The organism is Acanthopleuribacter pedis (assembly GCF_017377855.1).
GTDB lineage: Bacteria > Acidobacteriota > Holophagae > Acanthopleuribacterales > Acanthopleuribacteraceae > Acanthopleuribacter > Acanthopleuribacter pedis.
Genome location: NZ_JAFREP010000030.1, coordinates 1 through 57,671 on the forward strand (window position 1 = coordinate 1; position 57,671 = coordinate 57,671).

38 protein-coding genes, 5 tRNA genes and 1 rRNA gene (1 of these 44 running past the window's edge) are annotated in these 57,671 nt (G+C 55.5%); 26 read left to right on the forward strand and 18 right to left on the reverse strand.

All coding sequences use genetic code 11. The features are described 5' to 3' along the window. Positions 1–85 (forward strand): 5S ribosomal RNA (gene rrf / locus J3U88_RS26195); the annotation flags it as partial. Positions 86–1,236: 1,151 nt separating this feature from the next. On the opposite strand, the gene rocD is transcribed toward rrf, so the two are convergent. Next, complete coding sequence (rocD, locus tag J3U88_RS26200) at positions 1,237–2,457, reverse strand: ornithine--oxo-acid transaminase (protein ID WP_207861971.1); 1,221 nt, start codon at positions 2,455–2,457, stop codon at positions 1,237–1,239. Positions 2,458–3,023: 566 nt separating this feature from the next. On the opposite strand from rocD, the gene J3U88_RS26205 reads away from it, so the two are divergent. Continuing rightward, the gene (locus J3U88_RS26205) at positions 3,024–5,891 is read left to right on the forward strand and encodes an SPOR domain-containing protein (protein ID WP_207861972.1); all 2,868 of its coding nucleotides are present in this window, start codon (positions 3,024–3,026) and stop codon (positions 5,889–5,891) included. Positions 5,892–6,189: 298 nt separating this feature from the next. Here the strand turns inward: J3U88_RS26205 and J3U88_RS26210 are convergent, their stop codons facing one another. The 7 genes from J3U88_RS26210 to J3U88_RS26240 form a co-directional block, all read right to left on the reverse strand. Then, complete coding sequence (locus J3U88_RS26210) at positions 6,190–6,906, reverse strand: hypothetical protein (RefSeq protein ID WP_207861973.1); 717 nt, start codon at positions 6,904–6,906, stop codon at positions 6,190–6,192. A 1-nt stretch (position 6,907) separates the two neighbouring features. Continuing rightward, positions 6,908–7,639: a glycosyltransferase gene (locus tag J3U88_RS26215; RefSeq protein ID WP_207861974.1), complete on the reverse strand. Its 732-nt coding sequence runs from the start codon at positions 7,637–7,639 to the stop codon at positions 6,908–6,910. 19 nt (positions 7,640–7,658) lie between these two features. Next, positions 7,659–8,840 (reverse strand): MptA/MptB family glycosyltransferase, encoded by a 1,182-nt coding sequence (locus tag J3U88_RS26220; protein ID WP_207861975.1) that lies wholly within the window; start codon positions 8,838–8,840, stop codon positions 7,659–7,661. A 56-nt stretch (positions 8,841–8,896) separates the two neighbouring features. Beyond that, positions 8,897–9,694, reverse strand: coding sequence for a TIGR04282 family arsenosugar biosynthesis glycosyltransferase (locus J3U88_RS26225; protein WP_207861976.1), 798 nt, complete (start codon positions 9,692–9,694; stop codon positions 8,897–8,899). 741 nt (positions 9,695–10,435) lie between these two features. After that, on the reverse strand, positions 10,436–12,643 hold the full coding sequence (locus J3U88_RS26230; protein WP_207861977.1) for a protein kinase domain-containing protein: 2,208 nt from the start codon (positions 12,641–12,643) through the stop codon (positions 10,436–10,438). Positions 12,644–12,868: 225 nt separating this feature from the next. Continuing rightward, positions 12,869–14,083, reverse strand: coding sequence for a PilZ domain-containing protein (locus tag J3U88_RS26235; protein ID WP_207861978.1), 1,215 nt, complete (start codon positions 14,081–14,083; stop codon positions 12,869–12,871). 460 nt (positions 14,084–14,543) lie between these two features. Continuing rightward, positions 14,544–14,891, reverse strand: coding sequence for a tetratricopeptide repeat protein (locus J3U88_RS26240; protein WP_207861979.1), 348 nt, complete (start codon positions 14,889–14,891; stop codon positions 14,544–14,546). A gap of 474 nt (positions 14,892–15,365) precedes the next feature. On the opposite strand from J3U88_RS26240, the gene J3U88_RS26245 reads away from it, so the two are divergent. Both J3U88_RS26245 and J3U88_RS26250 read left to right on the forward strand, forming a co-directional pair. Continuing rightward, positions 15,366–16,211 (forward strand): spermidine synthase, encoded by an 846-nt coding sequence (locus J3U88_RS26245; protein WP_207861980.1) that lies wholly within the window; start codon positions 15,366–15,368, stop codon positions 16,209–16,211. A 186-nt stretch (positions 16,212–16,397) separates the two neighbouring features. After that, positions 16,398–19,037, forward strand: a complete 2,640-nt coding sequence (locus J3U88_RS26250) for a GWxTD domain-containing protein (RefSeq protein WP_207861981.1) — start codon at positions 16,398–16,400, stop codon at positions 19,035–19,037. 1,070 nt (positions 19,038–20,107) lie between these two features. On the opposite strand, the gene J3U88_RS26255 is transcribed toward J3U88_RS26250, so the two are convergent. From J3U88_RS26255 to J3U88_RS26265, 3 genes are read right to left on the reverse strand one after another with little or no spacing between them, the layout of a single operon-like run. Then, on the reverse strand, positions 20,108–21,091 hold the full coding sequence (locus tag J3U88_RS26255; protein ID WP_207861982.1) for a peptidylprolyl isomerase: 984 nt from the start codon (positions 21,089–21,091) through the stop codon (positions 20,108–20,110). After that, positions 21,088–22,080: a peptidyl-prolyl cis-trans isomerase gene (locus tag J3U88_RS26260; protein WP_207861983.1), complete on the reverse strand. Its 993-nt coding sequence runs from the start codon at positions 22,078–22,080 to the stop codon at positions 21,088–21,090. Before J3U88_RS26260 ends, J3U88_RS26255 begins: the two co-directional genes overlap by 4 nt. A gap of 24 nt (positions 22,081–22,104) precedes the next feature. Beyond that, on the reverse strand, positions 22,105–22,497 hold the full coding sequence (locus tag J3U88_RS26265; protein ID WP_207861984.1) for a hypothetical protein: 393 nt from the start codon (positions 22,495–22,497) through the stop codon (positions 22,105–22,107). Between the two features lie 448 nt (positions 22,498–22,945). Here J3U88_RS26265 and J3U88_RS26270 point away from each other — a divergent pair, with 448 nt between their 5' ends. The 14 genes from J3U88_RS26270 (at position 22,946) to rpoC (ending at position 36,940) form a co-directional block, all read left to right on the forward strand. Further along, positions 22,946–23,389, forward strand: coding sequence for a DUF2231 domain-containing protein (locus J3U88_RS26270; RefSeq protein ID WP_207861985.1), 444 nt, complete (start codon positions 22,946–22,948; stop codon positions 23,387–23,389). A gap of 120 nt (positions 23,390–23,509) precedes the next feature. Continuing rightward, a tRNA-Tyr gene (locus tag J3U88_RS26275) sits at positions 23,510–23,594 on the forward strand. Positions 23,595–23,615: 21 nt separating this feature from the next. Then, a tRNA-Gly gene (locus tag J3U88_RS26280) sits at positions 23,616–23,692 on the forward strand. 26 nt (positions 23,693–23,718) lie between these two features. After that, positions 23,719–23,793 (forward strand) — tRNA-Thr (locus J3U88_RS26285). 96 nt (positions 23,794–23,889) lie between these two features. Further along, positions 23,890–25,074: an elongation factor Tu gene (gene tuf, locus J3U88_RS26290; protein WP_207861986.1), complete on the forward strand. Its 1,185-nt coding sequence runs from the start codon at positions 23,890–23,892 to the stop codon at positions 25,072–25,074. 63 nt (positions 25,075–25,137) lie between these two features. Continuing rightward, a tRNA-Trp gene (locus J3U88_RS26295) sits at positions 25,138–25,213 on the forward strand. 28 nt (positions 25,214–25,241) lie between these two features. Next, a complete protein-coding gene (gene secE / locus J3U88_RS26300; RefSeq protein WP_207861987.1) occupies positions 25,242–25,424 on the forward strand; it encodes a preprotein translocase subunit SecE in 183 nt (60 codons plus the stop codon). Positions 25,425–25,456: 32 nt separating this feature from the next. After that, positions 25,457–26,017, forward strand: a complete 561-nt coding sequence (gene nusG / locus J3U88_RS26305; RefSeq protein ID WP_243436161.1) for a transcription termination/antitermination protein NusG — start codon at positions 25,457–25,459, stop codon at positions 26,015–26,017. A 74-nt stretch (positions 26,018–26,091) separates the two neighbouring features. Further along, a complete protein-coding gene (gene rplK, locus J3U88_RS26310) occupies positions 26,092–26,514 on the forward strand; it encodes a 50S ribosomal protein L11 (protein ID WP_207861988.1) in 423 nt (140 codons plus the stop codon). 71 nt (positions 26,515–26,585) lie between these two features. After that, positions 26,586–27,278, forward strand: coding sequence for a 50S ribosomal protein L1 (gene rplA, locus J3U88_RS26315; RefSeq protein ID WP_207861989.1), 693 nt, complete (start codon positions 26,586–26,588; stop codon positions 27,276–27,278). A gap of 12 nt (positions 27,279–27,290) precedes the next feature. Then, positions 27,291–27,815, forward strand: coding sequence for a 50S ribosomal protein L10 (rplJ, locus tag J3U88_RS26320; RefSeq protein ID WP_207861990.1), 525 nt, complete (start codon positions 27,291–27,293; stop codon positions 27,813–27,815). Between the two features lie 21 nt (positions 27,816–27,836). Continuing rightward, complete coding sequence (gene rplL / locus J3U88_RS26325) at positions 27,837–28,223, forward strand: 50S ribosomal protein L7/L12 (RefSeq protein WP_243436162.1); 387 nt, start codon at positions 27,837–27,839, stop codon at positions 28,221–28,223. A gap of 185 nt (positions 28,224–28,408) precedes the next feature. Beyond that, entirely contained in the window at positions 28,409–32,728 is a 4,320-nt protein-coding gene (gene rpoB / locus J3U88_RS34430) for a DNA-directed RNA polymerase subunit beta (protein WP_243436163.1), read from the forward strand. A 27-nt stretch (positions 32,729–32,755) separates the two neighbouring features. Beyond that, positions 32,756–36,940, forward strand: a complete 4,185-nt coding sequence (rpoC, locus tag J3U88_RS26335) for a DNA-directed RNA polymerase subunit beta' (RefSeq protein ID WP_207861991.1) — start codon at positions 32,756–32,758, stop codon at positions 36,938–36,940. A gap of 290 nt (positions 36,941–37,230) precedes the next feature. Here rpoC and J3U88_RS26340 read toward each other — a convergent pair whose 3' ends face one another. Next, positions 37,231–37,818: a helix-turn-helix domain-containing protein gene (locus J3U88_RS26340; protein ID WP_207861992.1), complete on the reverse strand. Its 588-nt coding sequence runs from the start codon at positions 37,816–37,818 to the stop codon at positions 37,231–37,233. Between the two features lie 797 nt (positions 37,819–38,615). Between J3U88_RS26340 and J3U88_RS26345 the strand changes: the two genes are divergently transcribed. Continuing rightward, positions 38,616–41,987 (forward strand): sensor histidine kinase, encoded by a 3,372-nt coding sequence (locus tag J3U88_RS26345; protein ID WP_207861993.1) that lies wholly within the window; start codon positions 38,616–38,618, stop codon positions 41,985–41,987. Positions 41,988–42,194: 207 nt separating this feature from the next. Here the strand turns inward: J3U88_RS26345 and J3U88_RS26350 are convergent, their stop codons facing one another. The 3 genes from J3U88_RS26350 to J3U88_RS26360 all read right to left on the reverse strand — a co-directional run bounded on the left by J3U88_RS26350 (position 42,195) and on the right by J3U88_RS26360 (position 45,319). Further along, positions 42,195–42,524 (reverse strand): hypothetical protein, encoded by a 330-nt coding sequence (locus J3U88_RS26350; protein ID WP_207861994.1) that lies wholly within the window; start codon positions 42,522–42,524, stop codon positions 42,195–42,197. A gap of 900 nt (positions 42,525–43,424) precedes the next feature. Continuing rightward, positions 43,425–44,057: a rhomboid family intramembrane serine protease gene (locus J3U88_RS26355; protein ID WP_207861995.1), complete on the reverse strand. Its 633-nt coding sequence runs from the start codon at positions 44,055–44,057 to the stop codon at positions 43,425–43,427. Next, a complete protein-coding gene (locus J3U88_RS26360) occupies positions 44,057–45,319 on the reverse strand; it encodes a DUF819 family protein (RefSeq protein WP_207861996.1) in 1,263 nt (420 codons plus the stop codon). Before J3U88_RS26360 ends, J3U88_RS26355 begins: the two co-directional genes overlap by 1 nt. 467 nt (positions 45,320–45,786) lie before the next feature. On the opposite strand from J3U88_RS26360, the gene J3U88_RS26365 reads away from it, so the two are divergent. Next, entirely contained in the window at positions 45,787–47,205 is a 1,419-nt protein-coding gene (locus tag J3U88_RS26365) for a Na+/H+ antiporter NhaC family protein (protein ID WP_207861997.1), read from the forward strand. A gap of 186 nt (positions 47,206–47,391) precedes the next feature. Here the strand turns inward: J3U88_RS26365 and J3U88_RS26370 are convergent. The 3 genes from J3U88_RS26370 to J3U88_RS26380 form a co-directional block, all read right to left on the reverse strand. Beyond that, positions 47,392–47,468, reverse strand: a tRNA-Met gene (locus J3U88_RS26370). Positions 47,469–47,707: 239 nt separating this feature from the next. Further along, positions 47,708–48,601: an isoaspartyl peptidase/L-asparaginase family protein gene (locus J3U88_RS26375; protein ID WP_207861998.1), complete on the reverse strand. Its 894-nt coding sequence runs from the start codon at positions 48,599–48,601 to the stop codon at positions 47,708–47,710. A 285-nt stretch (positions 48,602–48,886) separates the two neighbouring features. Next, complete coding sequence (locus J3U88_RS26380) at positions 48,887–49,339, reverse strand: hypothetical protein (protein ID WP_207861999.1); 453 nt, start codon at positions 49,337–49,339, stop codon at positions 48,887–48,889. Positions 49,340–49,906: 567 nt separating this feature from the next. Here J3U88_RS26380 and J3U88_RS26385 point away from each other — a divergent pair. The 6 genes from J3U88_RS26385 to J3U88_RS26410 all read left to right on the forward strand — a co-directional run. After that, a complete protein-coding gene (locus J3U88_RS26385) occupies positions 49,907–50,989 on the forward strand; it encodes a type IV pilus twitching motility protein PilT (RefSeq protein ID WP_207862000.1) in 1,083 nt (360 codons plus the stop codon). Positions 50,990–50,997: 8 nt separating this feature from the next. Continuing rightward, the gene (locus J3U88_RS26390; RefSeq protein ID WP_207862001.1) at positions 50,998–52,674 is read left to right on the forward strand and encodes a type IV pilus twitching motility protein PilT; all 1,677 of its coding nucleotides are present in this window, start codon (positions 50,998–51,000) and stop codon (positions 52,672–52,674) included. Positions 52,675–52,698: 24 nt separating this feature from the next. Then, positions 52,699–53,586 carry a hypothetical protein gene (locus tag J3U88_RS26395; protein WP_207862002.1) on the forward strand — a complete coding sequence of 296 codons (888 nt, stop codon included), beginning with the start codon at positions 52,699–52,701 and terminating at the stop codon, positions 53,584–53,586. A gap of 9 nt (positions 53,587–53,595) precedes the next feature. Continuing rightward, positions 53,596–55,035 (forward strand): HEAT repeat domain-containing protein, encoded by a 1,440-nt coding sequence (locus tag J3U88_RS26400; protein ID WP_207862003.1) that lies wholly within the window; start codon positions 53,596–53,598, stop codon positions 55,033–55,035. Between the two features lie 99 nt (positions 55,036–55,134). After that, the gene (locus J3U88_RS26405) at positions 55,135–55,938 is read left to right on the forward strand and encodes an SAM hydrolase/SAM-dependent halogenase family protein (RefSeq protein WP_207862004.1); all 804 of its coding nucleotides are present in this window, start codon (positions 55,135–55,137) and stop codon (positions 55,936–55,938) included. A gap of 243 nt (positions 55,939–56,181) precedes the next feature. After that, a protein-coding gene (locus tag J3U88_RS26410; RefSeq protein WP_207862005.1) for a response regulator crosses the window boundary here: on the forward strand, positions 56,182–57,671 show its 5' portion. Its footprint extends 178 nt past the window's final position; only the first 1,490 of its 1,668 coding nucleotides appear in the window; its start codon is at positions 56,182–56,184; the stop codon falls past the right edge of the window.

The following is a 57,671-nucleotide window of genomic DNA, read 5'->3' on the forward strand; positions in this document are numbered from 1 at the left end:
GGTTCCCATTCCGAACACCGTAGTTAAGTCCGATAGAGCCGATGATACTGGGGTTCGACCCTGGGAAAGTAGGTCACTGCCAGAGCCACACACTGAAGAGCCCGCGAAAGCGGGCTTTTCTTATTTCCGGCTGTTTGTTGGTTCCCAGCGGGCGGGCTCGTTGACGATCTGGGAACAGGTAATGCATGTTGGTCGATCCGGCGTATACCGGCCGTGGTTTTCCGATAAACGGAATGCATGGCGGGGTGGTTGATCGGGCGTATGGCGGCCATGGTTTTCCGATAAACGGAATGCCTGGTGGGGTGATTCATCCGGCGTGTGCTAAACGTACACGCACACCGCCATGCGGGGCCCATGCTTTATTTGAACGTGAGGCGGCGCCGAACCTCTTCCCGCTGCCCTGGAGGGGCTAACTATGGCAGCCCGGGGTCAAGGAACGAAGTGACTGCAACCCTGGGTCGCTTCGATTAACCGGAAACCCAGTCCTGAAGGGACTGGCGGCGGAACCCTTTCCACCATCGGAACGCCCGTGAAAAAATCGTCACCTTTGTTGGGTTCCTGATCGGAAAACCGAAACGCTCGCGTGGCAACCCACGGAAAACCGAAACGCCCGCGTGGCAAGCCACGGAACACCGAAACGCCTGCACGGCAATCCACGGAAAACCGAAACGCTCGTTTGGTTTCTCGATGACATCGGCGTATCCCGAAAGGGCTTCGGGGCCGGCACTTTCAGCGCCTGCGTTTCGGAAACCGCGGTGACCCAGGGTAGGTCCCTTTTTCAAAGGGCCCGACCCTTCGCTGCCATAGTTAGTCCTTACAGGACAGCGGGTTGTGGTCCGCCTTCGGCGAACGTTTAAATCAACGGTGGGCCCGGCATGGCGGTGTGTTCGTCCCTTCAGGACGAACGGAACGAACGGGATCGCATTGGTCGGGATTCCATCGGTGGTTGCAACGACGCCCCCAGGGCCAACCGTGATGGGAGAACGAACCGGATCGCGATGGTTGGGACCACATCGGTGGTTGTAACGGCGGCAAGGGTGCGAACCGCCATGCGGGGGAACGAACCGGGTCGCGATGGTTGGGATCTCGTCGGTGGTTGCAACGACCCCAAAGTGCCGAGCCTGTACCGTGGGACGAAATGGGAAACATGCCTGACGGCGGCATCCGCGTCCAAATGAAAAAGCCCGCCGGACGTTTTCACGTCGGCGGGCATTGCCTGTTTTTTATGCGTGTTGGTTATTCGGCGTCGGTCAGGACGCGGGCCAATAGATCCAGTGAACCGTCCAGTTGCTCTTTGGTGATCACCAGCGGTGGGGCCAAACGGATGGTGTGGGTGTGGGTTTCTTTGCAGAGCAGGCCCTCTTGTTGGAGGCGCTCACAGAAACGACGGGCGCCACCCGCTGAGGGATGCAGCTCAATGCCGGCCCAGAGACCGATGCCGCGTACTTCCTTGATGTGTGGGGAATCAATGGCGCGAACGCGTTCCAGCATGTAATCGCCGAGTGTCGCCGATTGTTCGATCAGGTTCTCCTCGACGAGGACGTCGAGCGCGGCCGAGGCAACAGCGCACGCCAGTGGGTTACCGCCGTACGTGGAGCCGTGGGTTCCCGGGGTGAAAACCTTCATGAGGTCTTCGTTGGCCAAGAACGCGGAGACCGGGTAGATGCCGCCGGAGAGCGCTTTGCCGATGGTAACGCCGTCGGGGCGAACGCCCTCGTGCTCAAAGGCAAACATGCGACCGGTCCGGCCGAGGCCGGACTGGATTTCGTCGCAAACCATGATAATGCGGTGTTCATCGCAAACGGCACGCAGCTCTTTGAGGAAACCCTTGGGTGGCATGACCACGCCGCCTTCACCCTGAACCGGTTCGAACAAGATGCCGCAAGTGTTTTCGTTGATCAGTGCCTTTAGTGCGTCCATGTTGCCGTACTCGGCCACGTGGAAACCCGGCGCGAAGGGACCAAATCCCGCGGTGGTGGTGTCGTCGGTAGAAAAACCAATAATGGTGGTGGTGCGGCCGTGGAAATTGCCGTCCATGACGATGATCTCGGCTTTGTCCGCCGCAATCCCTTTGTGCTCATAACCCCACTTGCGCATGGCTTTGATCGCGGTTTCTACCGCCTCGGCGCCACTGTTCATCAACAGGGCTTTGTCGAAACCGGTCAACTTGTTCAGTTTCTCCAGCAAGGGCGGGAACTTGTCGTTGCGGAACGCGCGCGAGGTTAAAGAGAGTACTTTGGCCTGTTCGGTCAAGGCTTCGACGATGCGCGGATGGTTATGACCCTGGTTGACGGCTGAGTAAGCGGCCAGAAAATCGAGATAACGTTTGCCTTCAACGTCCCAAACATAAGCGCCTTCGCCGCGGCAAAGAACGACATCCAGTGGATGGTAATTGTGTGCACCGAATTTTTCTTCTTGTTCAATCAGTGCTGTTGAGCTTTGTGCAGTTGTCGACATGTGGAAACCTCCAGAAAATCCGCCAACCCCCCGTTGTGGTGGTTTTCGTGGCGTAGCGCGAAGAGCCTGGCGCCAAATTCTCCATACTCGTGGATACGGTTCGTACCGTCAAGCAAAAAGGAAATACCCTTTTGCGACCCGAAATCGGTTGCTTGGCGCGGCCTTCGCGGGGCAGCCCTGTCGGAAGAGCCACCCCTAAATTATCAAGAAAGTTGTGATACAAGCTAGTGTGCTTTTGAAAAAAATATTTCACTCTGGTTAGAAAGAAGTTACCTTACCCACCCTTTTGTGAAAAATCACATTCGGTGAAGGTGGCGCGGGTCACACTATCAACTTATTGGCGGGAAGGGCGATGAAAGGTAAAGGGGAACCTGGGACCGCGCGCTTCCATGCATCGAAATCGACCGGCGATTCGGTCCATGCGAAAGGGTTCTTTCCCAGGGTGTATCGGTAGCCAAGAACAGGTGCAGAATCAAAAGGTTACCGGACTTAGAAAAACAAGCATCTGCTGTTATGATTACACCTTGGCAAGGTCCAACATTCATCGATTCTACCGCGAGGCGCCGATGTCCACGAACTACCAACGTTTTGAACAACACCAGCTCATTCTCGATTTCCTACTCAATCGACAAACCGGTGTGATGACTTTTTCTCCCGGCAGCCGCCACCTCTTTTTTGAAGAAGGTAGTTTGGTTTATGCAAATTCTGAGGAAGAGAACGAGCATTTTTCCAACATCTTGGTTGAAAACGGCGCGATTCGGGCCAGTGATTTAGATGATGTCAAAAATGCCCTGGCGCCTGGTGAAAGCTTAGGTAAAGCGCTGAAAGCTAGACGCTTGGTGTCTTCGCAGCAACTGGCCCAGGCGCTTAAATTACAAATTACCCGGGTGGTCCAGCGCTGTTTGGAAATCGAAAGCGGAACCTATCAGATTCAAGAACAACCCTTGCCCGCGAAATTGCCCAAGCTCAAAATTCAAACCTTGGGTCTTTTGATTCGCTCCTTTCTTCGCCTCCACGAAACGCGTTTCTTGCGGGCGCGGCCCGATGTGGAAAGCTTATGGCGGCACACCAACGACTTCCAAACTTATTTAGGCCGTATTGATTTTCCACCCGCTTACCAATCAATCCTCACCTTCGTTTCCGAACACCGACGTTTTTCATTGGGCGAGTTGTCCGACTACATGGAATGGGATGAGGAACAAACGCAACGCATTTTGTACCTGTTCCAATTGATGAAAATGCTGGAAGAAGAACCGCAGCCTGAAGTCATGCCGGTCGCCAAGGTCACGGTTTCGCCACCCATTGTCGATACCTCGCCTGTCTATGAAGAGGCGACCCCGCTGGAGTTGGGTGGGGAAGAGGACGCTCTGGCCACGGTAATGGACGAGGAACCGGCCCTTGATCTTTTGGATGATTCCGAGGAAAACGCGCCTTTGGATGTAGATCACCTCGTTGATCCCGAAACCCAGCCGGTTGACCGCGGCGCCCCCGCGTCGGAAGAAGAACCGGAAGACGACGAACCACTTTCCTTGGACGAGGCGCTGCATGAAGCGGAAGACCCGCTTGGCGATCTCAGTGAAGCGCCGGTTTTGGAAGACGAAGCGCCTGTATTGGAAGACGAAGCGCCTGTATTGGAAGACGAAGCGCCTGTATTGGAAGACGAAGCGCCTGTATTGGAAGTCGAAGCGCCTGTCTTAGAAGAAGACGACTATGACCAAGAGACGGTGCGTATGTCATTGGATGACGCGCGACTCGGCGGCGTTGCGGCGGAGGAAAATCCCTTGGCCGAGGATCCCGCATGGCAAAGTGAACCGGAAATGGTTCTGGGTGACGGGGCTTTGTTGGCTGAAGGACCCGAGGACGATGGGTTGGATGATGCGGATGATCTGCTCGATGATGCGGATGATCTCCTTGAGGCCGATGCGGTGGATCCACTTGAGGCCGACGGCATGGATCCACTTGAGACATCCATCTCCCAGCCCCCGGTTCTTGAGGAAGAGGACGAGGAACACGACACCCTAGACTTTGACGAACCGGTGGTTGCCGCTGAAGCGGAACAATCAATGGATGTGAACGTTGCAGAGGACACCTTGCCCAACTTCACGCCTGCCGATTTAGAACAATTACGCGAGGATGTGCGTGAGCATGCCCGCCACGACGATCCCGGTTTGCCCGAATCCGCCTATGATGAAACCAATCTCGAGGCTCAAAACTTTGATTTAGCCGTGGAAGAACCCGCTTTTGAGGAAGATGACGATCTTGAAGACTTCGAGGTTTCCGATCTGGATGATGAAGACGATCTCCTTGGGGAAGAGCTTGAAGCGGCAGACGATCTCAATGTGGCGGATGCCTTCGCCGCCGACCTTGAAGCTGAGAACGAATTCAATGTTGCCGACGAATTCGCCGCCGATCTTGAGGCGGATGAACCGGCGGCGGAAGTGGATGAGGGCGGCGCGGATCCTTTTGCTGATGAACTTGAGGCCGACACCGCGGCGGCGCCTATCGCGCAAGATCCGGTGGCTGATTTGAACCTTGCCCTAAAAGGGCTGGACGGTGATGAACCCGCGGTTCCCGCTTTTGACACTGCCGGCGAACCGCCGCCATTGCCCGATCCCGGCTTTGGTTCCATGGATTTGTCGGACGACGAAGAACCCGTATTACAAAAGCCACCTTCGCCTGGTGTCATCTTGCCCGATCAAGACGAAGAACCTGTCGCGGAGCCGGCCAAAACCTCGGGAAGCGGTAACGGCATAAAATACGCCTTAGCCGCCGTCCTGATCCTCGGTCTTTTGGGTGGCGGGGCCTGGCTGTTAAAGGAAAATCAAAAATTAACCGGTCCTGCGACGGCCGACCAACAAGAAACGACCGTGGATGAGCCCGATCCCGCTTCATCGACGGCCGCCAACCAACCGTCGCCTTTTGTTGACGAACCCATCGGCGACAGTGTCGACACGGGCGAGGCCGATGCTCCATTAGGCACGGCGAATGAAGAACCGGCGGCAGGGGAACCAAACCAACCCCAACCCGAAACCACGGTCGCCGCCGCCGACAGTCGCCCGGCTGCCGGCGTTCCCGAAACGAAACCCGCGCCGGTACGCAACGAACCCGCCCCGGTCACGACCTCGCCGCCCGCGGATGTTGACGAAGCGTTGGTCAACAGCGTGGACGCCTTCAGGCAAACCGGGGACGCCTACAGCTTGTCTTTTATGGTTGCTTGCCAGCGCGCCACGGTTGAGAAGTTGATGGCGAAAAGCAGCGCCGTGTACGTTTTCACGCGCCGCTTAAAAGGGCGTGACGAGCCCTGTTTCATGCTGACCTGGGGGCACTTCCCGGATCGTGAAGCGGCCAAAGCGGCCATTCCCGAAATTCCCGCTGATTTGAAGAGCCCCGACGATCCGGCTTGGGTTACGGATATCGGTCCCTATTTGAAATAACCGGTGACCCTAATACGCGGGGCTGTCCCATAACCGCGATCTGCCCAGATCTATTCTGGTGGGCACGGGATTCGAGATTTTCCTAGTCTGCATTGCTTACCAGAAGTTCTGCTGCGGCGTTGAAATAGCTGCGATGACTTAGGTTACTCGGCTGCACCGTTGCAAAGCAACGGTGGGACAGCCTCGACGTAGCGCTGCTGCGCCGAAAGGTCGGCCCCGCTACCTTTGCCCTCGGTCGTAACCTGTGTCCTCACAGCGATTTCAAAGCCTCGCGACGAATTCTGGTGAGCCATGCGGGCTAAGAGGCCGCTTCGGCGGCCTGGGCTATTTCGGCCTCGAACTGGGCCAGTAAAGCCCGGCTTTTTTCTAATTGCGCCGCGATAAAGCGTTTGTTGGGCTGGGCGAAAGTATTTTGAAAAAGGGTATTGTCTTTGCTGACCACCTTTCTCAGGATGATCACGGCCTCTTCCAGTTCCCCGTCGGCGGCATGGAGGCAGGCGCGTTGTCGCGCAAAAACCGTACCTTCGTATTTTTTGCGCAGCCGCGGCAAGAGCAGCTCTCGTGCCGACTCGCGCGGACCGAAAGTCAAAAATGCCTCGATCTGAAGTTCGAGAACCGAGTCATCCTTGGGGAAAGCGGCACGGAGCCGTTCGCATAACTTCAAACATGGCGCTGCTTCTCTTTGGTCGAGGTAGGCGCGGGCGGCAAACAAGCGCACGTGGCGGTGATGAAAGGTATCGAAGGGAAAGGCTTGGTACAGTGCCACGGCCAGATCGTCCCGTTCGATGGTGCGCAAATAATCGATCACCTCGATCAGCCGACCTTCGCCGCGTTTTTCCTTGATCCAGGCGACAAGAATTTGCAGATCAGGTGGATCGCTGTCGTTAAAGCGCCGAAACACACGCTGTAATTGACCCAAGCGGTTGCGTTTCACCAGGTAGGAGAACAGCGCGGCAGGCAGCAGCAACCCGATGATGAGGAACAAGTGGAGATAAATAACATGGATATACGACATTTCACGTCCTTGCAGGTACCGCTTTGACCGGCTCGAGGAACCGGTACTTAAAGATGGTGTAGAGAATTTTGGTGCCGGCGCGAACACAGCCGGAAAGCGTGCCGGAAATTTTCGATTGCCCGATGCGGGCGCGGTAGCGAACCGGGATTTCGCTGGTTCGCAAACCGTGGCCGAGCGCCTTAATTTGCATTTCGATGGTCCAACCAAAGTTGGTGTCCGCCATTTGTAGGCGTTGCAAGGCGTGCCAGCCGATGGCGCGGAAGGGGCCTAGGTCGCTGTAATCGGCGCGCCAGAACAGACGCATCAGGCGCGTTGCCAGCCAGTTACCAAAGCGTTGCGTGATGGTCAGGCTCCCTTTTTCCGCGACACCGCGTGTACGCGAGCCCAGCACCATGTCGGCTTCGTCGGCCAAAATCGGTGCCACCAAGTCGCTCATGTGATCGGGGTGGTCGCTGCGGTCGCCGTCGAGGAAGACCACCACATCGGGTGGGTCCTCCGCCATCGCGGCCAGCCCGGCCAGACAGGCGCGACCATAACCGGCGACAGGGCAATCCACCACACGGGCACCGGCCGCTCGTGCTGCCTCGGCGGTGCGGTCGGTCGAACCGTTGTCGACCACCACGATGGTGCGGACCAAGTCGCGGCTGATCTCCTGCAGTACCAACGGCAGGGCGGCTTCCTCGTTGCGGGCGGGGATGAGCACGTCAATGGTGGGTGAGGGTTGGGTTGTCACGGGTTCCTCCCTGGGAGAATCATCGCCGAGGGCGTAGTTGGATGAAACAGAAAAGCAGGCCCACCCATTCCACGATGAGCCAAAGGGTGGGGAGGTGCCAGACGCCCGCGAGGTGCCAATTGGGTAACACGCGGTAGGAGAGGCAACTAAAAACGTAAGCCGCCAGCAGCCAAGGGTGTGCTTTGGAACGGGTCAACGGCAGCAGCCACAACAAGTACCAAGGATAAACGGTTGGGCTCAAACAGAGAAGGGCGATCCAGGCCCAGCAAGCGCGGTCGCGCACGCGCCAAGGGCGCAACCACAGCCAGAGCCACGTGAGCAGCATGATTCCCGTGAGCAAGGCGCGTACCCAAGAGGCCGGTAGGGCGGGGTAAAGGGCTGTGAAAAGGGGGTTGTTGAAGTACCAATGTAACGAAAATGCGCCGGGCGAGCGCAGCAGGGCGGCGCCGTCCTCGGCGAACGGCAGATACAACAGCAATGAGCCGGCCACGCCGAGCACCGCAAACTGAAGCTGCCGCCGTCGCGGCCAATCTCGCCAAGGGAACAGCGTGAGGACCACCGGGACCAGTTTTATGCCGAACAGGGCGATCCCCGCCGCGGCCCCCCGCCACAGTCGGCCGCGTTGCATGAACACCAGCATGGCGTACAGCGCGGGAATTCCGAGCGCATCCAGGTGGGCGTTCCAGAGACCTTCTACCAGCAGGAGCGGATTTCCCAGCAACAACAGGGTTTGCCGCGTCGATAAGAAGGCGCGGCAACTAAGTATCGCTAGCAGCAGCAGGCACTTCCATGGGAACACATGGTGGCCGAGTGCATCGGCCGCGCGGAAGGCGAGTTGGCTGAGTGGTGGGTAGATCGCGGGAAGATGGGCGTGGTTGATGGCGGGTTCCGCCGGATGATGGAGTTGGTCAAAGAGGGTGTCCGGTGGATGGGCAAAGGGTGAATAGCCGTGGTTTTGGACGTGGCCTTCCCAAAGGTAGCGATGGTAATCGTCGCTGAGTCGGGGGGGGGCCGGGAGCGCGGTGATGACAAAGGGAAGGATGACCGCGAGAAGCACGCGTGAATCGCGATGTTGCTGGTGGAGGCGTAGCCAAGCCAAGCTGTAAAGGAGCAGGGCGACCGGGTAAGGTGCCCAGCTCGGTTGTGCGAGCGCGGCGAGCCAAGCGATCAAAGCGGTGACCGCGAGCGTGGCAAGGCTCACGCCCTCGCCGAGGCCTGGGGCAAAGCCGCGTGGGCCTGTGGGAAGCGGCGCCTTCATCAGAACAGTTCGGAATCGATTTCCTTATCTTTGACGATCAGCTCGTCGATGGGCAGGCTGTTGTACAGACCGTCGTTCAAGGATTGTTCCATGCTTTGGATTGCTTGGCGCTGCTGCTCGGTCATTTCGGTTGAATCGGTGGTGCGCAGGGCGATGAGGTCGATCTTTTTGGCGAGAAAGTGTTCTTCCGGTAACTTGCGCCGGAACGCACTGAGATCGTCGATGGTATCGATGTCTTGTTTTTCTTCCAGTTGGTGGACCGTCTTCTCGCGCACTTCAATTTTATCGAGGGTGGTTTCCAGTACGGTTTCGGTGCTCCAATGGATGTCCTCGAAAAGCCAGGGGTTGTATTCCTTGAGTGCGATGAGATAGTATCCGCCGTCGCTGGCCGGACCGACCACGAAATCGTGGTGATCGAGTTCGCCGAACATGGCGTCGATGCTTTCCTCGCTGAAGCCAATGCAATCGGAGCCGATGAGGGCGATTTTTTGGTAACCCTCGTCAAGCGCACGGTCGACGGCGCAGCTCAGACGGGTTCCCAGGTCGCCGCGTTCTTGTTCCCAGAAGGTCCAGTTGGAGCCCAGCCAGGTTTCGAATTGTTCCTGGTCGTGTTGCGGATCGTAGCAGAGCACCAAGTCGTATCCGCCTTCCATGGGATAGACCTCGGTAATAAGGCGCTCGGCCAGTGAGGCGTAAAGGTCGACGGCGTGTTCGTCGCCAATCTCCGCGGCGAGTCGGGTTTTGACGTGGCCGGGTGCCGGAAACTTCAGAAAACAAATCAGTGCGGACGATGTCATGCTACTTCCCATTTTTCAAAATCATCAGCCCGGTCACGGGGAGCGGGCCTCCCATGGTACCAGGATTTTAGGGTTCCAAGGATACCCTTGCGTGGGTTTGATGGTGGTTGCCGGCGGGAGAGGCTTGGGATGGGTCATTTTTCAGGAATGCAGGATGAAAAGAGGCAGGCAAGGATGAATCGAGGATGCGGATAAACCCGTAGCTTCGTTATTCAGAATCAATGCGGGATGATTGCCAATGTTTAACATTCGTAAAGTGGGTCTACCCCAAATGGGTGGACAGTTAATTAAGCAACACGCGCTCGGGCATATCGCATTTATCCGAATTCGTTTGGGCCGGCGCCTCCCAAGGTTGAGAATAAATGGGTGACAGTCACCTTCAAACGCCGGCTAAACAAAGAACGGGTTTATCCGTATGCGCGATCCATCATGCGAGGGAACAACCGCCCATCGCCATCCTCTATCAATCCGGGCATCCTGAGAAAAAAAGAATCCCAAGCCAAACTCCGGTTTAACAACCGCCTAGCCCGCATTTCTCACAAGGATTCGTCGCGAGAAGCAGAAAGCCTTGTGAGTACGAAGATTACGACCGAGAGACGGAACAGGGGTCCGACCTTTCGGCGTATCAGCGCTACGGCGAAGGCGGCTCGACCGAGTAACGCCGCCCCCTCGTAATCCCATGGCTTTCGGCTTCGTAGCAGCATGACTTGTGAGAAATGCGGGCTAGATCCGCCCCTCTTTTTAGAGGACGTTGGATTGGAGTTCGTCGATAAGTTCGTTCATGTCACCGAAACGCATCATGCTGTTTTTCATGCAGCATTTTTTGATGATTTCGGCCAGCCAGAAAGGGAGGTTCCGATTGTATTCCATGGGTTCGGGCAGCGCTTGTTCAATTTGCTTGAGCATGATTTCCTGGGCGGTTTTGGCCACGAAGGGTTCGCGCAAGGTGAACATGAAAAACATGACAATCCCAAGTGCGTAGATGTCGGTGCGGTTGTCCGTCAGCGTGTTTTGGATTTGTTCCGGCGCCATGTATTTGGGGCTGCCGCTGATGCTGCGTTCTTTGCGGGTGTTGGTGACCTTGCGGGCAATGCCGAAATCCAAAATCTTGGGGATGAAGTCGTTGGTCACCAAAATGTTTTGCGGCTTGATGTCGCGGTGTACGACGGATTGATCATGGGCTGCTTGCAGGCCTTCCGCGATTTTAATGATCAGTTCGATTTTTTTGGGAACGCTGTCGTTGGCTGAATTGAGGATGTAGCTTTTTAGCGACTGGCCCTCGACGTGCTCCATGGTGAAATAACCGATGTTGTTCCATTCGCCGATGTCGAATACTTTGATGATGTAGGGGTGGGTTAAGTCTCGTGCCGTGATCAACTCGGTTTTAAGTTCCTCAAAGTTACCGCGGTCGGCTAACAGGACTTTGAGCGCGATAATCCGATCCAAGCTCAAATCACGTACCTTAAAGATGGAACCCATACCGCCCTTGCCGATGGTTTGGATGATTTTGAAGCGATCCGCGATCACCTCGCCCACGGCCAGGTCATCTGGAGAAAAAATACTTTTTGAATTGCTCAGGCTGGCGTCGGATTTGGGGATCAGGTTGGACAAGCGTTTGAGCCGCTGGCGTACATCGGCGTACCCGACCCGGCGGGCCATGACCCGTTCGTAGTAACGGCGTGCGCTTTCCAAATCGTGTTCTTCTTCCAGGCAGCGACCCAGCAGGTAGAAATACAGGATATTGCTGTCGTCCAAACCGGCCGTGGAGGTGATGTCCTCCAACAATTTACGCGAAACCGAGAATGCGCCCTGCTTAAAAAAGATCTCCGACATGATGCGCTTGGCATCCATAAACCGGTCGTCGTCGGGATCCAACATTTGCAGTTGTTGGAGCGCGTCGTCCAGGCGGTTCAACCGGTACAGGCACTCGCCCGCTTTGTAGCGGTTCTTGGCGTGGTGGTAAAGTTTTGCCGCGTGCCCATATTTTTTGAGGTGTTCGTAACAGGCCGCGGCCTCGCCAAACAACCGAACCTGCTCGAACAACAGCGCCGATTTTTGGAAATCGTGGGCTTTCTTGTACAAATCAGCCGCGGCTTTGAGGTTGCCGCTTTTTTCGTGGTAAAAAGCCGCTTCCTTGTAATTGCCCAAGTGTTCGTGGGCGCTGATGATGAGTTCGAACTCTTGACTGTCTTTGAGCAGCGTGACCGCCTCACGGTAGTTGCCCCGCGCGATGGCGATCCGACCCAGGAGCACCCGACCCTCCGGGCTGTGTACGCCCTTGAGCAGGTTCATCGCGGTATCGAGTTGGTTCATGTCCAGGTAGAGTTGGGCCGCGCGAACCGGGTTGTTGCCTTTGGCGAAACATTTGGCCGCGGTTTCGGTTTGGTTGAGCTGTAAAAAGATTTCGCCCGCCGTGGCAAAGCGCTTGGCGCCGACGTGAAGGTTGGCAATCCAGGTCTTGAACTTATTAATTTTGACCTTGCTGTTAGGACCGCTGTCCTTTTCCAGCCGTTCACATAACAGAGTGAACATTTCGATGGCTTTATTGAAGTTCTTGATTTTTCCGTAAATCACGCCGGCTTTTTCGTGAAAACCGAGCTGATCGTAAATCGCCGCGGCATTGGGGAGGTCGTCCAGTTTTTCAAGCAGCTCGGCGGCTTCAAACAACAAACCATGCTGCCGGTAAATTTCGATGGCGCGGGTTGGATTTTCCTGACGCAAGTGAAAATCGGCGATCTCCTGCGGGGTTCCGTTTTTTTCGATCAGCTGCTGGGCTTTTTTGATTTTGTCCATCATCTCGTAAAGCTTGGCTGCTTCCGAGAAATTGCCGGCCTTGAGGTAAGCCTTGATCGCCGCTTTGTTGTTTCCGTCTAATTTGTAAAAATCGCCGGCTTGGGTATAGTCCCTATTGCTCATGGCGAGACGGGCTTGTTTGGCCCAGTTTCCCATCGGCTACCTCGAGGCGTTCTATTGCAGGAGAAATGTCGTAATCGACCTTAGCATTATAACCCGGCCTATTGGAATGAGGCATCCCAGCTTTTGCCGTTCTTCTATCATTTTAACGTGCTGATCCCTTGCGGCAAATAGCTTTGTTTGGATCGTTTAGAATCCCAGGGTTCGGCTGGATGAGGGGCGCCCGGAATCCGCCGCGGTCGGGTTAATTTAGAACGGCGGTTAACTGTTCAACGCCGATAGAAACTCGCCGGGTCCACTGATGGGCAGGGGGATCACCGTTTCAATTTTCATCATTTTCAATTTGATGAGGTCTTTACTGGGAATGTCGTTGCCGCAAATAACAACCTTGCGCTCCTTGAGGACGCCCATGTTGTTGATTTTCTCCAACACCTCGACGATGGCCCGTCCCTTGAACTCCGTGCCACACAAAATCAGCGCGGGTTTGTCCTCGGTGATGACCTTAACCGCCCGAATCGGGGTGTTGCAGACCGCGACCGCGAAGGGGCTGTTGGGCGCGTCCAAAAAGGGGACTTCGCGCAACACATCGTCGCCGAAAACCAACAGGGTCGGTCGGTTAACCGCGTCGCTTGCCGGTGGCGCCTCCTCGCTTTTTTGAGGGGCCGTGGTGGGTTGCGGCGGCGCTTCCTCCGCTGTTTTGGCCGTTCGCTCGCTCGCGGGTGACGCGTCGTCGCTGCTGTTTTTTGTGGTGGCACTGCTCTCCGCGCGGGGAACCGCGCGCCGCTCATCCATTTCTTCACGGCGTTTCTTTGAACGTCGCACCGGTTTGAATTCCAGCGTACGTGGCTCGATAAAGCGCAGCAGCGCCGTGTAATCTTTCTTGGAAAGTTTGGCGAACTCAATCGCCAAGCGCCAGCGCCCGTCGCGCCAGACCCGTTTGGCGATTCCCGACAGTTCCATAAGCTGGCAGCCCGGTACCTTGTTGATCTTAACCATGGCGAGTTTGGTGCCGGGTTTAAACAGGTTTTCATTGGGTGGGATTTCGCGTTCATTGGCCAAATACATGGCTTTTTCAATCGTGAGCGAAATGCCGCCGGTACTAATATCAACCGCCATGCCGAAGACGCCGTTGCCGCTGCCCAGTCCTTCTAAGACCGTGACCTTTACCTGTTCCCGCGCCGTGAAGGAGCAGCGCAGGTTGCGACGCCGTTCGTGGTGTTGAATCCCTTTTGGAACCAGGATATGCGGTTTTTCATTAACGAGCGCAAATTTGGTGCGGAACGTCCACCATGTCCGGTCCAAGGCAAAACCGACATCCAGATCGGTGCCGTGGGCTAAGCCCGGCAAAAGGTCCTGCTGGATGCGAATTAATTTGTTCTTCTCGTCGAAAAACAAAATGTCTGTCTGGACGGACTTCTTTTTGACAAACAAGGTAATCGGCACGCGTTTGCGGTATACCTCGTCAATGTACCCCATCACCTCATCTTCGGTGCTGATGGTCGCGTCATTAGCTTTTGATTTTTTTCTTGAAAATATCGGCACGGGTTTTGGCTCCGAGGTGAGACATGGTTTGTTAACTCTATCGAAGCAAAGTGGGAATCCCTTTAGGGCTGATAAACCTATTAATGAGAATTTTTAACATGATTGCGCGCCCGTTCGGGTCGCGCGACTGCTTCGACGCCGCCGGCGTCCCTGGCGAACCAAGGCCGCGGCGGTATTTTTTGACCGGTTGTCTTGCCGATTCCTTGCGACCAAGTTTGCTGGTCCGGGCTAGGTGAGACCCATCAACGGGTTCATCGTGAGACGGGTCATGCTTGCCGGCATCACGGTGGATGTAAGGCGACGCCTGTTGCGGTCCTAATTAATGCAGGCGCGGTTTGCGTTTCGTTCTTTTCTTACGGAAACCGCGGGGCATAGGTTGAACACACCGCGGCGCTTACAGGTCTCTCGCCTGTGTACCCGTGCCGTTCATCATGTCGCGCATGGCACGGCGACATTGGGCTTCCAATCGAGCGTCGGGTTGGGTTTCTAGTTCGCGCAATATATAGCGGTAATCTTCCAGGGCGCGGCTGTAATTGTCCAGCCCGTATTGGAAAATCTGAGCGCGCTGGAGGTACAAATTTAATCGGTTGGGCGCAACGCGAATGCCGCAATCCAAATAGGCAATCGCCTTGGGCAGGTCCTCTGCCAAAATGGCTTGTTTTGCTTTTAAACAAAACGGCTTTACCAAGTCTTCCTGACAAAGCTCAGGCTTGCGGCGCAACAAATTCCTAAAGAACTTCATTGTCCCTATATCCTTTGATGGAAAAATATTTATCTAGTAAACCATACTTAAACAGCTCGGTCAAATTAGTAATGACCTTAGCTTTTCTTGCAATTTTCTTAGCTTTAAGGTGCGCCTTTTGACGTACGCGCATTCTGGTTGCTTCGCCTCGGCTCCCGTGGACCAGAAGCAGCCTCCTTCGCCAACGGGCTAGCCCCCATCTCTTTCGGGGCAGGTTGTTTTCTTGGGTGATGCGACCGATCACCCCGGGCAAACTGCAACCGCTGTGAGTTCGGCATTTAACCAAAATCACACCGACCGTGCAACAAGAACCGTGAGGTTTTTGTGAGCGCCGCGGATCGGCGGTCGTCCCCGGTTATGGGTGAATCAGGGTCCCGTGCCTATTCGTTGAATTTCGGCCTGAGTCCACTTGGTGGCCACAAGCGCTAGCGATTAAGCTACATTATGAGCAACACCCCCTCGGAGGCACCTGCCATGTCCACCTACAATCGCGTTGTTTTCGATAAGCGAATTGGCGGGGATTGGATTCGGGTTGTCGACCTTTTTCCTTTACAACACCGTTATCTGCATTTTGAACACAGTATCCAAGGTGTGATGAGCCTTCTCGACCACACCGTGCCCGTCCTGGAATATGTTGGGCTCATGTGTTACGCCGTTCGCGAACTCGCGCATCATCCCCCGCGCGTTTTGATCGGTGGGTTGGGGAGCTGTACCGCGCTCCACTTCATTGACAGGTTGTGGCGCCATACCAGTGACATTGTGACCGTTGAAATTAATCCCGCCGTGATTGACTTGGGGCGCCGGTTTTTTCGGCTGACCCGGCAACACCAGGTCGTGGAGGACGACTTGCGCGCCGTCCTTGAAGGGGGGGCTTCATCGGTTCGGGTCCCCGCGCCTTGGGATCTCGTGATCGTCGATTGTTACTCGTCGCAATTCGTGCCCGCGTCCTTGATGAGTGTCGAATTCATGGAACTGGTTCGGACCCGCACCGCTCCGGACGGATTGGCCGTATTTAATCTGTGGAGTCCCAACTGCAACCGCATATGCGGTCACCAGGTCCGTACCATTCTTGAAGTGTTTGAGACCGTTGCCGTGCTGCATTGTCGCGAGGATGACAATTTGTTGCTGTTTGCCTCGCCGCAACGGCATTTCCCCTGGCCGACCAAGGTCTATTTCAAAGGGTTGCGTTACCCCTTTGCCGTGTACCAAAAACGGTTCGAATCGTTTTGGCCGGGTTTTCTGCGGGATTCCTCCGTGATTGACGACGCGGGCGCCGACCGGTACCTGCAACATCAGAATGAAATCTTCGAGACCCCCTGAGAACAAAGCCGCGACCGACACCGCGCGAAATATGGTGCGAGGTTTGCAAGGTTTGGGACCACTCCCGCGCTTCCTGCTATGATGGTGCGCGCCACACGTTTTTGGGCGCGGGATTCCACGGGTCTTTCCGGCCCACTTATGCTTATTCCCGTTCGCTGATTTTTCGCTTTAGAGGTTGTGATCCTTATGAAATGGTTTGCCTGTTTGATGTTTGTACCGGCGTTTTGCGGTTTGCTTTCGGCCCAAAAACTGGACCTCGGTCCCAGTGAGGATTTTTTGGCGATTGTCGACCCGATCATGACCCAAGGGGAGCGCGAGATTTACGCCAAGCTCCCCAACCGCGACGCCAAGCGCTATTTTCAGGGCATCTTCTGGTACAAACGCGACCCCGAACCTCAAACCGTCGGCAACGCCTTTCGCCTCGGTTTCTTCGAACGTCGCCAGATCGCGATCAGTCAATTTGGGGAAGGGGAGACGCCCGGACACCGTACCGACCGCGGCCGGATTTTGCTGCTGATGGGCGACCCCGAGGATGTGAAACAGCGCAAACTCTCCCAAACCGGTTTGATTCAAGGCTATGAGGAAGTTTGGCACTATCCCTCGCGCAACATGAGCTTCCGTTTTCTTTACGACACGCGTAACAACAGCTACCGCTTAAAAGCACCCGAGGACCTGGAAGCCCAATTGGAATCCGTGCGTTTGGCCTATGTACTGGATCGCGCCGAGCCCTATCGGCTCTCTTCCCGTGCCTTGACCTTGCCTTACCTGGGTTTCACCAAGGATATTGAGAACCTCGCTTCCGAGGATCGTCAAGAGTTGCGTTACAACCTTAGCTACGCTTTCTTCCGCGGCGATCAGAACCGCACCCAAATCATGGTAAACCTCACCTTTGCCGACGCCTCTCGTCGCGGTGTCGACATCAACCTGGCCGCCTACGATCCTTACCAGCACAAGGTGGTCGACTTCAAGAAACGCTTTGACGTGGTGAACTACGAAATGCAGCGTTTCTCCGTGGTGATGGAGCCGGATCAGTACGATATTGTTCTGCGACTGAAGGACCGCGATGGACGCGAATCGGTTGACCGCCGCCGGATTGATGTGCCCCGTCTGGGTGGCGGCGGCATCGGCGCTTCGAGCATGTTGATCGCGAGTGGCTTGGCCCAGATTCCCCTGGAAGGTTTTGTAACCCCCAAACAGTTTGTCTTTGATAACCGTTATTTCCCCTTGCAAGACAACTTTACCGGCGTGGCTTTGGCGCGCCTGTTTGTGTTTCGCCGCTATTACGAAACCGAACAGGTTCCGCCCTCTCGCTTTGTGGTGAACGGCACGCCCGTAACGGGCGTCGTTGAAGCGACCGCCGCGAGTGGCGACGGGCTAAGCGTGGTTTACCGTCTTGACGGCGTTTCCTTGCGGCCGGGTTGGAACGAGGTGCGCGGCGCTTGGCAACGGGCTTCCGGCGATTGGGCCGCCGACGCGGTCATGCTTAATAGCAGTACCCACGTTCCCGAGCAGGCCAAGGCGCAACCCGTTTCGCTGCTGTTGCAACAAGCCAAGGAGGCGCGTGACGGCGCGGTTGACGGGGTGGCGATGGTGCTGCCCGGTCGCGACGACGCCGCCGCCTTGGACCGGGTGGTGATGCGTGCCGACGGCCACACCATTCATGCCATGCACGTTTTTCTCAACGACCGCCTGGTGCTTGCGCGTTATCAGGATCCCTGGGATGTTTCCGTCGATCAGGGCTTGTTCTCGATCTCGGGGGAAAACAATCTGACCGCCGTGCTTGAAACCGACCGCGGCCTGTTTAAAGTCACCAAGGAACTCAAGCCTTTGAAAGCGGATGAAAAAATCAGAACCCGTTTGGTTGAGGTGTTTTTTAACGCCTATGACGAAGAACTCAAATTCAAAAATGATCTCGACCTAAGCCAACTTGAGGTGAGTGTCGACGGGGAAAGCACCAAGCCGGTTCGTGTCGAAAAACTCGAGGAGCCCATTACCTACTGCTTCCTGGTGGATACCTCCTACAGCATGAAGGCGTCCTACCGCTCCAACATCGGGGCTTTGAAACGCTACATCGAAAGCATGCGCCCGATGGATCGGGGTTTCTTTGTGGCTTTTTCGGATCGGTACGACCAGTACCTTGAGCCCAACCAATCCAAGGCCGTTCTTCTCAGCGTGGCCGATGCGTTGAAACTGCAAACGCCCAATCCCAAGCAGGCCGATAAGCTGTACGAGGAAAACGAGACTTATTTATATGATGCGGTGATCGCCTCGATCCACAGTTTGTTGCAGTATTCAGGACGCAAGGTGATGGTGGTCGTTTCCGACGGGATTGGAACCGAGGGTGAGTACTCTCGTAACGGGATGTTGTCTTATGCGCGGGAAAACGATGTGGTCGTCTACAGTTTGTGGTTAGACAACAACCCGGGACTGTCCGATGATGAAACCGCATTCCTGCAGAAGGAAACCGGCAAAGCGGAAAAGTTCGTGCGCGCCATCGGCCTCTCGCGTTTGTTTGCCAAAAAAGACGCCAAGAAGAACTACATTTCGGACAAGGTCCGTTTTAGCAGCATTAACCAAGGGGTGATGAAGATTTTGGCCGAGGAGTCGGGTGGTTTCCACTACCGCATTTTCCGCGCGGACCGAAGCAAGATTCGCGAGTATGTGCGCGATATTGAAGAGGCGGCCAATACCATGTACGCCATGACCCTGAATTTGCCCGTCTCGGTGAAAACCCAAGAGGTTCGCATTGACAGCCCGGACGAATCGGTGAACATCCGCGCCAAAACCCATATCAAGGTTCGCAAAACCAACCCCTTGTTGGATTAAAAGGGTCTTGCTTCCCGAGAAGGTAAAGACCCGCGCGAGGGGTGGCCGGAAAGACGAAACGTCCTGTGGCCGCCCGCGGTCGAAAGAAAAACTCGGCAAGGCCCCACCATGCCGGGTGATGCCACACCGCCTGGCCATGTGACGGCGGGTGATGGACCCGGCTAGGCCGTATGGCGTCCTGTGATGAACCCCGGCTGGGCGGTGTGGCGTCGTGTGATGAACCCCGGCTGGGCGGTGTGGCGTCGTGTGATGAACCCCGACTGGGCGGTGTGGCGTCGTATGATGAGACCCTGCATGGTTGTGACAGATCCGGCGAGCCCTGAAAGGGCCGCACACCGTGATCCGCGGACCGTGTTTCAAATAAATGCGAGGCTTCGCCTCGCCACTTTGGACGCCCCCTGAAGGGGGGCACTATGTCAGCCCCGGGTACGACCATTGAAAATGGTCGCACCCTGGGTGTTGGGGGTTCACGGACGGCAAACCCTGAAGGGGTTGGCGCTGGATGCCCCGTGGACGAAACCGGATGGAAAAAACCGCGAATGGAACCGGTTGGAAAAATCGCGGACGACACCCCGTGGAAAAAACCACGGGAGGCACCGGGTGGAAAAACCGCGGACGGAACCGCGTGGAAAAACCGTGGAAAAAACCGGTTGGAAAAACCACGAATGGAACCGCGTGGAAAAAACCACGGGAGGCACCGGGGTCTGTGCCGGGGGCTGAACCACGGACGGAACGTCGCCGCGGATGATTGCCCCGATGGGTTAACCCGCATTTCTCACAAGGATTCATCGCGAGAAGCTGAAAGCCTTGTGAGTACGAAGGTTACGACCAAGAGACGGAACAGGGGGCCGACCTTTCGGCGTAGCAGCGCTACGGCGAAGGCGGCTCGACGGAGTAACGCGGAAGGCCGCCCCCTCGTAATCGCATGGCGCTCGGCTTCGTAGCAGAATTACGTGTGAGAAATGCGGGTTATCGGCCGGTCCATACTCTGGTGGATGGTCACCCGGCCCAAAAACAAAAACGGCGCACCCAAGGGCGCGCCGTTTGTTGTCTGGTCTCGCGAACAGGTGTTAGATTTTTTCGTCCAAATCGAGGTATTTGGGCGGCTTTTTGAGGATCACTTGCAGCAGGTACTTTTCTTTGAGCTCCGTGATGTAACTCTTCATTTGGGCTTCCATCCGAGGGGCGCGTAATTTGCGCACAATCTCTGGGCGGACATCTTGGATCGGCTTGGGGCGGGGTGGCGTGCGCTCAAGCAGTTTGATGATGAAGAAGGCCGTGGGGGTTTCGAAGATCTCGGAAACGCCGCCGGGTTCCATGGCTTTCACGCGGTCTTCAATCGATGCGTTCAAGTCGCCGAACTCAACCGTGCCCAAATCGCCGCCGTTCTCCTTCGAGGGCGAGTCACTGTACATCTGGGCCGCCTCGGTGAAATCACCACCCTTTTTAAGGAAATCCGCCGCGCTGTTGGCCTTAATTTTAGCGGCAAGAGGATCGCCTTCGCCTTTGAGCAAGGCAATCTCGGCGATGCGGTAGGTGGCCGGGGTCATGTACTGCGTCCGGTTTTCGCTGTAGTACTTGGCGATGTCGCTTTCTTCGATTTTGATACGGCTCAGAATGCGGGCTTGGATCACCTGGTCGCTGCTGTCGACCCGCTGGCGGTACTTGATGAATTCGGGCAAGGCCATGCCGACTTGTTCTTGGATGATTTTTTCAAATTCTTCGTCCGTGAAGCCGTTGGATTCCCGCATGGCGTTCAAGCGGGTGCGGACGTCTTCCTCGGAAAGGGAGACCCCTTCTTGGACCGCGTTTTCGTACAAAAGGAGTTGTTCCTGGGCTTCCTTCAGGGTGTCGTCCCAGCATGACTTGAGCTTTTCGTCCAACTCGGCGCCGCGGAAGGCTTCCATGTAACCTTGCCGGCGTTGTTGGTACATCGCGACCAACTCCCGTTGGGTGATGATTTTGTCGTTGACCTTGAGGGCGATGCGATCCACGAAATGGATCGGCGAATCGTCTTGCCAGGTGAACAACATCAGGCAAAATAAGAACGTCATTGCGGGGTGCTCCTTAGGGATGGTTCTTGGTAGGTGAAGGTGAGGTTGTTGCGGAAAACCTCGATGTGGAGTCTGGCGCGCCATTCTTCGAGCACGGTTTCGAGTTGGGCTTCGATGGCGCGGCGCTCCAGTGTTTTGCGGATATCGTGGTAGGCCTCGTCAAACGACTGGGTCGCGGCCGGAATCGCGGCTTCGAGATACAGTATATAGTAAACCGTGATCTCGCCTTCTTTTAGCGGGATCGTTTTGGAATGACGCCCCGGCCGCAGCCGACGAACCGCGTTTTGGAAGGGTTCGGCCAAATTCTTGAGCGGGACCGTGACCGGCATCAGTTGGTCGGCGTCTTCCAGGTGGGCTTGGGCCACCTCGATGAAGGGCTTGCGGGTGCGCCGCAGGGTGTTCTGGATGGTTTTGGCGACCGCCTCGTCCTCGATCGGCAAAACGCGAATGCGGTACATCGGTTCCCGCTTGAATTCATCCTCGTTATCACCGTAATAGGCGTGAATCGCGTCCTCGTCGATGTTGACTTCACGCAACAGCTTGCGCTGCAGAAATTGTTGCACCCGTTGACGGCGGCGGATGGCCCGGCGCCACTGGGTTTGTTCCTCGGCGTTCATGAGGTGGAAGCTGACGGTGGTCATTTGGTTTTGAATGAAGGCGTCGATTTGATCGTCGCTGACGTGGAACCCCGTGCGTCGGGCGATATAGGAAAGGATTACCTCGCGTTCGAAGCGGTCGAACAGGCGTGAGTGTAGCTCGTCCTCAATGGTCCCTTCCAATTCGGGGTAGACCTCGGTCACAAAAAATTGAAATTCGTCGAGATGATGCTCTTCCGACTGGCCGTGTTCCGCGCCGATGCGAATCAGAAGCGGTGCATCGGGTGATTGGGTGGCCGGCGGCGGCGTGCTACAGCCGAGGAGACCCAGGAGGAACGCCAGGGATAAGGCGATCTTTTCTCGCGTGTCGGTTGGGGAAAGGAAGCGGTTCATGAACGGGTGCTCTGGAAACAAGGGTTACACGTGCAGGGTCGGCAGCAGTTCGGCGATGGGGAACAACTGGTCCTGTTCAACGTAAAAATCGAGGTCTTCGTAATGAAGCCGAGCGAGGGCGAGGGAGCGCGCACGTGCTTTGTGCTGTTCAGGGAGGTCGGGATGGTCGTCCAAACCGACAAACGCGTGGAACCCACCGCTGCTGGTGCAGGCCGTGTTGCGCTCGCTGATTTCGCGGCCGCAAACCGCACAATGACCGGGTAGGGTAATCAGGCTGCGCAGGGTGTAGTGGGTAACCCCCTCGGTAAGGGGATGGTCGGTCCGGCCGCGTGCATTAAAGGCGTCGAGCACATCACCGTCGGCGTCGACCAAAAGGACGACATCGTTGTAAACATCGATGTGAAGGGTCTGGGTCATGAAAACGGGTCCTTGCGGCTTTTATAGAATAGGGGCGGCCGCGTTTGGTGTAGGCAAAACCCAGGCCGGCTTTTGCCAAAACTTGATGATTATATGGGAAGCCGGCGCGGGGAGCTATGGCGAAGCGGCTTTTCGCGAGGATTTCCCGGAAAGATGCGTGGAAACGGTGCCGGAACCGATGCCGTCCCCGTTTGCGGGTCAGCCCATGCGATTACGAGGGGGCGGTCTTCCGCTTTGCTCAGTCGAGCAATACGCGACGTAGCGCTGCTGCGCCGAAGGGTCGGCCCCGCTCCGTTTGCGCTTGGTCGTCATCTTCGGACTTACAAGGCTTTCAGCTTCTCGTGACGAATCCTCGTGAGAAATGCGGGTTAGAATGGGCGCGGTTGAATGGAGAATCGTCCGCCCCTTGCCGAGGCGATTCGCCAAAAATGACGAATGAGGTGACGAATTGTCGTTTCTCGCCGGATGGCATCCCTTTCTGGTTCATTTCCCCATCGCGATGTGGTTGGTGGGGACGGCCACGCTGTTGGTCGGGAGTGTGGCCAAAAAAGAAAGCTGGCTTGGAACCGCGTGGTTCATGTTGACCGTGGCGGCGGTGACCGTCTTGCCGGCGGTGTGGAGCGGGCAGGAGGATATTCAGGTATTGGTCGGTCGTTTTGGAGAGGAGATCGTAACCGAGGGGCTTCAAGATCATATGGATATAGGCAACCTGATTCCGTGGGCGATGATCGGCATGGTGGGACTGCGTCTCCATAACCAGTTTAAAAAACAGGGATTTAAAATAAAAAATTGGATTTGGTTGATTTGGGGGGTTGCAGTTTCAATCGCTATCCTCTATGCTGGCGTCCTTGGTGGCGCCTATGTCTACGAGAGGGCATTCGCGGCCCCGTAGCAACCCGAAGAAAAAAAATAAATTTTAGGGGTTGCCGCGCAAAAAGTTTTCTGCTAGTTTACAGAACTCGTTGCGTACAGCTAATAAAGCCGGACGCGAGTTTGTAATATTGAGAGCGACGGGGGAATTCCAGAGTGGCCAAATGGGGCAGACTGTAAATCTGCTGGCTATGCCTTCGGTGGTTCGAATCCGCCTTCCCCCACCACTCTCTCTCAAATGCCTTGACGCGGGAATAGCTCAGCTGGCTAGAGCATTAGCCTTCCAAGCTAAGGGTCGCGGGTTCGAATCCCGTTTCCCGCTCCAACCACAACTAAGATGTCATTTAAGAAGCCCTTATAGCTCAGCGGTAGAGCGCATCCTTGGTAAGGATGAGGTCATCGGTTCAAATCCGATTAAGGGCTCCATTCTCTGTTTGGGGTTGGGTTCAGCTGTTTCGAAGAGGCCTTAGCGAACTCTTTGCTGCTTTTTTAGAATTAACGAGATCGTAGGAGATCGGCACCATGGCAAAGGAAAAGTTTGAACGTAGTAAGCCGCACGTAAATATCGGCACAATTGGTCACGTTGACCATGGCAAAACCACCCTGACTGCTGCTATTACCAATACTCTGGCTGACCAGGGTTTCGCAGAGAAAAAAGCTTACGATCAAATTGACAACGCGCCCGAAGAAAGAGAGCGCGGTATTACCATCAACACGGCTCACGTTGAGTACGAGACTGCAAATCGTCACTACGCTCACGTTGACTGCCCCGGCCACGCTGACTACGTTAAGAACATGATCACCGGTGCCGCTCAGATGGACGGCGCGATTTTGGTTGTATCTTCCGCCGACGGCCCCATGCCTCAGACGCGTGAGCACATCCTGCTCGCTCGCCAGGTACAGGTTCCTTCTATTGTTGTTTTTATGAATAAAACCGACCAAGTCGACGACGAAGAGTTGCTCGAGCTGGTTGAAATGGAAATTCGTGAATTGCTTTCCAGCTACGAATTCCCCGGCGACGATATCCCCATCACCATGGGTTCCGCTCTGAAAGCCTTGGAAGGCGATGCAGAGCATAAGCAAAAAATCCTCGACTTGATGCAAACCGTTGACGAGTACATCCCTACTCCCGAACGTGCCTTGGACAAGCCTTTCTTGATGCCTGTTGAAGACATCTTCTCGATTTCCGGTCGCGGTACCGTTGTTACCGGCCGTATCGAGCAAGGTATTGTTAAAGTAGGTGAGGAAATTGAGATTGTGGGTATCAAAGAAACCCAAAAGAAAGTTGTTACCGGTGTTGAAATGTTCCGCAAGCTCTTGGATCAAGGCGAAGCGGGCGACAACGTCGGTCTGTTGCTGCGCGGTTTGGACAAGAAAGACGTGCAGCGTGGTCAGGTTCTGGCGAAAAGCGGTTCCATTACGCCACACACCGTGTTCGAGGGCGAGGTTTACATCCTTACCAAGGACGAGGGTGGCCGTCACACGCCTTTCTTCCAGGGTTATCGTCCCCAGTTTTACTTCCGTACCACGGACGTTACCGGTGTTGCTTCCTTGCCTGAAGGTACCGAGATGGTTATGCCTGGCGACAACCTGAACTTGGTTTGCACCTTGATTACCCCGATCGCCATGGACGCCGGTCTGCGTTTTGCGATTCGCGAAGGTGGTAAAACCATCGGTGCCGGTGCTGTAGCCAAGATCGTCGAATAATCAATCATTAACACGTCGGTCCCTTGCCGGGCTTCGGTTTGGCAAGGGTTTCCGCACGTTTACAGGGGTATAGCTCAGTTGGTAGAGCAGCGGTCTCCAAAACCGCAGGTCGTGGGTTCAAGTCCTACTGCCCCTGCCATTCCTTTTTTACAAACAGGGAGCCTTCGATGTCCGGCTTTAGCGAATATTACCAAGACGCCAAGAAAGAATTGAAAAAGATTCATTGGCCAGACAAACCGAAAGTCGTTGAGACAACTTTGGTTGTTCTCGGAACAACGGTCTTTTTTGCGGTCTACCTCTATGGGGTAGATGTTGTCATTTCTACGGTATTTCGCCGGCTTTTTTATTGATGGTCCGCGCTGGAAGACGGAGTTTTTAAAAGATGGACGAGGAAAAAGTAGAAGGTCCCGATCAGTCGACAATGCGGTGGTATATCGTCCATACGTATTCTGGTTATGAGAACAAGGTAAAAGAAAGCATCGAGCAGCGCTTCGACGCCCTCGGTAAAAACGCCCTTTTGGGCGAGGTTCTGATTCCGACGGAAAACGTCATGGAGCTCAAGAACGGCAAGCGCGTGATTACGACGAAAAAGCTTTTTCCCGGTTACATCTACATCCGCATGGATCTCACTGATGACGGTTGGCACGTCGTCAAGAGCACGCCCCGTGTGACCGGTTTCGTCGGTGGCCGCAACCCGAGCCCCCTTTCTGAAGAAGAGATTAACCAGATTCTCAACCAAGTTCACATGGCGCAAGAAAAGCCCAAGCCTAAGTTCCTGTTTGAAGCAGGCGAAAAGATTAAAATTATCGACGGGCCGTTTGCTAACTTTATTGGTTCTGTCGATGAAGTGAACGAAGACAAAGGTACCTTGAAAGTCAAAGTCACCATCTTTGGGCGATCTACTCCCGTCGAGTTGAGCTTCCACGAAGTCGAAAAGATTTAGCATTTTAGCTACCAATTACCCGGTAGGCGTTGTGAAACGCGTATCGGGCTAACCACGCAAAAGGTGACTGTACCATGGCAAAAAAGATCACTGGCTACATTAAGCTCCAGCTTCCTGGAGCACAAGCCACGCCTGCACCGCCCGTCGGTCCGGCACTGGGTCAGCACGGCGTCAACATCATGGAGTTCGTTAAAGCATTTAACGCCAAGACGTCGCAAAACCCCGGCTTGATTGTTCCGGTTGTCATCACAGTATACGCGGACCGTTCCTTCTCCTTCGAGGTGAAAACGCCGCCTGTTGCTGTTTTGATTAAAAAGACTCTGGGTTTGGAAAAGGGTTCGCCCGAACCAAACAAAAACAAAGTTGGCAAGTTGACCGAAGAGCAAATCGAGGAAATTGCCAAAACGAAAATGCCCGACCTCAATACCACCAGCATTGAGTCGGCAAAAAGCATGGTTCGTGGTTCTGCACGCGCCATGGGTGTTGAAACCCCTTAAGGGATTTCAACTTTCGCGGCAACCACCCCGCGAACCAGCAAATCCGGTGGTAGCGTAATTTAGGAGGATGTATGGCCAAAAAAGGCAAAAAGTACCGTGCCGCCGCCTCCAAAATCGAACAAAAAGATTACGATTTACGCGAAGCTTTAGAACTGCTGAAGTCAATGGACATTGCCAAATTCGACGAAACCGTCGAAATGGCATTCCGACTCGGCGTTGACCCCCGTCGTGCGGACCAAATGGTTCGCGGCACGCTGATGCTGCCAAACGGGACCGGTAAAACCAAACGCGTTTTGGTGATTGCCGACGGTGAACGTCAGAAGCAGGCCGAAGAGGCCGGCGCCGACATTGTCGCCGGTGAAGAAATCGTACAAAAAATCCAAGACGGATTCTTGGAGTTCGATGCGGTAATTGCAACTCCCGCCATGATGCGGGTTGTTGGTCGTTTGGGTAAGGTTCTCGGCCCCCGTGGTCTGATGCCCAACCCCAAGACCGGCACCGTCACAATGGACGTTGCAAACGCGGTGAAAGAAATCAAGGCCGGCAAAGTAGCCTATAAGGTCGACAAGACCGGTATTGTTCATGCTCCGATCGGGAAAAAGTCGTTTGGTCTGGACAAGCTTTTTGCTAACGCTGAAGCGCTTGCGAACAGTGTTGTTAAAGCGAAACCCCCAGGTGCCAAAGGCAAGTATCTCAAGAGTGTTTACGTTTCTGCGACCATGAGTCCCGGTATTTCCATCGATACCAGCTCGGTATCGGGTTAAGGAGAGGCAGACATGGATAAACAGAGCAAACGAGAGATCGTCGATCAACTCCGCGACGACCTGAAAGAAGTCAGTAGCATCTTTCTGGTGAATTTCAAAGGGTTGACCGTTGAGAAGGACACTCAACTGCGACGCAAGATGCGGGAAAACGGTGCACGGTATGTGGTCGTTAAAAACACCCTGCTCAAACTTGCGTTCACGGACACGGACTTTGCCCAAGTAAACGACCAGTTGGTCGGCAACACGGCCCTCGCCTATAACCCAGAAGATGTGGTTGGCTTGGCCAAGTTGGTGAATGAATTCGCTGACGAAAACGACGCTTTCCAATTCAAAGCGGGTGTTGTCGAAGGCAAGGCAATTGATTTAAATGGCTTGGAAACCCTCGCCAAACTGCCTCCAAAAGAGGTTCTGGTTTCCAAGATGATGTACATGATGAACTACCCTGTACAAGGACTTGTCACCGCGCTTTCCGGCGTATCGCGTAACCTTGTCGTGGTACTTGATCAGATTAAACAGAAAAAAGATCAAGAAGGTTAAAAGAGTTAAGGAGATTTGATCATGGCGACCATTACTAAAGACGAACTCATCGAATCCATCAAATCGATGACCGTTTTGGAACTTGCCGAATTGGTGAAAGCTCTCGAAGAAGAATTCGGTGTTTCCGCGGCTGCTGTTGCAGCTGTAGGCGCGGCTCCCGCCGCTGACGGCGGTGGCGCTGCCGCTGCTGAAGAGAAAACCGAATTTGATGTTATCCTCGAGAGTGCCGGTGCGAAGAAAATCAACGTTATCAAAGTTGTTCGCGCTGTCACCGGTCTCGGCCTCAAAGAAGCTAAAGCCCTCGTTGACGGTGCCCCCGGCAAAGTTAAAGAAGGCGCTTCTAAAGAAGAAGCTGAAGACATCAAAAAACAGCTTGAAGAAGCCGGTGCCGGCGTTAAGCTTGACTAATCATCTCGCGGCACCCCTTTACGGGGTGCCGTTTTTCAAGGTAAAACCATTTCTCCGTGTGGGACCGAAACCAACTATCCCCAAAATTGATTCAACTTTTAAAAAGCCGGCCGCCAATCGTGGTCCGGCATTGCTGTGTCTAGGGGTAGGGTGTCACTGACACTCATCATGAAGGAGCGTCGCTTATGGGCAATTCCGAACTCACCTATCGCCAACGTACTGATTTCGCCAAAATTGAAACATCGATTCCGGTACCGAATCTGATCAATATTCAAAAGGCCTCTTACGATTACTTCCTGCAGATGGACAAGCTCACCAACGAACGTTCGGACATCGGCCTGAAAGCGGTTTTTGAGTCTCTTTTCCCTATCTCTGATTTCAAAGATACCTGCTCTCTTGAGTTTGTCGATTATACGATCGGCAACTGGGAGTGTCGGTGCGGTAAATTACAGGGCATTCACCACAACCGTACCGAATGCCACCAGTGCAGCCATATGATCATTTCCGATCAATACTCCGGTCACCGTTTGACCTGTGACGAGTGTGGCGCCACCAACGAAAACCAAAAGGCGATCTGTGACGTCTGCGGTACCTCCGTAAAATTAAAAGTCAAATACTCCGTTGATGAATGTAAGGAACGCGGCCTCACTTTTGACGCGCCGCTCAAAGTTACCGTGCGCCTGGTTGTCTGGGACAAAGAAGAAGGCGCACCCGCCGACGCTGCACCGCTGCCGCGCGACATTAAAGAACAAGAAGTTTATTTCGGCGACATCCCGCTCATGACCGAGCAGGGCACCTTCATCATCAACGGCACCGAGCGCGTCATCGTTTCTCAGATGCACCGCTCGCCCGGCGTCTTTTATTCCGAGGGCGACGACCAAGGCACCTATCACGCGCAGATCATTCCTTACCGCGGTAGCTGGATCGAGTTTGAAACCGACTCCAAGGGTGTGCTTTACGTGCGGATCGACCGCAAGCGCAAGTTCCTCGGCACCAGCTTTATTCGCGCCTTGGGCAGTTTGGACAAAGACATCCACAGCAACGAAAGCATCTTGCGCAAGTACCAAGAACCCCAGGTGATCCGTTTCAAAGACGGCAAGGTTCTGTTGGGCATGTACGAGGCTTCCTTGGGCGCCAAGTTCGCCGAGGACGTCACCAACGACGACGGCGAGGTTGTGGTTGCGGCCGGCCGTAAGGTCTCCCGTGCTTCCCAGCGCCAGCTCAAAAAAGCCGGCATTGAATACTTCCCGGTCCAGCTCGACACCATGCCCAAAACCACCCTCTTGGCCGATTTGGTTAACGAAGAGACCGGTGAGATTTTGGCCGAGGCCAACACGGCGCTCGATGAAGAATTGCTGGCCGCCATCGTGCAAAACGGCATCGCCGCCGCCGAGGTCTTTTTCCCCGAGGTTGATCCTTGCGGCGAACTGATCTCCAACACCCTCCAGGGCGACCAAGTTCGTCTGCCCGAGGAAGCGCTGGTTGAGATCTATCGCAAAATGCGTCCCGGCGATCCTCCCACGGTGGAAAGCTCGCGCAAATTGTTCATGCAGATGTTCTTTGACTCCCAACGCTACGATTTCTCGCGCGTGGGTCGCCTCAAGTTCTGCACCAAACTCAACCTGGAAAAGAACCTCGATCAGCGCGTGCTGACGCCCGAGGATTTCCACGCCACCATCGATTACCTGCTGCGCCTGCACCGCAACATCGGCAAAGTCGACGACATCGACCACCTGGGTAACCGTCGTGTTCGTTCCGTCGGCGAATTGCTGGAAAACCAGTTGCGCGTCGGTTTGGTGCGCATGCAACGTGCCATCAAGGAAAAGATGTCGTTGTACAACGACCTCAACACCATCATGCCGCACGAACTGATCAACGCCAAACCCGTTATGGCCAGCATCAAAGAGTTCTTTGGTTCCAGCCAGTTGTCCCAGTTCATGGACCAAACCAACCCGCTTTCTGAAATTACCCACAAACGCCGTCTCTCGGCACTGGGCCCGGGTGGTCTGTCCCGTGAGCGCGCCGGCTTTGAGGTTCGTGACGTTCACACCTCGCACTACGGTCGCATCTGCCCGATTGAAACCCCTGAAGGTCCCAACATCGGTCTGATCTCCTCGTTGTCCTGCTACGCGCGCATCAACGAGTTCGGTTTTATCGAATCGCCTTACTACCGCGTTGAAGACGGCCGCGTGATCCGCGAGGTCAGCATCATCAACCCATCCGGCACCGGTCACAGTAAAGGTGACGTGGTGACCTTTGAGCACGTTGAGGAACTCAACAAAAAAATCGCGACCGAGGGCGGCGAACCGGTCACCTTTGACCCCTTCGCCCACTACCTGAGTGCATGGGAAGAAGACAAGTACGTCATCGCCCAGGCCAACGCGCCGTTGGACGAAGACGGCCGCCTCTCCCAGGAACAGGTTAACTCCCGCTGCGGTGGTGAATTCAAATTGTTCCCGCGGGAAACCATTAACTACATCGACGTTTCTCCCAAACAGGTTGTTTCGGTTGCCGCCTCCTTGATCCCGTTCCTCGAGAACGATGACGCCAACCGCGCCCTGATGGGATCCAACATGCAACGTCAGGCCGTGCCCCTGTTGAAAACCGAGGCGCCCCTGGTCGGTACCGGCATGGAATACATCGCCGCACGCGATTCCGGTGCCACCCTGGTTTGCCGCAACAACGGCTGGGTTGAAACCGTTGATGCGGAACACATCGTTATCCGCCTTGAAGGCTCCCGCGACGATGTCGGCGAAATTCCCGACTTCGGTGTGGATGTGTACTACCTCTCCAAGTTCAAACGCTCCAACCAAAACACCTGCTTCAACCAAAAGCCGCTGGTTCGCAAAGGCGATTACGTGCGCAAGAACCAGGTGATCGCCGACGGTGCCTGCACCGAATGCGGCGAGCTGGCCTTGGGTAAAAACGTACTCGTTGCCTTTATGCCTTGGCGTGGTTACAACTTCGAGGATGCGATCCTGATCTCCGAACGCGTTGTGAAAGAAGACGTTTACACCTCGATCCACATTGAGGAATTCGAAATCGAAGCCCGCGACACCAAGTTGGGTCCTGAAGAAATCACCCGTGATATCCCCAACTTAAGCGAAGAGTTCCTCAAGGACCTCGACGACTCCGGCATCATTCGCATCGGTGCTTCCATCAAACCTGGCAGCATCATGGTGGGTAAGGTTACCCCTAAAGGTGAAACCCAGTTGACCCCGGAAGAGAAACTGCTGCGCGCCATCTTTGGTGAAAAAGCCGGCGACGTTCGCGACGCTTCCCTGTACGCACCGCCCGGCATCCGCGGTACCGTGGTTGATGTCAAAATCTTCTCCCGTAAAGGCGTCGACAAAGACAGCCGTTCGCTTCAGATTGAAGAAGAACAAACGCTGAAATTGAAACAGAGCCTCGAGGACCAAGAACAAATCATCCAAAACCAGGCGATCAAAAACATTCTCCGTTTGCTGAAAGGCAAAGAAGTTTTGGACGATGTGATTCACCCCTTGACCGGTGATGTGTTGATTGGCGCCGGCGGCGAAATCGATCCCGAGAAGTTGGATGGTTTGAAACTCTCCGACCTCAAGCGCATCGACGTTACCGACCCCAACATTCAGTTGGAAATCGCCAACATCTCTTCCAAAACCAACCAACAGGTTGAAGTCGCCCGTCAAGTCTTTGAAGAGGAAGTCGAAAAGCTGAAACGAGGCGATGAACTTCCCCCGGGTGTTATCAAACTGGTTAAGGTGTTCGTCGCGGTAAAACGCAAGTTGCAGGTAGGCGACAAAATGGCCGGTCGCCACGGTAACAAAGGTGTTGTCTCGTTGATCTTGCCTGAAGAAGACATGCCGTACATGCCGGATGGAACCTCTGTCGACGTGGTGCTTAACCCGCTGGGTGTTCCCTCGCGTATGAACGTTGGTCAGATCCTGGAAACCCACTTGGGTATGGCCGGCAAACGTCTGGGCAAACACTTCGCCACCCCGGTTTTCGACGGTGCCCGTGAGATCGACATCAAGGATTGGCTGAAACAGGCCGATTTCCCCACCTCCGGTAAAACCGTGCTCTACGACGGCCGTACCGGTGAGCCGTTCGAACAGCCCGTTACCGTGGGTGTGATTTACATCCTGAAACTGCACCACTTGGTTGATAACAAAATTCACTCTCGCTCGATCGGCCCTTACTCGCTGATCACGCAGCAACCCTTGGGTGGTAAAGCCCAGTTCGGTGGCCAGCGTTTTGGTGAGATGGAAGTTTGGGCGCTGGAAGCCTACGGCGCCGCGCACATCCTGCAAGAATTGCTGACTGTCAAATCCGATGATGTACAGGGCCGTACCCGGATTTACGAAGCCATCGTCAAGGGCGAGCCCGCGTGTGAGCCCGGCATCCCCGAATCCTTCAACGTTCTTGTCAAAGAACTGCAAAGTTTGGCGTTGGACGTTCAACTCTTCAAGGAAGGTGACTTGGAGAAATTGACGGCCGAACCAACCGAAGGTTCTGAAGAGTAATTAGGTCCGAGAAGTAGAGGAGGAAACATGCAACGTCATGGGTTTTACAATCGCCAGCCGGCGATCAATGAGTTTGAAGCCATTCGAATCAGTCTCGCTTCTCCCGAAACGATCCGTTCTTGGTCGTTCGGCGAAGTAACCAAACCAGAGACGATTAACTACCGAACCTTCAAACCCGAAAAAGACGGTCTCTTTTGCGCTCGGATCTTTGGTCCTGTCGTGGATTGGGAGTGTTTGTGCGGTAAATACAAACGCATGAAATATCGCAACATCATTTGCGATAAATGCGGTGTCGAGGTCACCTTGTCCAAGGTGCGCCGCGAGCGTATGGGCCACATCGAATTGGCCGCCCCCGTTTCCCACGTCTGGTTCTTCAAAGGCTTGCCCAGCCGTATCGGCTACCTGCTCGACGTATCCCTCAAAGATCTGGAGCGCGTGCTTTATTTCGAAGCCTACGCGGTCATTGATCCAGGTGGTATCTCGACCATTCAACCCAAGGAACTGTTGACGGAAGAAAAGTACCGCCAGTTGCGCGAGGAATACGGCCCGGTTTTCACCGCGAAAATGGGTGCCGAGGCCATCAAGGAACTGCTGCAAGGTTTGGATCTGGACGATCTGGCCACCGAACTACGTTACAGCATGCGCCACGAAACCTCCGCCCAGAAGCGGACCAAGTTGGCCAAACGCCTCAAGGTGGTTGAAGCCTTTTTGAAAAGCGGCAACAAACCCGAGTGGATGATCCTCGACGTTATTCCGGTGATTCCACCGGAACTGCGGCCCCTGGTACCCCTGGACGGTGGTCGTTTCGCGACCTCCGACCTCAACGATCTGTACCGTCGCGTGATCAACCGCAACAACCGTCTCAAGAAACTGCTGGAACTGCGCGCACCCGATGTGATTATTCGCAACGAGAAACGCATGCTCCAAGAAGCCGTCGACGCCTTGTTTGACAACGGTCGCCGCGGTCGCGTCCTTAAGGGCGGGAACAACCGTCCGCTCAAGTCGCTGTCCGACACCCTCAAAGGGAAACAAGGTCGTTTCCGCCAAAACCTGTTGGGTAAGCGTGTTGACTACTCCGGCCGTACCGTTATCGTGGTTGGCCCCGAGCTGGCGCTCGATCAGTGTGGCCTGCCCAAGGCCATGGCGCTTGAGCTGTTCAAACCCTTTATCTACAACCTGCTCGAAAAGTACAACCATGCCTCCACGGTCAAAACCGCCAAGGAATTGGTCGAAGCCCGTGCCCCGGTTGTCTGGGAAGTGTTGGAAGAAGCGGTTAAATCGCACCCCGTCTTGCTAAACCGCGCACCCACGCTTCACCGTCTCGGCATCCAGGCCTTTTATCCCGTTTTGGTCGAAGGTAAAGCGATTCGTCTGCACCCGCTGGTGTGTACCGCTTTTAACGCCGACTTCGACGGCGACCAAATGGCCGTTCACGTGCCACTGAGCCCGACCTCCGTCATTGAGGCCGAAACCCTGATGCTCAGCTCGCGCAACATCCTGTCACCGGCGCACGGTCACCCGATTACCGTACCCACCCAGGACATCGTGTTGGGTTCCTACTACCTGACCTTGTCGCGCGAGGGCCTGAAGGGCGAAGGCATGATCTTCAAAAGCCTTCAGGACGTGATTGCCGCCAAAGAGCGCGGTTTGGTTGAAACCAACAGCCGCATCTACCTGCGTTACACCGGTAAGCTGATCGATCTTGAGAAGGCCGCGCAAAAACAAAGCGTTCAGGCCCACCTCGAGGAAGATGTGGTGAACCACAAGGTTGAGACCACCGTTGGCCGCGTTATTTTCAACGCCGCTTTCCCCGACGACATGCCGTTCATCAACGGTCTGTTCAAAAAGGGCGGTTTGACCAGCCTCGTTTACTACTGGAACAATTCCTTCGGTCGTGAACGCACCGTTCGCTGTCTGGACATCCTCAAGGAACTGGGTTTCTTGTATGCGACCGTCGCCGGCATTTCCTTCGGCATCGACGACATGGTCATTCCTCCCAACAAGGAAGACCTTCTCGAAAGCGCCAAGGACAAGGTTATCGAGGTCGAACACCAGTACAAAGACGGTCTTTTGACCAACAAAGAACGCTACAACAAAGTTGTGCAGATTTGGTCCGAGGTTACCGAAGAGATCGCCAAAGAGATGTTCGACTTTATGGAAGATGTCAACATCTCCAACGAGCACCTCAACCCGATCTTCATCATGGCCGACTCCGGTGCCCGTGGTTCGAAACAGCAGATCCGCCAGTTGGCCGGGATGCGTGGTTTGATGGCGAAACCGTCCGGTGAAATCATCGAAACCCCGATTACCGCCAACTTTAAAGAAGGTCTGACCGTACTGCAGTACTTCATCTCGACGCACGGTGCCCGTAAGGGTCTGGCCGATACCGCGCTGAAAACCGCCGACTCCGGTTACCTGACCCGTCGTCTGGTTGACGTTGCGCAAGACGTGATCATCACCGAGGAAGATTGCGGTACCTTGGACGGCATTACCGCCCACGCCATTATTGAGCAGGGTGAAGTCATTGAGTCCCTGCGTGACCGAATTATCGGCCGCGTTGCCCTCGATGATGTGTACCACCCCACCAGCAACGAGCTGTTGGTTGAAGCCAACGACATGATCAGCCCGTCCGTTGCCCAAGAAATTGAATACGCCGGCATTCATGAAGTCACCATCCGTTCGGTGTTGACCTGTGAATCAGAATACGGCGTATGTCGCCTGTGCTATGGCAAAAACCTGGCCACGGGTAATTTGGTTGAAATCGGTGAGGCTGTTGGTGTTATTGCCGCTCAGTCCATCGGTGAGCCCGGTACCCAGTTGACCATGCGTACCTTCCACATCGGTGGTACCGCATCCGCCGTTGACGAGCAGTCGACCCACGTTACCCGCCGCGGCGGTACCATTGACTTCCGCAACATGAAAACCGTTCAAGGTCGTGACGGCGACGAGGTTTGCTTGTCCCGTAACGGTACGGTTGTGGTTATTGACGACGAGGGACGCGAGGAACACTACGCCACTGTCATCGGTGCCAAGGTGAAAGTACACTCCGGCCAACGCGTTGAACCCAACACCATCTTGGTTGAATGGGATCCCTACTCCTTTGTTGTTGTCTCCGAGGTATCCGGTACTTCCGATTTCAAAGACATCATCCCTGGTGTCACCATGATTGAAGAAGTGGACGAGGCAACCTCCTACTCCCGTCAGAAGATTGTTCCTTCCGCCGACGAGAAGTTGCACCCCACCATCTTGATCAAAGACGCCGACGGCAAGGTCATGGACCGTTACCCACTGCCCAACGAATCCTTGATCATGATCGAACGCGAGGTTGAAACCCACGCGGGTGACGTTATTGCCAAGATCGCAAAAGACACCACCCGTCAGATGGACATCACCGGTGGTCTGCCGCGGATCGTTGAACTCTTCGAAGGTCGGAAACCCAAGGAACCCGCGGTCATTGCCGAGCTCGACGGGGTTGTGGCTTACGGCAACATCAGCCGTGGTCAGCAAAAGATCTCTGTTGAGAACGAATACGGCGTCAAACGCGAGTACTCCGTTCCCAAGGGTAAATACATCCACTTTAAAGAAGGCGAGTTCATTCGCGCCGGTGAGCAGCTCATCGACGGTGCCCGCAGCCCGCACGATATCCTCAACGTTCTGGGCGAGAAGGAATTGCAGAAATTCCTGGTCGACGAGATCCAAGAGGTTTACCGCCTACAGGGTGTAAACATCAACGACAAGCACATCGAAATTATCATCCGTCAGATGATGCGTTGGATGGAAATCGACGAAGTCGGCGATACCGTGTTCATCGTTGGCGAGCGTGTTGACAAGTTCCGCTTCCAAAAAGAAAACGAACGCGTCATCGCCGAGGGCGGCCAGCCCGCCAAGGGTCACCCACTCTTGGTTGGTATTACCAAAGCCTCTCTGTCGACCGATTCCTTCATTTCGGCCGCGTCCTTCCAGGAAACGACCCGTGTGCTTACCGAGGCTTCCATCGAAGGCAAAGTGGACACCCTGCGTGGCCTGAAAGAAAACGTCATCATGGGTAAACTGATCCCGGCCGGTACCGGCATGATCTACTACCGCGATGTAGAGATCGATCCCGATACCACCATTCGCGAGAAAGCGGACGAGGTTACCGACGAGTTCAGCCTCGACAGCTTGATCAAGAGCAGTCAGGAAAAGATCAGCGGTGCCAAAACCACGATCTAACCCAATGCAACATTGAAATGAAAAAGGGGCGGTAGCGATACCGCCCCTTTTTTCATTTCAGGGCGTTGGGGGGAACTTCTCCGACGGGTTCGGATGGGCCGTTTCCCAGCCCGCATTGCTACCTAGAATTCGTCGCGAGGTTTTGAAATTGCTGTGAGTAAACAGGTTATGCCCTGGGGGCGGCGCGAGGGCCTGACCTTTCGCCGCGCCTCGACCATGCAATGCGGAAGGCCGCGCCCTCGTCGTCGCATGGGTTGCCCCGTAGCAGCATTCCTTGTAAGCAATGCGGGCTAGTCCCAGTATTCCTGAAGCTCTTTGACCCGGTTTTCCGTCAGCTTTTTGTGGAGATCGACCACATCTTTGACAACCCGCTTCAGTTCGTCCTCGCGTGATTGCTGGTCTTTGACCGGCGCCACCTTGTTGTACACATTGGCCATCAGCAACGCCCGTTCACCGGCCTCATTGATACGGTGCTTCAGGCGACGGCGGTTGATGGAGTACACCCCGTTTTCGCCGGATTGCGCCACCGCCGCTTCGATGTGGTGGTCGTAAGCATAGGTCAGGTGACGGGCGATTTCGGCGATCAGATTGCTGTCGACTTCCTCGCACGTTTCTTTTTCGTCCAAAAACATCGGGCCTTTGCCCAAGATCAGCCAGTCACCCGACACGCCCGTGAAGGCAAGGATCGTGGTCAACGCATCGTACCCCGGCTTGCGGACGCCCGTGTAGTAATCACGCAACGAAGGGTAAGCCATGCCGGCTTCCCGTGCGAAGTGTTTAATTTTCATTTTTTTTGAATCGATGGCGCGTTTCAGTCGTTCTTTTTGCGATGAATCATCAATTGACAAATAAGCGACGGTTTCTTCTTGATTGTTCAAGCTGATACCTCATTGATCCTCATCAACAGGCCTATGATAGGGCAAGGTGACCCATTACCCGTGCGCGAGGTCTCCCGAACCTTGTTGATACGGCAGGTTTTTTAAACGGACGCGGCCGTTTATTTGCGAGAAGGGCGGAAATTTTTTGGCGGTAAAGTTTTATGTGAGTCCCTTATCCTAGCAAGTCTCCACGTCCCAAGGCAATCGAAGAGGTCGGTTTGCGGTCGATTTTTTATTGGAACCCATTTTCGGTGCTAAGAATGCGGTGGTTTTTGGTGTGTTGCGGTGGTATTTCCCGGGGTTCGCCTTGGTTATCATTGTGTAGTGCGGTGGCGTTTGTGTTTTACCGGCCCGCGCGGTCGCCACTGGTTTTTTTCTTAGGCCGTGCCGCGGGCTTTTTTCATTCGGTTTGCCTTTCAAAAAACCTTGCAGGCCATTAACCCCGCTGCTGTGGCATAATGCATAGTACGCACGATCCCCATGTCCGCATGACGAATGATGCTCGGTATCTTGGCCGGTCCGCCTCGATCCCGTGGTGTTTTATCCCACATTGCTGGGACGGTTCATGGTTTGCCGCGCCTTCGCCTCGCAACCAATACCTGTCCGGTTTGCCCGTTCGGTCATTTCAGCCTGTCGTGGGTGGGGTCGGAACCACCGCTAAATTAAGGGTTTGCGGCTTAGACCTCGGCACATGGTGATGGTGGTGGATCGGGGTCTCTCCGTTCCTCACTTCCCCCCTGGCAAGATGTTCCGCTGTTGTGCCGGTCGGCATGCCTAACTTGTCTGAATTGAAGCTCATGACGCCTACTCCTACACAAAAAAACGGTCTGACGGTTCCGATTCGGTGCATCTGGATTGATGCCCTGTATCCCGCGTTCTTGTTGCGTAACTGTGCGGCCTGGTTTGTTTTTTCGCTCGTTTCTATGTTGGCGCTGAATCCGCAGAAATTGATCAGTCAGTACATTCACAAACACTGGAGTTTGGAAGAGGGGCTAAGTCAGGTCACCGTTCAGGCTATCTTGCAATGCGACGACGGTTATTTATGGCTGGGTACCCAGGAAGGTTTGGTCCGTTTTGACGGTTGGAACATGCGCGTTTTTGACCGCAACCAAGAGCCCAAGCTTGAAAACGATTTTATTAACGGTTTGTTTCAAAGTGCCCAAGGTGATCTTTGGGTGGGGACCCGGCGCGGTGTGGTTCGTTTTCGCGAGAGCCGCTTGGTTTCTTTTAGGGGCGCGGCCCCCCAGCCGCGTGGGAACATTGCCGCTTTTAGTGAGGATGCCGAGGGTCGGGTATGGCTGGGCGGAGATGATGGATTATGGGTTTTTGAAAACGAGGTCTTTCGTCGGGTTCCCCTACCTTTCGCCAATCGCGCCCGTTTGCCGGTGACCCAATTGCTGAACGACAGCATGGGACGTCTGTGGATTGCGACCGACCGGGGCTTACTGCGGAAAGAGGCCCGTGCCACCATTCAGGTACCCTTGCCGGGAACCACCACCGCTTCGCGAATCAACGCCCTCTTTTTGGATGAAGGTGATCGTGTTTGGGTGGGCACCAACGAGGGTTTGTTTGATATTTCCAGCAAGGGGACCCGTCGCTATACTCGAGAAGAAGGGCTGACCTCGGATCGGATTCTCGCGTTGCAGCGCGACCAAAACGGGGTGTTGTGGGTTGGAACCAGCGGGGGCCTCAATCGTTTCTTTGAAGATGAACTCTTGCCGGATCAGGAATTTTACCCCTTACGCAACCACCAAATATCCGCGATCCACCATGATCGCGAAAGCAACTTATGGGTGGGCACCTACAACGACGGCCTTCATCAGTTACGCGACGGTTTGATTACCTGTGTCGGTCGATCCGAGGGGCTGCCCCACGACAGTGTGCGTGCTTTACTGGAAAACCCCGACGGTTCGATCTGGATGGGGACCGCCGGCGGTTTGGGCCTCTTGCGCGGCAGCCAGGTGGTGCGCCATGCCATTCGGCCCGCCGACAACGACATCATTGTGCAAACCCTGATGCGCGATGACCGCGACAATTTATGGATTGGTACCCGTTTTTCCGGGGTTTTGCGCTATCACCAGAATCGCTACGACGTCATCGATATGGATTTTGGGTTGTCCGACAATTACGTGCGCGCTCTGCTTCAGGACCGCGAGGGACGCATTTGGATCGGCACCGCCGAGGGCGGCATTGATGTGCTGTTCCGCGATCAGCTCACCAACATGTCCGTGGCGCAAGGCCTGTCCTCACCCTACATCTTGACCCTGTTTCAAGATCGGTTGGGTGCCGTCTGGGTCGGTACCCGCGGGGGCGGCGTGAACCGCATTTACAAGGGGACCATCGAAACCTTCACCACCGCCGACGGACTTACCGGCGATACCATTTACAACTTTTTCGAGGATGTTGAAGGCAAGCTGTGGATCGGGACCGATGAAGGGTTGTCGCTTTACCATCAGGGTGTCTTCCGCGGTATTACCACCGAACAAGGCCTGTTTAACCACGTGGTTTATTCGATTACCGAGGATCGCGGCGGGCGTTTCTGGATGACCTGTAACAAAGGGATTTACAGCGTGCGCCGGCAAGAGTGCGAGGCCGTGATTCAAGGGCGGAAACCGCTGATTCATTGTCGCGTTTACGGCGTGCCCGAGGGCATGCGCAGTCCCGAGTGTAATTTCGGCGGCCCGTCCTCCGGGATTCAAACCACGGTAGGTGAACTCTGGTTCCCAACCGTCAGTGGCGCCGTCCGCATTGATCCCGCCCAGAAAAAACTCAATTGGGCGTTGCCGCCCGTGCGGGTTGAGCGCGTGGTTGCCGACAATCGCTTGTTGGACCGCGAGGGCGCCCAGGTTGGCCCGCGTCTCGAGCAGATCGAACTGAGTTACACCGCGCTTAGTTTCTCCGAGCCGGAAAAAGTGTTGTTTCGTACCCGGCTCGAGGGCTTCGATTTGGAATGGAAAGAGCAAGGCTCGCGTCGCTTCGCCAACTACACCAACTTGGCACCCGGTGAATATACCTTTCGGGTGGTGGCCTGCAACAATGACGGTTTGTGGAATCTAGACGGTGCCTCGTTCAACTTTGAGGTAAAACCGAGCTTCACCCAAACCTATACCTTTTACGCGCTGGTGGTGGTGGCTTTGGCATTGGTCGGGTACGGGTTGATTCGGCTGCGCTTACACGGCGCCGCCCTGCGTGAAGAACGGCTGCATCGTCTCGTTGAGGCGCGAACCTTTGCCCTGAAACAAGCCAATACCGATTTAGTCCAAGCACAGGAGCGTTTGGTGCAGGCCGCCCACCAGGCGGGGATGGCCGAAATCGCCACCAACGTGTTGCACAACATTGGCAATGCACTGAACAGTGTCAACGTCACCACCAGCCTGATCGGTGACCAATTACGCACCATGAACATCGGATTCCTGGAGCGTTTGGTTTTGTTGCTCGGGCGTCACAAGGACAACATGGTCAGCTTTTTGGTGGACGATCCGCGCGGGCGGCATGTGCCCCGCGCACTCGGGAAAATTGCCGAATCTTTGCTGCGCAACAAACAAAAATTACTGGCCGACGTCGCTTCGCTGGAAGAACAGGTGCTGCGTATTAACAACCTCATCCGTCAGCAACAGGCCCACATCGACAACGTCCATTTTCTCGAAATTGTGCATCTCGGAAACCTGCTCGACGAAGTCTTGCACCACGCGGAGGAGCGCATTCAGGTCCAGGATATTCGCCTCGAGGTTTCGTGCGCGCGACTCTCTCCGATCCGCGTTCATAAGTCTAAGTTGGTGCAGGTGCTGCTGTACCTCATCGACAACGCGATTGAGGCCATGGAAGTGTGCTCCGAGCGCAAGCTCACCATCACGGCCGGTCGAACCGAGGACAAGCGGGTCTTTATCGAAGTGGTTGATACCGGGGTGGGCATTGATCCCGAGATCATGGATCGCATCTTCTTCCACTCGTTTTCCACCAAACCCGACGTCAACGGTTACGGTTTGCACTACAGCGCCAACGCCATGATGGAGATGGGCGGTAACATTCGCGCCTTCAGCGACGGGGTTGGCCGCGGCGCGCGGTTCCGCGTCGAATTACCCTACATCGAAGTTGACGAAGAAACCCTCAACGCCTCAAACGGCATGCGCAGCATTGTCACCGATTTAGGCGCGGACGAAGAACGGTGACAGGAGGCGCAAACAAGCTTGGTATGGATGAATAGATCCGTTGATCGGCGTGACGGCCTCATCGGGGACGGGAAGTGCAAAAGCCAAACCGGGGATTGGGCGAAGCGGGGACTCTTGCCGATCCGCATCCTCTAACAATCACAAGAGCCTAAGCAATACCGAATCCCAAGCCAAGCCTCGTGGGAACACACCCCATCCAAAACATCCCTACAGCCATTCGTCCGAGGCCGGTTTCTCCACGATGCGGTGCTTGTTGGGATTCATCTTGCGATTGACCATACTGTAGACGCGGTTCGGTAAAATCGGGGTACCGTAAAAAGACAGCACGTAGTGTTCCGCATGCCAATCCCAGGTGAGCCGACCGCGTAACACACGGTCAAAGGCTTGCCCGTAATCGGGTAAGCCGATTTCGCGGAACCAGGTCACGTGATCGTACTTCTTGTTTTCGGGTGGGATTGGGGTGTTGTGAAACTGTCCCTCATAAAAGGCCCACAAGCCGTCGCCTGGCTGCACTGTGGTTTCCTTGGCTTGGTTCATCCATACCTCCGCCTGTATCGCGAAAACCCGGGGTGTCTCGGTGCGGCCGCGTCTCCCGTGGGGGCGGATCAGGTGGCTTCGGTTCGGTGGTGGCTCAAGGGGCGCGGCTTGGGTTTCGCTTTTGCTGCATTCCGATCATTGTACACCGGCCTGGCTTAGGGTAAAGCCGCTTTCTCACAGGAAAATCACGTCTAGGATGGATACGGGTTGGGTGGGGTTTGAGGGGTGTGCCTTGGTTTCCTCATTTTTAGAAAGTCAGGGAGAACAGAGGTTGGCGGGAAGCGGAGGATCCCGCGTGTGATGGATCGCGAATGCGGATCATGCCCTAGTTTCGATTGTGCGGTGGTGGTGGGATGGATCCATAGTTTTGGCAGGGGTTTGGCTTGGAACACATTATTTATCAGGAGATTAGGAGAGATAGAGGATGGCGAGGTGCGGTTTTCCCCTCGTGTGATGGATCGCGCATGCGGATAAGGCCGTAACTTCGATTGTTTGATTTCACTGTGAATGTCGGTCTTTGCATAAAGTATATAAAACTAGGCGTTTGAGCGTGTCTGGTACGGCGTGTTTTTAGAAAACGAGTGGACCTGATTAAAAAGACCGTGATCCAGGTGGCCCCCTCCATCCGCGGCGCCTCTTTGCATGGGCGAGGAAAACGGTGCCCCGCCGATCCTGTATCAATCCTCTTATCCTTGGTCGTGTTCGTGCATGCCGGTTAGGGGCGCAAAGCATATAAAATTAGGTGTTTGAACGTGTCTGTCACCACGCTCGTTAGTCACCGCGCTCGTTATTAGTAGACCATGATCCTGGTGGACTCGTTCATTTGCGGCGCCTGTTCGCTGGGCCGCGAAAAGCCGCTTCACGCCGATCCTGGGCGATCCTTCCATCCTTGTCGGCCGGCTATTCGTTCCAGAGCCAGTTGTCGTCTTCCGGCGGGGCGCGTTTTTCCGCTGGTGGTGGTTCGGGTTTGGGTTGGCGTAAGGCAAGGAGCAGGCCGCTGATTGCCCCAAAAAGGTGCCCTTCCCACGAGATGCCGGGCTGACCCGGCAACATGCCCCAGACCGAACCGCCGAAAAGCAGCGCGGTGATGAGGGCGACGCCGCTGCCCGCGCGGTTGCGTCGCCGCATGCCGTCGAAAAAGAGGAACGCCGAAATACCGTAAATGACGCCGCTTAAACCGATGTGGGTCACTTGGCGGGCCAGCAACCAGACCATCGAGCCGGAGAGCAGCCACAGGGCGGCGAAATGTTGGACGCCGCGGCGACCGTGGAAGTGGAGCAACAGCAGGCCGAGGATCAGGAAGGCGCTGGAGTTGGCCATGAGGTGTTGAAAATCGCCGTGCAGCAAGGGCATGGTGAGCACACCCCGCAAGCCGGTCAGCGTGCGGGGCACCACACCCCAGTGGGCGAAGCGGGTATCAAACCACAGCTCGCACCACTTAATCGTCCAAATGATCAGAAGGAAACCGCAGACCGCCAGCAGTTGCAGCGCGAAGCGGGATTCCGCCTGAGCCGCCCGCTCCGGTTGTTGCATTAAAAGCCACCTGCCGCCGCGCGCAGGATCAGGCCGCAGATGTACGCGCCGATGGTACCCACGAAGTAACCAAAGACCGCCAGTAAGACGCCGACCGGGGCCAGGGTGGGGTGGAAGGCCGAGGCGACGACCGGGGCCGAGGCCGCGCCGCCGACGTTGGCCTGACTGCCGACCGCCAGGAAGAATAAGGGGGCGCGAATGATTTTTGCGACCGCGATCAGCAGACCGCCGTGGATACCGATCCAGATCAAACCGACTAAAAACAGAATGGGCGTTTCGGTCAGCGCCGTGATGTCCATTTTCATGCCGATTGAGGCCACCAAAATGTACAGCATGGCCGAGCCGATGCGCGAGGCGCCGACGCCTTCCAGCTTGCTGAGTTTGGTGAAGGACAGAGCCATACCGATCGCCGTGGCCGTCATGATTAACCAGAAGAACTTGCTGGTCAGGCTGATCTTTTCGAAGAAATCGGCATTGTCAGAGGCCGCGATCAGCGGGGTCATCACGTCCGCGACAATGTGCCCGATTGCCGTGCCCGCGAAACCGACACCCAGGATGGTCATCAGGTTGGTCAAGTTGGGGATTTGGGCGATACGTGCCTGGTAATCTTCCATTTTGGTCTGGAGTTCCTTGATCGCCGTGTTGTCTGCCTTGAGCATGCGGTCGTATTTGTCGGGATCGCCCGAGGCAAACAGCAGGCAGGCCATCCAGATATTGGCCACGATCACGTCGACCGCGATCATGGCGCTGAAGATACCATCGCCCACGTTGAACATTTCTTTCATCGCGGTTTGGTTGGCGCCGCCGCCGATCCAGCTACCCGCGACCGTGGTCATGCCGCGCCACACCTCGTTGGGTTCGATGCCGCCCATTGCTTCCGGGCTGAAAAAGCTGACAATCAAAAAGGCGATGGGTCCACCGATGATAATGCCAAAGGTGCCCGTAAAAAACATGATGATCGCTTTGGGTCCGAGGCCGATGATGCCTTTGATATCAATGCTCAAACAAAGCAGGACCAAACAGCAGGGCAGCAGGTAGCGCGATGCCACAAAGTACAACTTGGAAACGTCGCCCGAGATAACGCCCAAGGTACTGAATACGGCAGGGATAAAGTAACAAAGCAGGAGGGCGGGAACCACCCGATAGAACTTTTTGAGTGTTGGGTTTTCACTGTGAGACGTGACAAAAATAAATGCCAAGATCGTCATGAGCAAACCCAAGACGACCGCATCATTGGTAATTAGCGGTGGTGGTTGAACCATGGCTGGGAGTATCCTTCAAGGTATTGGTAAAAAAAGCGCGCTTCGACCGTTGCCGGCCCCTAGAGCCGCCGGACCAACCCCGCGTTGGGTTGTCCGTGAAAAACCGAGGCCCGGGTCGCCCGGCGCGGTGGATGCGCGGGATCGGTTGTACCGAATCGGTTGGTTATCGAAGGCGCGACCCTGATCGGATGAGCCGTTGCCCGGTGGGATGACCGCCGGCGCTGTTTCGAACCTATTCCATTTCATCGCGCATTGCGACCATTCAGCGGCTGTTGGGTCAGGGGTTGCCGCGGATGGGGGGTTGCGCCGAGCGGGTGCCGTTCGTCAGGGTAATTCATTAAAACCCGGCACCGGCGGCGGGTCAAGCAAGAGCGTCGTTCGTCGCTTTCGTGTCCTGAGCTTGTGGGCGGCAACTGATCTGGCTATGATGCGGAACAAACAGGAAACGAATGAGATTGAGGTGATCTGTGCCTGAATGGTTGTCGGTGGTCCCGCCGATTGTGGCGATTGCAGTGGCGGTGTGGAAGCGCGAGGTTATTTTGGCGCTTTGCTCAGGGATTTGGTTGTCCGAATGGTTGATGGTGTGCCGCGATTTGAACGAAAAAACCGCCGCCGCTTGGGAATGGCTTTTGTCGCCCGGGACCGCCGTGGTTCAAGCCTTGGAGCGTGCCGTTGCCGTGTTTGAGGGCGGCAACACCCGGGTGTTGTTGTTCTGCCTGCTGGTCGGCGGCCTCATTGAACTGATGCGTGTCTCCGGCGGGGTGAAGGGTTTTGTGGCGAGTTTGTCCCGTCGCGGTCTTGGTAAAACGCCTCGCCAGGCCGGGATACTCACCATGATGGTCGGCGTGTTGGTTTGGATGGAAACCAGCATGAGTTGTCTGGCGGCCGGCATGGTGGGCATGCCGCTGTTTGACCGGTTCAAATTGAGTCGCGAGCGCCTGGCCTTCATTTTGGACTCAACCTGTGCACCTATTAGCGTCATTATTTTATTCAACGGCTGGGGCGGATACGTGCTCGGTTTAATTAGCGAGGACAGTTACCAGATCGCCAGTCCCGTGAATGTTTTGGTCGGCTCCATCGGCTTTAACTTCTACGCGCTGCTGATTCTCGGCCTGGTTGCCTTTACCGTGATTTCGGGTCGCACCTTTGGCCCCTTGCGCCGGGCCGAGGCCGAGCTTGCGGTTCGTGAGGAATCTGCCGAGGCCGTGGCCGACCGCCTCGGTCAGGACGAGATTGCCGTCGGCAAAACCCGTTACATGTTGCTGCCCCTGGCGATCATGGTTGTGCTCATGATTGTCTTTTTGATTCAAACCGGGTCCGGCTCACGTTCCGTGCTCTGGTCTGTCAGTATTGCGCTGGTGGTGACCGTGGTGTACATGGTTCGGGACGGTGCTTTTTCCTATCCGCGTGCGCTGGAGCTGGGTTACCAGGGGATGGGGAAGTTGTTGCCCTTGGTGCTGCTGATGCTGTTGGCCTTTACCATCGGTAAAAGTTGTCGCGAATTGGGGACCGGTGTTTTTGTGGCCGGCTGGATCGGTACCACCCTGCCTGCCGTCGCCATCGCGCCGCTGTTGTTTCTGGCGGGTGCTTTGATGTCCTTTACCACCGGCACCTCGTGGGGTACCTTTGCCATTTTGATCCCGGTCGGCATGCCGTTGGCCGCCACCTTCGGCTTACCGCACAGTCTTTTCCTCGCCGCGATTCTCGGCGGCGGTGTGTTTGGCGATCACTGCTCGCCGATAAGTGATACCACCCTTGTGGCATCGCTTGCCGCCGGCTGTGACCTGCTCGATCATGTACGCACCCAGTTACCTTATGCCTTGGTCGCGGGCGGCGGTGCACTGATCCTCTACACCTTGGCCGGTTTGGTGTTGCAGGCCGGATAAAAGGCAACGGATCGCGCCGGGGGTTGTCACACCCTTCTCATGAGGGCTGCTGTTGCGGGTAGCCCTTGTGGGCGATGCGGCGAAGCCGCGCGGTGCAAATTCCACGGACCGCAATGCTGTGCCCAGAAACGCGAAAAGCCCCGCAATGCGGGGCTTTCTCGTGTTGTTCCAGGTGTTTAAGGAAGTTGGTGGCGGGGGGAGGATTTGAACCTCCGACCTTTGGGTTATGAGCCCAACGAGCTACCTGGCTGCTCCACCCCGCGTCAACAAGGGGCAATTCTAGACCTCAGCCCGGTCGCTGTCAAACAATAAATTAAAAAAAGCCAAAAAAATCCCTGAACCCGGTCTGGGCCCCTGTTTGGCGGTGTTCATGACTACTTATAACTATTTTTTAGAAACGGATTTCTCCATAGTCAAGGCGACGCGCCTAAAAAAATGTAAAAAGTGCCCCGCGGGCCCATTTTTCAGTTTCGAAATCGCCGGCCCCCTGCCCGTCGGGGCTTTAGCTGTCTTTTGAGGGCAGTTCAAAGGCCATGCGTTCCGTATTAAAGGCCGCGCCGCAATAACCGGAGCGCGTCATCACCACGATGCCCCCGTAGCCGCCGACCCGGCGTTCCAAATGGTTTACCGCCGTCTCCGCCGCGGCTTGGGCCGCCTCGGACGAATCACCCTTTGCTTTGAGCTGCGCCAGCGCTTGGTGAAGCATGCCCGCCCGCATGATGCTTTCGCCCCAGCCCGTGCACATCGCCGCGCCCATTTCGTTGTCCGCGTACAAACCGCTGCTGATCAGCGCCGCATCGCCGACGCGGTTGCGCTGTTTGTTGGGAATGCCGCCGGTGGAGTTTCCCGCCGCCAGATTGCCGTGTTGATCGCGGGCCAGTGCACCAACCGTGTCGTGGGCCGCGCGCCAAACGCCGCTGTTCAGTTTTTCGGGTTGATCCCGGTAGGTCTCGAAGCGTTTGCGCTCGCGCGGCAAAACATGGCTGTGCGGATCAACCGACGCCAAACCGGCCGGCCCCGCCAAGGCCTCCGCGCCCTCTCCAAAAAACACACAGTGTTGGTTGTGTTCCATGATGTACCGGGCCAGGTCGATGGGGTTTTGGATACGCGCCACGCCCAGCACCGCACCGTAGTGGAGTTGATCGCCTTCCATCAAGCCCGCATCCAATTCCACCTCGCCCCGTTCATTTAAGAAGCTGCCTTTGCCCGCATCAAAGGTGGGATCGTCTTCCAGTACGCGAATTGCGGCACAGACCGCGCTCACCGCATCGCCGCCTTTCGCCAAAACCGCCGTACCCGCGGCTTGCGCGGCACGGCAACCCGCCTGGTGGGCCGCCCACAATTCGTCGGGAATGTTCCAAGCACCGCCGTGAACGGCCATCGCAAACCTCGTCATAACACTACCTCAATTCACAGGTTATTTTTGGTTGGCAGGCCAACCCGGCTTTTCGTTAGCCGTGTTTCAACACGATGAGCAGCGTGGGAAGGGGCCGGCTGAACCGGCATGTTGGCCACAATTCAATAGGAACAGAAGCCTTGCCGCCGAGTTCGAGGGGGCTTTGTTCGCTCGCGCCGGAAGCCCGCGGTTTCGCCGGGGCGCCTTGACGCGAATTCAGAGGGTTGGTTGCCATCCCGGCCGCGCAAATACCGGTGGATCCAACCTTTTCATGCCCGTGCCGTCTTAGTTTCGGACGAAGAGGACGTGATCCAGGTTCACAATCACCTTTTCCTTCTCATTATAAATAGGCAAAAAGGTCTCGTCCTGGTTAAAGAAGTCGGAGGCGCGGCGCTGATCCGGCGGGAGGTTGGGGTAAATGTTGCCGCTCAATTCTTTGCCGTTATCAAGTACCAGGGTTACTTCCTGGGGTTCCAGCATCAATTGCTCTTCCAAATCGAGGGCGTCGTTTTCCGAACTGCGCAACAAGATCAGCTGCGATTTGTTAAAGAGGATGTACTCCTCGTCGTCGAGGAGGAATGGGAAAAAGCGGCGCTGTTGATTGAGCAGGTCTTCCAAGCGCGGTTTCATGGTGTGGGAAAAAATGTTCTCACTGATGAACACGGTTCCGTTCAGCTCTTCCTGGCCGACAATTTCAATGACCACATGGACCTTGGTGGTCGGTACCTGATACAGCATGATTGCCTCCATGGAAACCCAAGCTGTCCTTATTACCCGTTATCGAATAATCGGCGAAAAGCTTAAGGTTGGCTGAGGTGACCCAACAGATCGCCCCGGCTGATCGTGGGAACGGGAAAACAGCGGGAGCCGCGGTCGCATTTGCGCTTCGCCCGGTTTCCATCGCCACGAGGCGGGGTGGCATTTCCTGTGTAAAGCCACGCTTGAGATTCAGTGATGGTTCCATTATAGCCTAGCAGCGACCGGTTTCGCGTTAGCTAAGATACGTTTCCTTGTAACAAGGTTCTCGTCCGCCCTTCAACCCGCTCCTGCAAACCAGCACTCGCGCCGCGCGCGTGGCTCGGTTATAATAGCTTCTCGATAATCCCCCATAACTCTTTGTAAACGCGTTTCAATCGACCGGGCTCGGTCGTCAACACGGCTTGTTTTCTTGGGATGTTCCATGCTTTTTGCTCCGTTCCAGTTTGCAAAATGCAATTCGGTGTTACCGTGGTTTTCCTTGGCGCTGCCGTTGTCGGCCCATGCACATGAACTTACTTAAGCGCAACGACGATAAGGTGTGACCCTATGGCCAAAATAGACGGTTTCTTTCGCCTCATGGTTTCCGAGGGAGGTAGCGACCTCCACATGTCCGCGGGTAACAAGCCGCGCATCCGTGTGAGTGGTCAATTGCGAGAGATTGAGTACCATGTGCTCGTTCAGGATGAGCTGCAGTCCTTGCTTTACGAGATTTGTCCCGAGGACAAGCAAAAACTTTTTGAGGAAACCGGCGACCTTGATTTTGCTTATGAAATCCCCGGCGTGGCCCGCTTCCGCTGCAACTACTTTTTGCAGAAATACGGCATCTGCGCCGTGTTTCGCCAAATCCCCAGCGAGATTCTCACCGCCGAGCAGTTGGGTTTGCCCCCGATCTGCCTGCGCCTTTCCATGTTACACAAGGGCATGGTCCTGGTTACGGGTCCCACGGGCAGTGGTAAGTCAACCACCCTGGCGGCGATGTTGGATTACGCCAACAAAAACCGTACCGACCACATCCTTACCTTGGAAGACCCCATTGAATTTGTCCACGCCAGTAAGTCGTGTCTGGTAAACCACCGGGAAATCGGCACCCACTCCAAGTCCTTTACCGCCGCCTTGCGCGGAGCCTTGCGTGAGGATCCCGACATTATTCTCGTTGGTGAAATGCGGGACTTGGAAACCATCGAACTGGCGATTGAAGCCGCCGCGACCGGTCACCTGGTGTTTGGCACCCTGCACACCATCAGCGCGATGAAAACCGTTGACCGTATGGTGGAGGTCTTTCCTTCATCCCAGCAGGAACGCATCCGGGTCACCCTTGCCGATGTCCTCAAAGGGGTGATTGCCCAGAACCTGTTCCGGCGCGTCGACAAACCGGGTCGCTGTGCCGCGCTCGAAATTTTGGTGGTCAACAACGCGGCTTCCGCCGTCATTCGCCAAAATAAAACCCACCAATTGCTCAGCGTCATGCAAACCTCGGTCAAAAGCGGCATGCAAACCCTCGACGACGCCATCGCCAAATTGCTCGACAAAGGTTGGATCAGTGTCGAGGAGGCGTTTGAGAAATGTATTAACAAGGAACGTTTTGCACCGCTCCTCAAAGAGGCACCGGACGAATTGGCCATGGGTTAGGGGTTGTTATGCTGCGAAAAAAAGATACCGACCGCATTTTGATGACCATGCTGCGCTCGCAAAAAGGAACCAGCGATCTCAACTTCACGCCCGGCAAACCCTTGCAGGTCGAATCCAGTGGCGCCTTGGTTCCCGTCGCGCTTGAGCCGCCGCTGGAGAAACTCACGCCCTACCAAACCGAAATGTTGGCCTTGGCCGTGATCGGCAAGGATCCCGGTCAATTCGATACCCTGGTGCGCAGCGGTTCCGCCGACTGCGCCTACGAGGTTCCCGGCGAATGTCGCTTCCGCGTCAACGTGTTTCAAACCAAACAAACCTACAGCTTGGTGCTGCGCAAACTGGAAACCAAAATTCTCACCTTGGACGATCTGGGCTTGCCCGCGATCTTCAAAGACATCGCCGCCGAGAAAAACGGATTGGTGCTGGTGACCGGTTCGACGGGCAGCGGTAAAAGTACCACCCTGGCCGCGGTACTCAATGAGATGAACGAAACCCGGCCAATCCACATCCTTACCATTGAGGATCCCATCGAATACGTGCACCCCCACAAAAAAGCCACCTTCAACCAGCGCGAACTGGGCTCCGACTTCGATACCTTCCACTCCAGCTTGCGTGCCGCCTTGCGTCAGGCCCCCAAGGTGATTCTGATTGGGGAGATGCGCGACCGCGAAACCGTGGATATCGGTTTGGCCGCCGCCAGTACCGGCCACCTCGTGCTTTCGACGCTGCACTCCATTGATTGCGGCCAAACGATCAACCGCATCGTCGGTATGTTCGACAAAGAAGAGGAAGACCAAATTCGCGGCCGGTTGAACGAATGCTTGCGGTACGTGATCAACCAGCGTTTGCTGCCGCGCAAGGGGGGCGGTCGCGTCGCCTCCCAGGAAATTATGGGCGTGAACCTGCGCGTCAAAGATATGGTGCTCAACGGGGAAACCGAGCAGAAAACCTTTTACGAGGTGATGAGCGTAAGTCGCAACCGCGGTTGGCAAACCCACGACCAGGCCATCGCCGATTTGTACGAGCAGGACAAGGTCACCGAGGAAACCGCCGTTGCTTATTGTTCCAACCGCCCCGTTTTATCCCGCATGATTGATCGAATGAAACAGGAACGCGGCATTAAAGACGAGGATGCGCTTGAGTTGACCCTCGACAACTCGGCAGCCGAGTTGGGCAAACTGATCAAACGGATTTGGCCGGGATCCGGGGACGAGTTCCCCGTGCGGCATGAGGTTCAGAGCCAGGGCAGTTGGGTGATTTACGAGCCGCGCGCCGAGGGCTCAGGTAGCCAAGTCGATTTGGTATTCCCCATTAAGTTGTTGGGTGAGTTGAAAGGTTTGCCCGTGAACAACCCGAAAGGGGAGGTGATTGCCTCGGGCACCACCAGTGGCGGCAATGAGCCGCTGGTCGATTACAAACTGAGCGCCCTCAAAGAGATCACCCTTGGTGGGGCCGACATGACCGCCGCCTTGAAGGATCTCTTACCGCCCTTTTTCCCGCCGGCGTTCAAGCTGGCCAATATCAAGTTCACCGAAGGCAAGAAACGCGCTTTGCAGGAGATTGCTGAAAACGGTAAGTTCCAGCATGTGAACGCCTTGGAGGCGATTGCGAGCAAGGCGGTCGACCAAAACGAGATTGCCGCGATTGAAAACGTGATCAAAACCATTAAGGAACGCGGCGTTTAATTCAGCGGTACCGGGAGTCGTGTTATGGCAATGAATGATTTGCAATCTTTGGTCAAACATCCCTCGGTGCAGGGTGGCGAGCAGTTGTTGCTTGTCTCCGGGCAACCGATTGTGCTCAGCAAAGGCGGGGCACAGAAAACCATGGGCAACCCGGTTAACAACCAACAACTGATGGCCTGGCTGAAAGCCTCGTTGCCGGTTGATGTGATGGGTCAGTTTCAGTGGGGCCGCGACGTGCAAGTTTCTTTGCCGGTAGACGGCCACAGTTTGCCGATGCGGGTGGTCTTGGGGCGTGACAAATCGTTCCGTATCGAAATCCGCCTGATTAGCGCCGAACAAGCCGAGCCGGCGGCGCTGACCCCCGCGGCGCTGACCGCGGAGACACCGACCGTCCCGGTCCAAGCGGCACCGGTCGAAACGGCGCCCGCGCAAACGGAAGAAGCGGCGGTGGATGAGGAACGCTTGGACGCCGAACTGGCAAATCTGGGCGGCTCCGATCAACCCGCCTTGTTGGTGTGCCCGCCCGACCGGCTCGCGACCTTCAGTGAGGTGGTTGGCGAACTGGGATGTGAACCCAAACACAGCGATTACCTTCCTGCCGTACTGGAATCGCTTAAATACACTGTTTATCCCTTCATTCTTTTACAGCCTGCAGGCCCCGTCGCACAAGATCCGGTTTATCAAGCGATTGCCGCGATGAATATGGAAATGCGCCGCCGTCAGTTTGTGGTGCTGTTCGGTGATGCTTACAAAACCGGTGATGTGTTCCATGCTTTTTGTCTCAGTGTGAATTTGGTGGTCCACCCACGCGACCTTGGCGACTTGGCCGCCGTGATTGAAAAACACCAGCAGAATTATCAGAAATTTGTCGCTCCCTTACACCGCGCCTTGCAAGATGCGGGCAAGTTTTAGGACGGTTCTATGTTTGAACAACCCCACAAGCGCCAAGAATTTCTTCAGGCGGTTAAAGCCGGACGGATCAACGCCCAGCTCTTGGAAAAAGCCCTGGCCTCCTATCAAAGTTTTGCCGACGCCGATTTGAACGAGGTGTTGCAACTGATGCAGCTTCCCGCGGCTAAGAAGTTCGCGGCCGCCTTGATCAGCGTGAACCAGGACCCTGAAAAATTGGGCAAATTGATGCAGATGTTCGCCCGTGAGCGGCGACCCGAGGTCGAAGCCGAGTTGGCGGCCGCGATTGCCCTGTGCAAGTCCGACGCGATCTTTACCGAAATCGCCAAAATGATTAACAACAAGGATCCCAACCATCGCAAAAAGGCCCTAAAACTGTTGATCAAACAGGAGAAGGGCATGCAGCAACGCGAGCTGGTTTTGGCTTTGATGAACGATCCCCAGCCACCCATCGCCGAGGCCATGCTCAAACAGGTGATTGCCTCCGGCGCCAAGGGCTACCAGGGGCAATTGCGACACATGGCCGTGGTCGGCGCCGATTCCATCGCGGTGCTTTGCCTCAAGGCCTTGTTAAACCAGCCCTCGATGAAAAACGTGCCCGTTTTTATTCATGCGCTCGCCACCCAACAGGGCGAAATCGCCGCTGCGCTGTCCCAAGCCCTGGGCCGCCACATGCAGGAAGCGCCCGAGGCCGTGCTCGAGGAAATCATCCTCGCCATCGGATCTTCCGACCCCAAGGTCGGGGCCGCCGCCCTCAAAATGTTTGTCGGCATGCCCGACCTCAAGGAAGCCACGCGGCGTCTGTTGCTCTTTGCCGATTCGGTGTCGCCGCTTGTTCGGGACGACATTTTCCGCTTGATGGGTACCGTCGGCGATACCTTTGTGCCCATCGTGCTGGCTTTGGTACAGGAGCAACCGGAGCAGGCGGTTCGAATCCAGGCGATGAACCTGGCCAAAATTATGAAAAATCAAAAGTTGGGACCGCTGTTCCTGCAAGAACTCAAGAACCCCGATTGGATGGTTCGCTACAGTGCCATGCAGGTTCTCTCCGCCATGAAGTCACCCCAGGCGTTGCCGATTTTGGTGGAGTTCCTCAATCAAGACGAGTCGTCCATGGCCGCCATTCAGGCTTTAGATCGCTATGGCGACATGCGTTTGGCCAAACCCTTTTTTCAGAAACTCACCACGCAAAGCAATGAATCAGAACAGCTTGCCTTGCTGGATGCGCTCCTCAATTTGGGCGACCCGCGTTTTATCGGTCACCTCTCCAAGTTCTTGGACTCGCCGGCCGTGCGTGGGAAAGCCGTTAAGCGGTGTGCCGAGGTGATCATCGAGTTGGGCAAACGCCACGGTGTGGCCGTTCCCGAAAAAGTGATCGCGCTTAACGATCAACTTACCGAGAAGAAACTGGAAGATCTGCCGGATCTCGGTTTAAAACTCAGCAGTGATTAACCGCGAGCGGGAAGCCCTTCTATCGGACCTGCTTGTCCCGTGCCGCCTCTTAAAGCAGGGGGCGGTATTTTTAATCCTCTCGAAGAAACAGGTGGAACCATGCTGGAAGAAGAAGCCCTCTCGGCATTGCCTTTAATTACGCTGACCACCGATTTTGGTGATCAGGACGGCTTTGTCGGCGCTATGAAAGGTGTCATTCTTTCGATTAATCCCGAGGCGCGCATTGTGGATATCAGCCACGCCGTTCCCCGCCAGGATGTGCGTGCCGGTGCCATGGTTTTGCGCGGGGCTTGCCCGTACTTTCCCGAGGGCACCGTCCACGTTGCCGTGATTGATCCCGGTGTCGGCAGCAGCCGTGCCGCGGTGGTGGTGGAAACCGCGCTCGCGTTTTACGTGCTGCCGGACAACGGCCTGATCACCTTAATTGACCAAATCACGCCCGTCCGCCATGTCTACGCCATTGAGCAGGCGGGTTTGTGTCTGCCCGACGTGAGCCGGACCTTTCACGGCCGCGATATTTTTGCGCCCGTGGCCGCCCATTTATCCCGGGGTTTGCCCCCGAACCAAGTCGGCCCGCCCATGCAATCCTTTGCGGAGCTGGATGTGCCTGCAGCGGTTGTCGATGACCATCGGGTCGAAGGGCATGTGCTCTATGTGGATGTGTTTGGCAACTGCATTACCAACATTGGACCGGAGCAGGTGAACTTTGGGGCGTTTGATTGGCGATGGCGCTCGGGTGACCGGGAAGTCGCTGGTTTAAAGACCTCCTATGCCGAGGCGACCTGGGGTGAGGCCTTGATGATTCAAAGCAGTAACGGTTGTTTGGAGTTGGCCGTGAACGGCGGGAACGCTGCCGAAATGTTTGGGTTGAAGGTCGGAGATCTTTTGGTTTTGTACCGTTAAAGACGTCGGGTACGGGCGGGAGTCCGCTCGGTTTTTTCCCTAAAAAGGCGGGTAAACTTGCTGAGCCTGTGACTTTTGCAGGTAAATAAGTTATGCTTGCAGCACAACTCCCCACGGAAAACGGTGTCGTTTTCAGATTGACGCCGGAACAAAATTTTTGGACCACGCGAATTCAGGTTGTTTGGTTTCAGGTGCTTGTGGTTTATCTTGAAATCGAACTCTGCTCCACCAGGCTGAGACTTCATGAAGAATGTGCTGATTGTTGACGACAGTCGCGTCTGTCGCAGAATGTACGCCAAGGAATTGGGCCGGGCCGGTTACCAAACCTTTGAGGCCAAAGACGGTCTTGAAGCGTTGCATCTTGTCAAAGAACAGGAAATCGACCTCGTGGTGCTGGACGTGGAAATGCCCAACATGAATGGGTACGAAACCTGTGAGCATTTGCGGTCTGAGGAGTTTTCCGCCCATTTCGGTAAGGCCGACAAGCTGCATGATGTGTTGCCGGTTGTTTTTGTCACGTCGCACAAGTCGTTGGAAGGTCGTGTCAAAAGTTTTAACAAAGGCGCCACTGATTTCATTACGAAGGGTTTTAAGCCGGGCACGCTTGCCGACACGATTAACCGCATTCTCAAACCTATCAGCCCGCTGATGGGCTTGACCGCGTTGGTGGTTGACGACAGTAAATTCATTCGCAACATGTTGTCGTCCTGTTTGAAGGAGCAGGGCCTGAATGTGTTGGAAGCTGTTGACGGAAACGATGCATTCGACCTTTTGTGTGAGCGAAGCGAGGGCGTCGACATGGTGATCACCGATCTCGAGATGCCCGGCATGAACGGCGATATTTTGTGTCGCAAGATTCGTCGAGAACTGGGCATGCGCGGGATTCCGGTGATCATCCTGACCGCGCGGGACGAGCAGAAAGGGCTGTTGGGGTTGTTCCAGGCCGGCGCCACCGACTATTTGATTAAACCCTTCGCACGCGACGAGTTAATCGCCAGACTAAAAGTTTCCGTGGAAGTGAAGCGCGAGGCCCGTCGGGAGGTGGTCCAGGCTGAGAAAAACCAGACCAGCGAGCAAAAGAAGTTGGTGGAAGCCCACGCGAAGGCCGCGGACCAGGCCGAGGTGGCGACCGCGATCCTCCACAACGTCGCCAATTTGCTGAATTCGGTTTCGGTATCCTGCAATCAGGTACGTGCGCAAATAAACGATTCGCGTATCAAACAATTGTTGTTGGCCAACCATCTGATTGAAGAGAATTTGACTGATTTACCCCGTTACTTGAGTGAGGACCCGCGCGGTCGCATGTTGCCCGATTACCTGTTGCAATTAGGCGAAAGGCTCGAAGGCGAACGGGTGGCCGTGGCCCAGGAGATTGAGGCGATCAGCGCCAAAATTGAGATCATGAAAAGCGCCGTCTTTTCGCAGCAAAGTTACGCCAAGGGCAAGGAACTGTTGGAGCGTTTTTCTCTGGCCGAGTTGGTTGAGGAAGTGTTGCTGATTCAAAATGCCTTGATTGAAAAAGCCGGGGTGGTGGTCGGTACCGAATTTAATGTTCATCAACCGGTTGTTTTGCCTAAGTCAAAGGTGACCCACATTCTCATCAACTTAATCAAAAACGCGGTGGAAGCCATGGCCGACTCGGAGCCGCGTTTGCTGACCATCCAGTTATTTCGCGTGGACGGCGATGTGACCTTGACCATCACCGATACCGGGGTAGGCCTGTCGCCGGAGAA

Excerpts from the sequence above, each read along its gene's own strand:
- rpoC (WP_207861991.1), top strand. The coding sequence starts at position 32,756 with ATGCAACGTCATGGGTTTTACAATCGCCAGCCGGCGATCAATGAGTTT.
- J3U88_RS26225 (WP_207861976.1), bottom strand. The coding sequence starts at position 9,694 with ATGACATCGTCCGCACTGATTTGTTTTCTGAAGTTTCCGGCACCCGGC.
- J3U88_RS26405 (WP_207862004.1), top strand. The coding sequence starts at position 55,135 with ATGCTGGAAGAAGAAGCCCTCTCGGCATTGCCTTTAATTACGCTGACC.
- J3U88_RS26390 (WP_207862001.1), top strand. The coding sequence starts at position 50,998 with ATGCTGCGAAAAAAAGATACCGACCGCATTTTGATGACCATGCTGCGC.
- J3U88_RS26385 (WP_207862000.1), top strand. The coding sequence starts at position 49,907 with ATGGCCAAAATAGACGGTTTCTTTCGCCTCATGGTTTCCGAGGGAGGT.
- J3U88_RS26360 (WP_207861996.1), bottom strand. The coding sequence starts at position 45,319 with ATGGTTCAACCACCACCGCTAATTACCAATGATGCGGTCGTCTTGGGT.
- rpoB (WP_243436163.1), top strand. The coding sequence starts at position 28,409 with ATGGGCAATTCCGAACTCACCTATCGCCAACGTACTGATTTCGCCAAA.
- J3U88_RS26205 (WP_207861972.1), top strand. The coding sequence starts at position 3,024 with ATGTCCACGAACTACCAACGTTTTGAACAACACCAGCTCATTCTCGAT.
- J3U88_RS26250 (WP_207861981.1), top strand. The coding sequence starts at position 16,398 with ATGAAATGGTTTGCCTGTTTGATGTTTGTACCGGCGTTTTGCGGTTTG.
- J3U88_RS26355 (WP_207861995.1), bottom strand. The coding sequence starts at position 44,057 with ATGCAACAACCGGAGCGGGCGGCTCAGGCGGAATCCCGCTTCGCGCTG.
- J3U88_RS26400 (WP_207862003.1), top strand. The coding sequence starts at position 53,596 with ATGTTTGAACAACCCCACAAGCGCCAAGAATTTCTTCAGGCGGTTAAA.
- J3U88_RS26395 (WP_207862002.1), top strand. The coding sequence starts at position 52,699 with ATGGCAATGAATGATTTGCAATCTTTGGTCAAACATCCCTCGGTGCAG.
- J3U88_RS26240 (WP_207861979.1), bottom strand. The coding sequence starts at position 14,891 with ATGAAGTTCTTTAGGAATTTGTTGCGCCGCAAGCCTGAGCTTTGTCAG.
- J3U88_RS26255 (WP_207861982.1), bottom strand. The coding sequence starts at position 21,091 with ATGACGTTCTTATTTTGCCTGATGTTGTTCACCTGGCAAGACGATTCG.
- nusG (WP_243436161.1), top strand. The coding sequence starts at position 25,457 with ATGGACGAGGAAAAAGTAGAAGGTCCCGATCAGTCGACAATGCGGTGG.
- rplL (WP_243436162.1), top strand. The coding sequence starts at position 27,837 with ATGGCGACCATTACTAAAGACGAACTCATCGAATCCATCAAATCGATG.
- J3U88_RS26245 (WP_207861980.1), top strand. The coding sequence starts at position 15,366 with ATGTCCACCTACAATCGCGTTGTTTTCGATAAGCGAATTGGCGGGGAT.
- rplA (WP_207861989.1), top strand. The coding sequence starts at position 26,586 with ATGGCCAAAAAAGGCAAAAAGTACCGTGCCGCCGCCTCCAAAATCGAA.
- rocD (WP_207861971.1), bottom strand. The coding sequence starts at position 2,457 with ATGTCGACAACTGCACAAAGCTCAACAGCACTGATTGAACAAGAAGAA.
- J3U88_RS26230 (WP_207861977.1), bottom strand. The coding sequence starts at position 12,643 with ATGGGAAACTGGGCCAAACAAGCCCGTCTCGCCATGAGCAATAGGGAC.
- J3U88_RS26350 (WP_207861994.1), bottom strand. The coding sequence starts at position 42,524 with ATGAACCAAGCCAAGGAAACCACAGTGCAGCCAGGCGACGGCTTGTGG.
- J3U88_RS26210 (WP_207861973.1), bottom strand. The coding sequence starts at position 6,906 with ATGTCGTATATCCATGTTATTTATCTCCACTTGTTCCTCATCATCGGG.
- rplK (WP_207861988.1), top strand. The coding sequence starts at position 26,092 with ATGGCAAAAAAGATCACTGGCTACATTAAGCTCCAGCTTCCTGGAGCA.
- J3U88_RS26235 (WP_207861978.1), bottom strand. The coding sequence starts at position 14,083 with ATGGGGTACATTGACGAGGTATACCGCAAACGCGTGCCGATTACCTTG.
- rplJ (WP_207861990.1), top strand. The coding sequence starts at position 27,291 with ATGGATAAACAGAGCAAACGAGAGATCGTCGATCAACTCCGCGACGAC.
- J3U88_RS26260 (WP_207861983.1), bottom strand. The coding sequence starts at position 22,080 with ATGAACCGCTTCCTTTCCCCAACCGACACGCGAGAAAAGATCGCCTTA.
- J3U88_RS26380 (WP_207861999.1), bottom strand. The coding sequence starts at position 49,339 with ATGCTGTATCAGGTACCGACCACCAAGGTCCATGTGGTCATTGAAATT.
- J3U88_RS26345 (WP_207861993.1), top strand. The coding sequence starts at position 38,616 with ATGACGCCTACTCCTACACAAAAAAACGGTCTGACGGTTCCGATTCGG.
- secE (WP_207861987.1), top strand. The coding sequence starts at position 25,242 with ATGTCCGGCTTTAGCGAATATTACCAAGACGCCAAGAAAGAATTGAAA.
- J3U88_RS26265 (WP_207861984.1), bottom strand. The coding sequence starts at position 22,497 with ATGACCCAGACCCTTCACATCGATGTTTACAACGATGTCGTCCTTTTG.
- tuf (WP_207861986.1), top strand. The coding sequence starts at position 23,890 with ATGGCAAAGGAAAAGTTTGAACGTAGTAAGCCGCACGTAAATATCGGC.
- J3U88_RS26375 (WP_207861998.1), bottom strand. The coding sequence starts at position 48,601 with ATGACGAGGTTTGCGATGGCCGTTCACGGCGGTGCTTGGAACATTCCC.